General features: G+C 55.8%; 30 protein-coding genes. 17 read left to right on the top strand and 13 right to left on the bottom strand.

Annotation, left to right across the window (positions count from 1 at the left end):
* A partial coding sequence (locus tag QV747_RS15960) for an IS3 family transposase (RefSeq protein WP_288791559.1) occupies positions 1-834 on the top strand: 834 nt, incomplete at its 5' end.
* 29 nt (positions 835-863) lie between these two features.
* On the opposite strand, the gene QV747_RS15965 is transcribed toward QV747_RS15960, so the two are convergent.
* Both QV747_RS15965 and yjjJ read right to left on the bottom strand, forming a co-directional pair.
* Positions 864-6170, bottom strand: coding sequence for a MupA/Atu3671 family FMN-dependent luciferase-like monooxygenase (locus QV747_RS15965; protein ID WP_273432567.1), 5307 nt, complete (start codon positions 6168-6170; stop codon positions 864-866).
* A 338-nt stretch (positions 6171-6508) separates the two neighbouring features.
* Complete coding sequence (gene yjjJ / locus QV747_RS15970; protein ID WP_273432569.1) at positions 6509-7813, bottom strand: type II toxin-antitoxin system HipA family toxin YjjJ; 1305 nt, start codon at positions 7811-7813, stop codon at positions 6509-6511.
* A gap of 705 nt (positions 7814-8518) precedes the next feature.
* On the opposite strand from yjjJ, the gene QV747_RS15975 reads away from it, so the two are divergent.
* Together QV747_RS15975 and QV747_RS15980 are read left to right on the top strand one after the other, a co-directional pair.
* On the top strand, positions 8519-9196 hold the full coding sequence (locus QV747_RS15975; RefSeq protein ID WP_273432571.1) for a Sir2 family NAD-dependent protein deacetylase: 678 nt from the start codon (positions 8519-8521) through the stop codon (positions 9194-9196).
* Between the two features lie 280 nt (positions 9197-9476).
* Positions 9477-10130 (top strand): ABC transporter substrate-binding protein, encoded by a 654-nt coding sequence (locus QV747_RS15980; RefSeq protein ID WP_273432573.1) that lies wholly within the window; start codon positions 9477-9479, stop codon positions 10128-10130.
* A 46-nt stretch (positions 10131-10176) separates the two neighbouring features.
* Here the strand turns inward: QV747_RS15980 and QV747_RS15985 are convergent, their stop codons facing one another.
* On the bottom strand, positions 10177-10794 hold the full coding sequence (locus QV747_RS15985) for a TetR/AcrR family transcriptional regulator (RefSeq protein WP_273432575.1): 618 nt from the start codon (positions 10792-10794) through the stop codon (positions 10177-10179).
* Positions 10795-11003: 209 nt separating this feature from the next.
* Here QV747_RS15985 and QV747_RS15990 point away from each other — a divergent pair, with 209 nt between their 5' ends.
* The 5 genes from QV747_RS15990 to QV747_RS16010 all read left to right on the top strand — a co-directional run bounded on the left by QV747_RS15990 (position 11004) and on the right by QV747_RS16010 (position 15602).
* Positions 11004-13052: an alkyl/aryl-sulfatase gene (locus QV747_RS15990; protein ID WP_273432577.1), complete on the top strand. Its 2049-nt coding sequence runs from the start codon at positions 11004-11006 to the stop codon at positions 13050-13052.
* Positions 13053-13156: 104 nt separating this feature from the next.
* Positions 13157-14302 (top strand): OmpP1/FadL family transporter, encoded by a 1146-nt coding sequence (locus tag QV747_RS15995; protein WP_273432579.1) that lies wholly within the window; start codon positions 13157-13159, stop codon positions 14300-14302.
* Positions 14303-14335: 33 nt separating this feature from the next.
* The gene (locus QV747_RS16000; protein WP_273432581.1) at positions 14336-14608 is read left to right on the top strand and encodes a hypothetical protein; all 273 of its coding nucleotides are present in this window, start codon (positions 14336-14338) and stop codon (positions 14606-14608) included.
* A gap of 4 nt (positions 14609-14612) precedes the next feature.
* Complete coding sequence (locus QV747_RS16005; protein ID WP_273432583.1) at positions 14613-15260, top strand: DUF4434 domain-containing protein; 648 nt, start codon at positions 14613-14615, stop codon at positions 15258-15260.
* A 21-nt stretch (positions 15261-15281) separates the two neighbouring features.
* Positions 15282-15602, top strand: coding sequence for a hypothetical protein (locus QV747_RS16010; RefSeq protein WP_273432585.1), 321 nt, complete (start codon positions 15282-15284; stop codon positions 15600-15602).
* Between the two features lie 70 nt (positions 15603-15672).
* Here the strand turns inward: QV747_RS16010 and QV747_RS16015 are convergent, their stop codons facing one another.
* From QV747_RS16015 to QV747_RS16045, 7 genes are all read right to left on the bottom strand, one after another.
* Positions 15673-16920, bottom strand: a complete 1248-nt coding sequence (locus QV747_RS16015; RefSeq protein WP_273432587.1) for an ABC transporter substrate-binding protein — start codon at positions 16918-16920, stop codon at positions 15673-15675.
* Positions 16921-16977: 57 nt separating this feature from the next.
* Complete coding sequence (locus QV747_RS16020) at positions 16978-17925, bottom strand: carbohydrate kinase (protein WP_273432588.1); 948 nt, start codon at positions 17923-17925, stop codon at positions 16978-16980.
* A gap of 63 nt (positions 17926-17988) precedes the next feature.
* Entirely contained in the window at positions 17989-19176 is a 1188-nt protein-coding gene (locus QV747_RS16025) for an AGE family epimerase/isomerase (protein WP_273432589.1), read from the bottom strand.
* Between the two features lie 10 nt (positions 19177-19186).
* Positions 19187-20164: a LacI family DNA-binding transcriptional regulator gene (locus QV747_RS16030; RefSeq protein WP_273432590.1), complete on the bottom strand. Its 978-nt coding sequence runs from the start codon at positions 20162-20164 to the stop codon at positions 19187-19189.
* Positions 20161-21603 carry a glycoside hydrolase family 125 protein gene (locus tag QV747_RS16035; protein ID WP_273432591.1) on the bottom strand — a complete coding sequence of 481 codons (1443 nt, stop codon included), beginning with the start codon at positions 21601-21603 and terminating at the stop codon, positions 20161-20163. The genes QV747_RS16030 and QV747_RS16035 overlap by 4 nt, the downstream gene beginning before the upstream one ends.
* Positions 21603-24695 (bottom strand): hypothetical protein, encoded by a 3093-nt coding sequence (locus tag QV747_RS16040; RefSeq protein WP_273432592.1) that lies wholly within the window; start codon positions 24693-24695, stop codon positions 21603-21605. The genes QV747_RS16035 and QV747_RS16040 overlap by 1 nt, the downstream gene beginning before the upstream one ends.
* Before the next feature lie 387 nt (positions 24696-25082).
* Positions 25083-26387 carry a ferric reductase-like transmembrane domain-containing protein gene (locus QV747_RS16045; protein WP_273432593.1) on the bottom strand — a complete coding sequence of 435 codons (1305 nt, stop codon included), beginning with the start codon at positions 26385-26387 and terminating at the stop codon, positions 25083-25085.
* 215 nt (positions 26388-26602) lie between these two features.
* On the opposite strand from QV747_RS16045, the gene QV747_RS16050 reads away from it, so the two are divergent.
* Positions 26603-26995 (top strand): VOC family protein, encoded by a 393-nt coding sequence (locus tag QV747_RS16050; RefSeq protein ID WP_273432594.1) that lies wholly within the window; start codon positions 26603-26605, stop codon positions 26993-26995.
* 250 nt (positions 26996-27245) lie between these two features.
* On the opposite strand, the gene QV747_RS16055 is transcribed toward QV747_RS16050, so the two are convergent.
* Positions 27246-28487: an acyltransferase gene (locus QV747_RS16055; protein WP_273432595.1), complete on the bottom strand. Its 1242-nt coding sequence runs from the start codon at positions 28485-28487 to the stop codon at positions 27246-27248.
* 697 nt (positions 28488-29184) lie between these two features.
* On the opposite strand from QV747_RS16055, the gene QV747_RS16060 reads away from it, so the two are divergent.
* Complete coding sequence (locus QV747_RS16060) at positions 29185-30801, top strand: methyl-accepting chemotaxis protein (RefSeq protein ID WP_051258950.1); 1617 nt, start codon at positions 29185-29187, stop codon at positions 30799-30801.
* A 111-nt stretch (positions 30802-30912) separates the two neighbouring features.
* On the opposite strand, the gene QV747_RS16065 is transcribed toward QV747_RS16060, so the two are convergent.
* The gene (locus QV747_RS16065; RefSeq protein WP_288791561.1) at positions 30913-31869 is read right to left on the bottom strand and encodes a TIGR01212 family radical SAM protein; all 957 of its coding nucleotides are present in this window, start codon (positions 31867-31869) and stop codon (positions 30913-30915) included.
* A 188-nt stretch (positions 31870-32057) separates the two neighbouring features.
* Between QV747_RS16065 and QV747_RS16070 the strand changes: the two genes are divergently transcribed.
* The gene (locus tag QV747_RS16070; RefSeq protein ID WP_273432597.1) at positions 32058-33719 is read left to right on the top strand and encodes an NAD(P)-binding protein; all 1662 of its coding nucleotides are present in this window, start codon (positions 32058-32060) and stop codon (positions 33717-33719) included.
* A 19-nt stretch (positions 33720-33738) separates the two neighbouring features.
* Here QV747_RS16070 and QV747_RS16075 read toward each other — a convergent pair whose 3' ends face one another.
* A complete protein-coding gene (locus QV747_RS16075; protein WP_047391665.1) occupies positions 33739-36927 on the bottom strand; it encodes an AAA family ATPase in 3189 nt (1062 codons plus the stop codon).
* A 116-nt stretch (positions 36928-37043) separates the two neighbouring features.
* Here QV747_RS16075 and QV747_RS16080 point away from each other — a divergent pair, with 116 nt between their 5' ends.
* From QV747_RS16080 to QV747_RS16105, 6 genes are all read left to right on the top strand, one after another.
* Positions 37044-40709 (top strand): AAA family ATPase, encoded by a 3666-nt coding sequence (locus tag QV747_RS16080; RefSeq protein WP_273432598.1) that lies wholly within the window; start codon positions 37044-37046, stop codon positions 40707-40709.
* Positions 40710-40857: 148 nt separating this feature from the next.
* Positions 40858-41991, top strand: a complete 1134-nt coding sequence (locus QV747_RS16085; RefSeq protein ID WP_273432599.1) for an HBL/NHE enterotoxin family protein — start codon at positions 40858-40860, stop codon at positions 41989-41991.
* Positions 41992-42104: 113 nt separating this feature from the next.
* A complete protein-coding gene (locus QV747_RS16090) occupies positions 42105-42770 on the top strand; it encodes a HugZ family protein (protein WP_273432600.1) in 666 nt (221 codons plus the stop codon).
* Complete coding sequence (gene rstA, locus QV747_RS16095; protein ID WP_028450080.1) at positions 42767-43498, top strand: two-component system response regulator RstA; 732 nt, start codon at positions 42767-42769, stop codon at positions 43496-43498. Before QV747_RS16090 ends, rstA begins: the two co-directional genes overlap by 4 nt.
* Positions 43499-43589: 91 nt before the next feature.
* On the top strand, positions 43590-44885 hold the full coding sequence (locus tag QV747_RS16100) for an ATP-binding protein (RefSeq protein ID WP_273432601.1): 1296 nt from the start codon (positions 43590-43592) through the stop codon (positions 44883-44885).
* 190 nt (positions 44886-45075) lie between these two features.
* Positions 45076-45288: hypothetical protein (locus QV747_RS16105; RefSeq protein ID WP_273432602.1), on the top strand; the 213-nt coding region annotated here is incomplete at its 3' end.

Raw genomic sequence — 45288 nt, forward strand, 5'->3', positions numbered from 1 at the left:
AAGCCGGCTAGCAAACGCGAGCTGGCTAATTTCCTGATTGGCGCGTATCGCGTCAGTATCAGGCGTGCCACGGCCGTTATTCAGCTGCGGCAAGCGACGTACTTTTATCGTCCCCATCCTCGTGACGATCGTGCCGAGCGGCAGCGTATTCGGGAAATTGCTGCCACGCGCATTCGCTATGGGGCGCGCCGCATTCATGTTCTGCTGCGACGCGAAGGCTGGCGGATCAATCACAAGAAGACCTACCGGATTTATTGCGAGGAGGGGCTGAACCTGCGACGCAAGCGCCCAAGGCGGCGCGTGGCTGCGGCTCATCGGGTGGCACGGCCGACCGTTTCTAGTTTGAATGCGTGCTGGAGCATGGATTTCGTCGCCGATCAGCTGTTTAATGGCCAGCGGATCCGAGCCTTAACTGTAGTGGATAATTTTAGTCGGGAAAGCTTGGCGATCACGGTAGACTTCGCCCTAAAGGCCGAGGATGTCGTCACGACGATGCGGCATGTGCAAGCTTTACGCGGTACGCCCCAGCGGATTCAGGTGGACAACGGCAGTGAATTTATTTCTCTGGCGCTGGATCAATGGGCCTATGAACAAAGTGTGACGCTGGACTTCTCGCGACCAGGAAAACCCACGGATAATCCCTTTATCGAGTCGTTTAATGGCAGCTTGCGGGATGAGTGCCTGAACGTACATTGGTTTCTGTCATTGGATGATGCCCGTGACAAGATCGAACGTTGGCGACAGGATTACAATGAGTTTAGGCCACATAGCTCTCTGGGCGACCGGACTCCCAGCGAGTTCCGACTCGCCCACCTTGAAGCCCGGGATCTCTAAGTCAGACCGCTCGGTTTGTAGGGAGGAGGTCAATCCTTTGTGGTAGCACTACGTTGCCAAGCGTCTATCCAGATTGCAAGCTGGCTAGAGTCCGTCAACATGAAGTGATGCTTTGCATCCAAACTATTCGCGGATGCAGGCTTTTTCACTTCCTGCCATGCTAAGACCTGACTCGGCTCTAATAACTCATCTTTTTCACCGTAAACAAGATGCAGCGGTGCAACTAAATAAGGTTCTACTTGATACTTATACTCTTTCGCTTGAATTTCTAATTGGGCTAATGTTCTAACTCGCTGCATAGGGCTATTAACCCCAAGAGCTTGCCAGTCAGATTCTGAACTCGGAGTATTGTGCGGATAGCTTAATGTAGGACTATGCTGCGCAGCAACAGCAACCCAGCTGGGTAGATTCCCCGACAACTCCAGTTTCCTAGCTAATTCAAATGCCATTAAGCCACCAAAACTCTGTCCATAGATCGAAAATGGCCTATCAATTAGCGCCATAGCTTGGTTCTGCAATCCATTGAGCAGCGAATCTAGAGTGTCGTAGTCTTGATAGCTTAGAACCCACAACTCCCATTCTGTGGATAATGCTTGCGCTAAAGCAAAATAACAGTATGGCGATGCTCCAGCTGGCGTAAGGCAAAGCAACTTGTACTTCGCTTGGGGATTTGGAATTAAACACTTCACAGTATTCTCAAGCGGATTCACCTTAGAAGGCACGAGTTTACAAAGTGATTGAAGCCCCAATTTTATTTGTTGAGCTGACAATCCAAAGTCGACAAGACAAGCCACCTCATCCACTCCTAATTCATGCCAACGCTCCAGTTTTGCGTAACACTCTTCTGTGCTGCCTATCAATGCCTGACTTTTGCGGTAGCGCATCGCCGCGAACCTTATCAACTTCTCCCTTTCCTCTGCGCCTTGAGCATGCAATGCTTTGCTACCTTGCTGCCATAAATCTGCAGAACTATGGAGATATTCATGCAGCGCTGGTGTGACCCACTCGTTTAATTCATCAGGATTGTCGTGCACAAAACAATGAACCATCAGCGTTACTCTACCCTGCTGAGATGAGAATCCCGAATCGACCAACGATTGCCGATAGTATTTAATATTTTCGGCCAACTCGTCTTCCGTCTGGCTTAGCAAAGCCGTCAGTAGATTAACGCCTAAGCTCCCTGCCTCAATAAATCCTTCTTTCCGGCGATTGCAAGTTAGCCATAACGGCGCTAACGACTGGAAAGGTTTGGGATATGTAGTCAGCGAGATGGAGTCTCCAGATGGGTTGATTAAAGTTTCAGGCTCTTGTTGCCAGAATCGTCGGAGTTGCTGAATTTGTTTACCAAGAGATTCAAAACGATTGGTGTAGGCATCTGACGAACTCAATACAAAGTCATTCTGATTCCAGCCTGCCGTAATTGCTATTCCTGCGCGACCTTTAGACAGTTGGTCAACTAAAGACCACTGTTCTGCAATACGTGCAGGATGATGCAACGGAAGTACGACGCTACCCGCCCGCAATCGGAGATTCTTAGTTACTTGGCTGAGTGCACTAGCAAGAACTGCAGGGTCTGGGAATGCAGCTCCAAAGCGATGAAAGTGTCGCTCAGGTAGCCAAATTGCCTCAAACCCATGCACGTCAGCAAACTCGGCAGTTTCACGAATCAATTCGTATGGATTTTCATCACGAGTAGCTTCGCTTTGCCCAAAAAAGAATAGACTTAAGCCGAGCGAAGATTGAGAACTGGGCTCACTCAGTTCGACTGCTGAGCAGGCTTGCTCTGATACTGAATTGTTCACAGTTTCGACAGAGGAAGATTCTGGACTGTAGCTCTCGCACAGTAGTGCTGATATTTGATCAATACGTTCGACTTGCCAAAACCACTCGACTGGCAGCGATTTGTTCCAGTGTTCTTCGAAAGCCACGGAGCATTCGACTGCAATAATTGAATCTAATCCGAGGCTATTTATAGCAGTGGAACGCTCCACTTTAGTGGACGGCTTAACATTTTTCTGGAGCCAATTAATCAACCATTCTTCATAAGGTTGCTGAGCCGCATATGTGGCAATTGCAGGGCTTTCAATTTCTTCATCGAATGTATTCAAATTTCTTGTTAATTCAGCATTCGTTTGCCAGGATAGGCGAGCTTCAATGTCATTAGGCGGAGTAGCCTTTTGACTGCCGAGCGGACCAATTTGGCTGTCTAGCTGAACACTAAGCGCTAATAACTCAGTCTCCGGATAACGATCGATAGATAAGTTTGTTTTAGCAAAGGCTTGCTGCAAGCGGGATTGGATAAAAAGGATCTCGTCTTCGTGCTGGCAGAAACTTTCTATTAGACATAAACAAACCAACTCTCCGCTAACGTAATATGTCCAATCTTGGTGAAGTGATTTCAGAGCATGCTCTTCTTTCCAAGCCCGCAGTTTTTCAAATGGAGCAATTGCTTCGAATTTCGTGAATGCTTTTTCTAATTCTTGTTCTTGTTGCCACAATCTCTGGCCTAAGTGGCTTAACAGCGTTTCAGTTGGGCCCTCGAAAATTCTGAGAAGTCGAGCATCTCGCCAGAGCTGTGGCACCAAACTATCTTCGATGTAACCACGCCCTCCTAATCCTTGCTGGAGTTGATCGATCGTTTCTCCAAGCCACTCCGGTGCAAGGCATTTTCCAATTGCATAAATATCGCTAGAGACTTCAATTTCCATATCGCGTTTTAATGCAATCCGCTGGCTGAAACGCTCTATCAAGTCAGCCTTTTTGAGTCCCTCACGTAGCCACAGCTGGATTAAACTCTGATCAATTAAGCGTCCCGAAGCAATTTGCCTCTCTTGCGCATGTCTGAGAAGTTGTTGGCAACAACGCCGTAAAGCGCCAACACATATAGCCATAATGCCAAGTCGTCCCGTATGCATTGCAGTTTCTGCAATACGGAAACCGTGCCCAACCTGACCAAGTACTTGCTCATTCGTCAATGAAACTCTGTCGAACCAAAGCGAATTTTGCACCATAGCGCGCATGCCTGTTGTCATCGCTTCTGGGCCAATGTGTACTCCCTCTTGTTCTGTATTGACTAAGAAGGCGCTCAACCCAAGGGGCTGCTGAGTAGTGCTCTCACTTTTTGCAATAACAAGCAAGGTATCTGCCCATCCGGCATTGCCAATCCAGCACTTATTACCGGACAGCATCCAACCAGTTGAGCTTGCTTTGGCGAGGCTCTTTAGCGAACGAGGATTCGCACCAGCATTCGGCTCACTTATGGCAAAAGCAGCAAGAGATTGCCCACGGGCAAGAGAGGGCAAATGCATGACCTTCTGCTGATTCGAGCCGTGACGGACAATTGGCTCTACGGCCAGAGCCAGATGTACTCCAAGCATGGCTGCTATGCTGACATCCATCGCGCCCAACTGCTGCATAACCCGCAGGGTCTGCTGTTGCGAGAGGCCCTGTCCACCATATTGGGCAGGAATATTCAGGCCAAAAAAGCCGCGCTTACCCAGTTGCAACAACAAATGCGGATCGATACTCCGACGTTCATCCATTTGTTGCGATTGCAAACGACGAAGTTGATACTCTCGCAGCCACTCAATCAAGCTTGTACTCTTGTCCGTCTCTATAACGTCGTCGGTAGCTCTTTTATTCCCTGTAGTAAATATGCTTTGCCAATGATCATTTTCCCAATATTCGCGGCATGCCAAACGCCGACGTTTGCCACTTGACGTAATGGGCAACTGACCAGGTTTAAGAAGTGCCCCCGCAGTCAATTGGATCGATAATTCATCGGAGATAATTTTGACTATCGCCTGCCAAACATCGGCTGGGTTACATTTGCGTAACTGACTTCGTTCAAGCTCAGCGACAAGAGCCAAGGATTGACCCTGTGTCTCCTCGATAGCGAAGGCAACAATTCGCTGAGAATTTATTGCTGGATGAGCCTTGCTAACGAGGTTTTCAATATCCGATGGGTATAAATTTCTACCGCGAATGATAATCATTTCTTTCAGTCGTCCGGTTACATAAAGTTCCCCTTGAGATAGAAAGCCAAGATCACCTGTACGCAGCAAAGGCGCTGAGTCATCTAGATTCAAGAATAGCTCGTCGTCCAATTCTGGCTTTTTCCAATAGCCTCGAGCATTCGAAAAACTACGGACACATATTTCACCAATTTGATTTTCAGGTAAAAAAGCACGTGTGCGCGAATCAATTATAAAAATTTCGGTATTATTGCTTGGAGAGCCGCAGCTAACCAAACGATGTTCGCTATTAGGTAGGGTAACAACCACCCCGTGCTCTAGTGCAGACTTATCTACCTCTAATGTATTTGCAACAAGCCCTTTAGGCTTAAAGCCACTAACGATAAGCGTGGTCTCAGCCATGCCATAGCAAGGTAATAATGCATTCTGTCGGAAACCGACATGAGCAAATCGGGAATAGAAGTCTAGTAGTGTGTTTGCTTGAATAGGCTCTGCTCCGCAATAAGCTTGGGCCCATTGGCTTAAATCTACCCCTATCAAGTCATCATCATTTATGCGGTCTATGCAGTACTGGTATGCAAAGTTAGGGGCTCCGCTTGTCGTTACTTGGTAACGAGTTATAACTTCAAACCATAATTTTGGCTTGCGTAAGAAGTCTTGTGCGCCAAAGAAGTATTGCTGGCATCCGACATAAATAGGACAAAGCAAATGTCCTACCAATCCCATGTCATGATAAAGCGGTAGCCAATTTGCCCCAATTGTTTCTTTGGTTAAATGAAAGCATTGTCTGATTTGCTCAAGGTTTTCCAGTAACTCACGATGATAAATAGGTACACCCTTCGGAGTACCTGTTGAACCCGAACTGTACTGAATAAATGCCAGATCCTCTTCACACCATTCATTAATAAATGAGCAAGCATCCTCACTTTGCTGGGTTAATTGTAAATCGCTGAGAACACAGAGCTCCAACTGACTTTCAGAGGAGTCACCAAGCCATTTCAGGCATTTTTCTTTGAACGCGGCATTTGTGAGCGCCAGTTGAGCTTGCGAATCACCAATAATCGCAAGCAGTCTAGCGCTTTGCTGTGATTTTGTTGGAGGGAAAACTGGTAAAGGTACTACACGAGCATAAAGACAGCCCCAGAATGCAACGACAAAATCTATACCTTGAGGAAATAAAAGAAGGCACCGCTGACCAGGTGTCAATCTCTGGCGCAACGCATGCGCGATTGCACACGCTTGGTTATGTAGCTCCAGATATGAAAGTCGATACTGAACATCACCATCGCTATTGAGAAAGAAATAAACAGCATGATCAGATTGTTCGCGGCTCCGCTGCCACAGGTACGTCATTAAGGTCATTAAGGTGCTTCGTAAGGATGTTTTAACTGACAGAATAAATACATGTGTATTCCATCATCATATCAGATCGATATTTCTGATTGATTGTCGCGAGTCGCCAAAACTCTTTTTGCGGGTCAATCTCCATGGGGGAGTCGACGTCCACCCCATCTTGAGTAAGGCGTTACTTTAGATTCCAATCCACCATAGCAAGGAGTTGGACATAAAGAAACGATTCACCGAAGAACTAATCATCGGCTTCCTATGGCAGAAGCCGGCATGCCCTTAGCCGAGCTGTGTCGCAAGTACATCTTCTCGGATGCTAAGCGTTTCAAAGTATCGCTATTATTGAGCCCACCCTAAGCTAGTCGCTCTATTTGGATGGCTGCAGCATCAATATGTCGACGTATTGACGCAATGCACGGCAAAAACCGTGCAGAAAAGCCATCGTAATTTTGAATCGCCCTCAAAAATGCGTCTGCTAACTGCAAGGCTTCACGCCAGATTTCGTTTGGCACGGCTGTGCTTAATGTGGCTGGCGCTAAAGTATCAATGATCGAGCCACTGCTTCGCGGAGCAAAGGCCATCGGCAACATATCGTAGGCGGGTGCTAATTGGTACGTACCCCCTTCGCTGCCAATGAATGACAAGTTACCCGCATGCATGTCCGTGTTGCCGATCAAACAGCCGAAGGCCCATAGTCGAGCGGTTTCTGAAACTGCTGATGATTGGAGCAGCCCAACTGCCGCAAGCTTAGTGACTAATGTCGGCCATGGCGCTAGCGCATCGCCCACGAATTCCATATCTAGAGCACGTAGTGAACAGATACCGACTCGGCCCAGTTGGCCTGCTCGGTCAAAACGAGGCACTTCTAGAAATCGCTGCCCCCCGAAATCATAGACCTCTGTCTTGACCCCGAGTACTTCTAGCGCCAAGTGCTCAGCCAATAACAGGTCGCGCCATCGCTCACTTACTGGGTTATCGGTGGGGGCCGTGAATTTAACCAGCACGTGTCCCAGTACACTGTAAGCACAAAATTTCGGTTGTTCGCCTCCGGCGGATGAGCCTGGGGCTTCGCCTAATGCCGCTGCCTTGGCAAGTACTGGGTAATCTTCCGCTCGGTTCACCGGCACAGGCAGTGGCATGTTAAGGAATCGATCTCGGGCCTCTGAACCGATCAGCAGGTTGCCCATGTTGTCATGCCCATGTGTTAACAGTGCCTTCAGTACTTCAGCATCATTCCAGTGTTCTGGGTTAGGCGGCAAATGAAGACCCGCAGCGTAAACCGAAGCATAAGCTCGCCCAAGAAAGCCTTGTGGTCGCATATCTACTAACCACCAAGGTAGTCCTTCGCTGTATATCGTTTTTCCTGTGACGTACTGCATCACAAAACCTTGGGGGCGTACTGGAACAAGAGTGCCTAACTCTTCAATTTTCCCAGCAGAACTCACCCGGTAAATTGGCGTTGCAACAAGCCCTCGGAATTCATCTTTTATGGCGTATTGAATAGAAGGACCAGCGCCAATCCGAACAATTGATGCACCCAACTTAGATAGAGCACGTGACACGGTGGGCTGGCTTATTCCTGCCTTTTCAGCGAGTTGGCGTGCTGTACAAGGCCCTTGATCAAGTGCGTGCCTCAGAATTTCCGTATGAATGCGCATGGACTGAATAGATTAATGAATAGATAAATATGCTGATGATCAGTGTAGCTGCTTAGGGGGGAGTTGTCAGGTCTCCAAGTAATTCGATTCAACGCACAACCATATATCAATCGGCAGAGCCCCCCGTTGAGTTCTGTTTACCATTTTCCGTTTTAAGTGTGGGCATGAGCCTTTCCGCAAGAGGGCAGGTGCCAGCTTATTGTCAAAACAGGCTCAAAAGGGATGGACGGTTCAAGGGGCACTTGCCGGTTCATAGGTTTGAGGACAACTTATCTGGTGAACTCACCAACGGTCAAAACTGCGTTTCTATTTAACATCAAAATTACCGCTTTTTTGGTTTGACTGACGTATTCGTATGGAGCGCCAAGGGGCGGATAAATGGCGAGTTACGGTAGAAAAACTGTTGTAAAACATAGAATATTTGCCTAATATGTTGTTTGGAGAGTGTGTGTAGGATTGGCCTCATAACCCGAAGGTCACAGGTTCGAGTCCTGTTCCCGCAACCAAAATGAAAAACCTAGGTTTCAGGCCTAGGTTTTTTTTCGTCCAAAATTGGCCAGCGGCTGTTTTTGCGATGTAAGCCTACCCAATAAGCACTCCATTTCCATCGCTTCGACTTCAATGTGGATAGATCGTCATTCAGTTTAGAATGCTGTGATCAATCGATAGGGTGCGCGCATGATTTACTTCTTTACCGGAGCAGGTATGGCTGCTGATTCTGGCTTGCCAACATTTCGTGCGAGTGATGGCCTGTGGGAAAAGCATGATATCAATCTGGTCTGCAATTTCGATCGCTATCGCCTCGACGCGAGTGTCCGTCAGCTAACGCGTGAATTCTACAATGCGCGGAAACGGCAGTATGGCGATGCACAACCGCACGCTGGTTACGCGGCCATTGCACAGTTGCAGCAGAAAACACCCGTTACGGTGATCACCACCAATATTGATTTACTACATGAAAAAGCAGGAACTCAAGACGTCATCCACCTGCATGGGCGGGTGGATCAAATGTCCTGTGCCGCCTGTTTGCATTACTGGCACATTGGCGATCAGGCATTCCAGGCCGATGATTGCCCCGCCTGCGGTAGTGGCATCACTAAACCGGGCATTGTCTTTTTTGGTGAGCCAGCCCCTCAATACGAAACCCTCTATCAAATTGCTAGTGATTTAACCGAGGATGATATTTTTGTCGTCGTTGGCACTAGTCTGAACGTGGTCGACCCGATTCATCTAATCCGCTCGATGCAACGACTACCGCGCATCGTGATGATCGACCCCAATATTCCCGATTCTGCACGCCAATATGGCGCGGAGTGTATTCCTGCTCCAGCGCTACAGGGGGTTTGTGAATGGATAGCCTCTTTGGAGGCTAATAGAGATTGATAAAGCCTCACAGGCTAATATATTGACTGATCAAGGTGTGTGGGGGCTCTAAACCGCGTGCACCTGACACCAGAGGTTGCGTCGCAACAGTACCAAAGGCCATCGGGTCGCTCGGTTTTCTAGCACAAAGCCACATCACAGCGACTATAGTTCACGCAAAGTAATCGGCAGGCGAAACCCCTGACTAAACATGGCGATTTGGGCTCAGATATGGCGAGGTGGTGCGGTTCGGCGGGGGCTGAGGTTGGCCGCCTGCGTACTGCTGACGACGAGCCAGACGGTGTGGGCCGATAATTGGCCGGCGCTGACGATCTACACCGAAAATGATCCGCCCTACGTCACCCTCGATGAGCAAGGGCAGCTAGAGGGGCTCACCAAGCCGCGGCTCAAGCGCTTTTTGCAGGCGATTAATTATTCAAGCAAAGATATTAAAGTACAGCCGTGGGTGCGAGCTTACAAAGAGGCGCTGAGCCAGCCCAATGTACTGATTTTCCCAATCGCCAAAACCCCCGAGCGTGAGGCTAGCCTCACCTATTTATACCGGCTATTTAATGCAACGGTTTATTTCTATCGCCTGACCGAACGGAGCGATATTCGCATTAATAATTTGCAGGCAGCCAAGAAATATCGGGTTTGTGCCGTGCGCGGCGACTATCGAGCTGAATTTTTGCAGCAAAAGCAGTTTGCGCAAATTGATTTAGCGGCTGATTCATCACTGAATATCAAAAAGCTACTCGCTGGTCGCTGTGATCTGGCCATTCTCACCGAAATAGGGATGCGCAGCAAACTGGCGCAGCTGAATGAAAAATATGAGCGCGTGAGTATTGCCTTGCCTTTAGATGAACTCGATAGCAATTTGTATATTGCGATTAACAGCTCAACCCATCCTGATGTGATTAGGCAGCTGAAAAAACGCGCTGCAGCAATTGATTAATCATGCTTTATATTCAGGGTTGGTTGTTTTGTGTTGTTCAATTCGATTAAATCGATTGTCGAATTAAATTTTTAGCTGATTTTTGAATAAGCGCAATCAGTTGCGAATGTGAAACCCGATGTGAGTGCTGGTTACCATACAAAACGATGCATCCCTCGGTCGCGACCGCCAGTAGGGTCACTAGTTCATTGACAGCCGCAGGTGATGCCTTGGGGAAATTTTGCTGCAGTAACTGCGCTGTAAGGGCAATGCTTTGGGTGTAAAAAGTATCCATAGCGATAGCAATTTCCTCGTCATGCAGCGATAGTGACCAAAGCTCGCGAAATAGATGCACGGTTTTTTTGTCGATTGCATCCACCATTAGCCAATTAATTAGTTCATTCAGACTGTTCTGCACATTCTTTGAGGCCAGCATTTGCTCAAACCGCTGCTGGTACTGCGCCAATAGCTCGCCAATCATCGCTTGCACTAAGCGCTGTTTGCTGGGGAAGTGGTAAGTGAGATTGCCCAGCGAGATCCCCGCACGTTCAGCCACGCGACGTGTGGTGAAGGCTGCTTGCCCTACTTCAATTAATACCGCCATGGCGGCATACAGAATTTGGCTGCGAGTATTGCTTGTGTCGCCGCTTGAGTCTGGTGTGTCCATTGTGTTTGCCGTTGTCATGTTATCTCCTTGAGCCATGGTGATCGATTCGTTTGCTTTAGATCAATTGCGAGCAGCAGTTGATCGGCAGGTGCGAAATATTTACCAATACAGAATAGGTCAATTGTCCTAGACTTGGTTGCGTAGGTCAATTGTACTAATTGGCACAGGCTGTGTAGCCAGACTATAGGGCCTCAACTCGACCGGCCCTCATCTATTGGAGAATCGATATGAATTTCAAACCACGCACTTTACTGCTGACGATGGCATTGTTGGGAATGGTGCACAACGCTGCGTTTGCGGCAGGTGCGGGTGGCAGCGCGATGACTGATCCTGCTGCGATGCAAGGTAAGCACTTTGATCCACTGGGTAAGCCGCCTTCAGAATTTACAATTGCGAAGCAGCAGGCCGCTCGCAACAGTTTGCCATTTGATGATGAGCGCGATTTTGAAGAGTCGCGCAAAGGCTTTGTTGCTGCGCCCAGCTATCGCGAAATCATGGCTGATGCCGGGCATGTTGCCTGGAATATCGGCAGCTATGACTACCTGCTGCAAGGCAAAGACTTTGACAGTATTCATCCATCGTTGCAGCGTCAGGCCATTTTGAATATGGGCTACGGCCTATATGAAGTGGTACCCGGCAAGATTTATCAAGTTCGTGGTTTTGATCTGGCCAATATGACCATCATTAAAGGTGATACCGGCTGGATTTTATTTGATGTACTTACTGCCAAGGAAACTGCAAGGGCTGCGCTGGCCTTTGTCAATGAACAGCTGGGCGAGCGCCCGGTCGTGGCCGTCGTATATTCACACTCACATGGCGATCACTTTGGTGGCGTACATGGTGTCGTCAATGAAGATGACGTCAAAAACGGCAAGGTGAAAATAATTGCGCCAGAAGGGTTTATGGAGCACGCCGTTTCTGAAAATGTATACGCCGGTAATGCGATGGCTCGCCGGATGCTTCTGGCCTACGGGACCTTATTGCCCCGTAACCCACATGGGCACGTCGATCAGGCCATTGGTAAAAATGTCGCCGCTGGCGAGTTGGGGCTGATTCCACCGACTGAAATTATCAGCAAGCATATCCAAACCATGACTGTGGATGGCGTAGAAATGGTGTTCCAGAATACGCCTGGGACTGAAGCGCCTGCCGAGATGAATACCTACTTCCCTCAGTTTAATGCTTTCTGGGCGGCGGAAAATGTGACCGGAACTGTACACAATATTTATACCTTGCGTGGCGCACTGGTTCGTGATGCCTTGCTGTGGTCAAAAAATATTAATGAAACGCTCTATCTATTTGGCGATAAAACTGACGTGATGTTCTCGTCGCACAGCTGGCCGCGCTGGGGTAAAGAGCGAGTGCAGGAGGTGCTACGTACCCAGCGGGATATTTATGCCAATTTGAATAACGATGTGCTGCACCATGCCAATCAGGGGGTCACGATTAACGAGATCCACAATGTGTATAAGCCACCGGTATCGTTGCAGCAAAACTGGGCTGCTCATTCGTACCATGGGTCGGAGGAGCACAATAGCCGGGCGGTGCTAAATCGCTATTTAGGTTATTGGGATGCCAACCCGGCCACGCTAGTGCCCTTATCACCGCGCGATTCTGCGCCCCTGTACGTCGAGATGATGGGCGGGAGCAAGAAAATCATGGCTAAAGCCAAATCTTTGCACAAGGTTGGCAAATATCTTGAGGCGGTTGAACTGTTGAATAAGCTGACCTTGGCCGAGCCTGCTAACAAAGCAGCCAAGCTCCTATTGGCTGATGTGTATGAGCAATTGGGCTATCAGAAGGAAAGTGTGGCGTTGCGCAATAGCTTCTTGGCTGGTGCCTATGAGTTGCGCAATGGCGTTCCGCAAGGGGCATCGGCGAGCGGGACTGGCCCGAATATGTTGCGTGCGATGTCAACTGAGCTGATGCTGGATTATCTGGCAATTACGATGGACAGTAAAAAAGCGGCAGGGATGCGTTTTAAGATCAATCTGCTCACGCCAGATAATGGCGAGCAGTATGTACTGGAAATGAGCAACTCGACGTTAACCAACATTAAAGGTTTCCAGGCCAAAGATGCTGATCTGACGATTACCGCGCCGCGTAGTGCCTTGGAGGCGGTGTATGCCCGCCAAGCCTCTTTTGATGAGCTGGTTAAGCGTGGCCAGATCAAGTTGGAAGGTAAGGTGGATGTGCTGCAACAGCTGCAAAGTACGCAGGTGAAGTTCGATCCGCGTTTTGAGATCTTGCCGGGGACCAAGGCTGCTGCGCATTGAGTTCGGACTGCATTCATTCCGCCCCGCCTGCTTTAGGTGGGGCGTTTTTCTTCCAAACAGATCGCACTCTACGAATGAAGACATTGAATATATCCAGCATTTTGATGCTGACATTGCTGCTAGGCTTGCCAGCCTATAGTCGGGCCGGAGGGCTGTATTTGTACGAACTGGGCACCGAAGATGTGGGCTTGGCCGGAGCCGGTGCCGCGGCCAGAGCCCAAGACGCCTCTGTCATGGCCACCAATCCAGCTGGCCTGACCCTGCTGTCAGGTGAGGTGCTCACGCTGGGTGTACAGGGCTTATATGGCGATTCCCATTATCAGCTAAACCATGCGGGGCAGAATCCGGGCAATGTGATTGGATGGTTTCCTGGAGCGAGCGCTTTTTACAGCCATTCGGTGAATGAAGATCTCAAATTGGGGTTGGGCATTTATGGCAATTTTGGCCTCAAAATGGATTTCGGTGATTGGGCAGGGCAACGCGCATTACGACAAAGCACGCTGCTGGGCATGACGATTCAGCCTACCGTGGCGTATCAGTTGGATGAGCATTGGTCGCTTGGGGCTAGTGTGATGGCCAATTACGGTGTGTTTGGGCTCAGCCGGGCGAGTCTTCAGGGTGAGCGTCAGCTAGAGGACACCGACTGGAGTCACAGCATGAAGTTGGGAGTGCTCTATCAGTTCAAGCCGGATAGCCGGATTGGCCTAGGCTATACCAGTCGAACGCGTTACGAATTCGATGGTAATGCCCTAGCTTCGATTAACGGGGGCGTACCGCTACGCGGCCAAATCATTGCACCACAACAGTTAATGCTCAGTGCATATCATCAGCTTAACTCCCGCTGGGCTGTGCTGGGCAATCTGGGCTGGCAGGATTGGTCTGCCTATAACGATAACCAGTTGTTTCTCGGTCAGGCAGAAGCGCCACTCACCGGCAAAATGCAAGATACTTGGCATGCCGCGCTAGGTGTGCAGTATCAACTCTCTGAAAAATTAAGGCTCAACACCGGTCTGGCCTTTGATTCGAGCTTTTATCGTGATCAGAGTAATACCTCACTGACGATGCCGGGTGGGAAAACGATCCGTGTTGGGGTAGGCGCGCAATATGCACTCAACCCAAGTACTAGCTTTGGTGCTGCGTTTGAATATGCGCACATTGCTGACTCACAGGTGCCTGGTGCGATGTTGGGCGGTGCCTACCCATCATCGTCCTTGTACTTCTTTACTCTGAATATGAATAAGCGATTTTAAGTTTTCCCCGCTAAGAGCACAGGATTTGCAGCGATGTTAGACCCTCATGCAAAAAAATACACCGAGCCAAGACAATCCCATCCGTACGGCGCGGCTCGCAAGTTGAGCAAAGCGCTGCGCAGTGCAAATCGCTTCTCTTTTTTTGTGAGTTTTTTGGCGCTTTGTCTGTTATTACGGTGTTTCACGCTCAGAGAGAAGGCCGAATACTGGGAAGACCGTGCGAAAAAAACGGAAGCAGTGAACGCCGTCATTACCGAGCGCTTACCGCAGGCATCCGAAGATGCCACGGGCTTATTTGCGAGTTAATACGATGAATAAATGGTATTTGAGTATCTTGCTTTGGGTTCACCTCACTAGTCACGCCGCTGGGGCAGCGGCAGAAAAATTTATTTTTTATCAGCCGTGGTTATCACATCAGCAGGTGAGCGCCGCCACGTGGAATGAAATGGGGCAAGACCTGCGTGCGCAAGGCTATACCCATGTGATTTTCCAGTGGAGCCAATATGGTCAGAACCAATTCTGGGGCGCCGACAAGAGCAGTCTGCTCCAGCGGGTGGTACAAACACCTGGTCCCAAAGCCATTCAGTACATATTTGGGCTGTATCTCGGTGAGGACTATTACGCCAAGCTGGGCCAATCAGATCAGGCCTTGTCGCAGTATCTGGCGCAAAGTCGGCAATTCGCGCTTCAGAATGCGCGCAAAATCATGCAACAATCACCGCGTGCCGTGGCGGGATGGTATTTACCGGAAGAAATAGACGACCTCAATTGGCGTACTCCCGCGCGGCAAAAGCTGCTTCAAGCGCATTTTTTAGCGCTGAGCAAAGAGCTGAAAGCCATTGCGCCCAACACCCAAATTTATGCCTCGGCGTTTTTTGGTGGCCATACCCCACCGGCAGATTTTGCCAAGCAAATGAACACGCTGCTACGCACCACCGGCATGATCTTGCTGGTATAAGATGGGTTGGGAACCGGTCGGATGAATGCGCAACAAACCCAGCGTTATCTGCAGCGCTTTACTGCCCAGCTACCCAATCAGCAGTGGCATGGCATCCTGGAAACCTTTGATATTCATCGAGTCGGCAAAGAAGACTTCTTTTGCCTGACCCAAGCTAAGGATCTAGAGTTACGCAAAAAGGTTTGGATCGCCGCAACCCGAAGACCTCCTCAAGCGGTATTCTCGGCCAATCAATTAGCACCCAGCCAGCTTAATCAGCTGGCGTGTGCCAAGGCGAGAAACAGCGCGAATAGTCGTCAGCACCTCCCCATTTACAAGCAAATTATTCCGATTCAACCTTAGCTTGCAACCACATCTAGGTGGGCAATCAAAAGCGCGGTGCCAGACCGCGCTTTTGACTTACAGCTAGAGCTTATTGCTTGGCTAGGCGTTGATTCCATGCCGCGACGGCCTCATCCAGTGCTTTTTGCACTGGAATTCGACCCTGAATTGCCGCATCGATTTTATCGTTCATTAGCTTATGCATGAGTGCTTCATCAGGCACATCGCGAATCATGAAATGCCGCGATTTATCAATAGTTAGCGCCCCCATCCGGAATGCCACCTTACCCAGATCGGTGGCATTTTTCATCGCTGGATCATTGGCTAGGCGGGCATTGGCCTGTTTGGTTGAGGCATAGGTGTTCGAGGCTTTTGAAAATTCATATTGCACCTCATCACTGGTGATGTATTGGCCTGCTTTGACCACCGCTGCGAGGTTTTTCTGTCCTTTGGGCACAACATACATCGTACTCCAGCCTCCAAATGAAGCAGTCTTCGCGTCGTTGAGCGGGAAGCTAGTCACCCCTGCTGCTGCGTAGGCGCGTGGGTTGGCGTCTTTGATTTTAATGACCGCATGGCCACCTTCCGCAAACATCCCAATACTATTGTTGGCAAAGCCGGCAATTTGTTTATCGAAAGTCAGGCTGGTGTCTTTGACAATAATGCCGGCTTTATAGGCGTCGGCAAATTTCTGTACCAAGGCCGCGTGGGCCGGGCTATTAAAGACGGCTTTATTGTCTTTGACTAAAGGGAGATTCTGGAACATGAACCAAGTTTGAAAGCCATCCTGCAATTTGGGCGCCCAGCCCGGCTTACCCGTTTTGTCTTTGATTTTTTTGGCGGCAGCAAAGACATCATCCATGGTTTTGAATTCTGGTTTTACGCCAGCCTTAGCCAGCATGTCTTTGTTGTAAACCATGACGGCTGTAACTTGATAAGATGGAAAGCCATAAATCTCGCCATTTTTACTGGCATTTTCCAGTGCCGCATCGGTGTATTGTGCTTTAAAGGGCGCTATTTCTTTGGTGATGGGCGTTAACAGTTTTGGCGCCATTTCATTCATCCATTCGGCCGGCACCATCACGAGGCCCGGCGCCTTACCCTCGGCAATGGCGGCCACGACGGCTGGCTTCATGCCACCCCAGGATAAATCTTTATGTACTAATTTAATTTCTTTTTGTGAGGCATTAAATTTGTCGACGATATTTTTATGATACTGATCGTAAGTGCCACCCAGCGCGTGGGACCAGAATTCGACTTCCGTTGCGGCTTGCGCGTTCAAACTGAGCATGGCCATGCTGCTCAGGCACAGAACGAGGGTTGTTTTTGCGGTTTTCATAATCGACTCCAATTAAATTTAAAACGTTGCAGCGTTTAAATCATGATCTCCATGTTTTTATGATGTTGCGTTTAAATCATCAGGCGAGGCCTTTGCGCTAGCCATAATCTGCGCCGCCAGTTGCCGCAGATCTGCCAGCGACGGAGGGTGAGCCCCAGCCGCAGTGCAGGCCAAGCTCCCTGCGGCGACGGCGTACGCCAGATGCTGTTGCGGCGGGGCGTCGGCTTGCAGGTACATGCTCCAGATCAGCCCGCCCATGCTGGCATCACCCGCGCCCACGGTATCAATCACGGCCAGCTTGGGTGGTTTGAGGTGCCAAGCACCGCCGTCCAGCAACAGGCTGGCACCTGCGGCACCGCGGGTGTAGAGGATGAGCGCGCTGGGATTCAGTGCTCGCAGTTGTTGCAGGGCATCTGCCTCATCTGCCGTGCGAAACAGGCCGCGCAGGTCATCGTCCGAGACTTTGATCACATCGGCCAGCGTGCTCATTTCGCGTAACACCGGGTCGTAGTGCTGATCCATCAGCAGGCGAAAATTGGGGTCGTAACTGATGCGCGCACCCACGGCGCGCGCCTGGCGGGCCATGCTCAGTAACTTCTGCGCTAACTGCGGGCGCGCCAGACTAATGCCGCCGAAATGTAGCCAGCAGCTGGCGCTGAGCCAGCCTGCGGGGAGTGCTTCGGGGTTGAAGTGCAGATCGGCACTATTGTCGCCAATGAAGAAATACGCCGGTGGCTGGGTTTGGTGCACGATGGCCAACAGTGGCGAGTAGGGCAATTGCTGAATAAAGCGCAAATCCAGCCCCGCCTCTTGGCTGGCCTGCAGCAGCGCATCGCCAAAGCAATCTTGGCTTACCGCACCGGCAAAGGCACTGGGCACACCCAGCTTGGCCAGCACGCGGGCGACATTCCAAGTGGCGCCGCCGACCTTGCTTTCCCAGCTTTGCGCATCGCGCCGTAGCAGATCAGTGAGTGCCTCACCGGCGGCGATAAAGTGTGGAAACATAAATACCCCTAGTGGTATTGCTTCGTAAGCAACACAAATTAAGACCTTGGAGGCTATACCCACCTAAAGCACGTTGAGCACTTCATAGCAGGCGCCCATCGTGTGGTAATCCACTTTGCCGGCTGGGCTTTTTTCATCGCTGTATTTGCGATTGTCGGCGGTGAGAATGCGCCACCAGCCGCCGTGCTGATGGTCAACAAAATGCTGCCAGCTATACGTCCACAGCCGTTGATAATCAGCCCAATAAGCTGGCTGGCCGGTGCGTTGGGCGAGTAGGGCGGCGGCGGCGAGGCTTTCGGCTTGCACCCAGAAATATTTATCGCTATCGCAAATGCTAAAGTCGGGCGCAAAGCCGTAATACAGCCCGCCGTATTCGGCATCCCACGCGCGCTGCATCGCGGTGGTAAACAGTGTTTCAGCCCGCGGCAGCAGCCACGGCAGGGGGCGGTGGCGCTCCAAAATCAGCAGTAATTTGGCCCATTCGGTCAGATGGCCCGGCTGGAAACCCCATGGCCGGAAGATATTGGTTTTATCATCGCGGTTGTAATCCCAATCGACCGACCAATCGGCGTGGTAATGCTCCCAGATCAGGCCGTCGGCCAGGGCCGCTTGGCGATTGCAAATGTGCTCGGCCAGTAGCTCAGCGCGATCGAGGTATTTGATGTCGCCAGTGGCTTCAAATGCCGCCAGCATCGCTTCGCAGGCATGCATATTGGCGTTTTGCCCGCGATAGGGTTTTAGGCTCCAATCCGCGCTGGCCTCGTCGGCGTACAGGCCAAACTCGGGCTGCCAGAAACGCGTTTCCAGCACTTGCCAGGTTTCTTCCAGCCAGTCGCGCGCCTCGCTGACTCCGGCCATGAGGCCGTGCGCGTAGGCGAGTAAAACAAAAGCCAAGCCGTAGCAGTGATTGGTGGCGTCGTCGATCAGCGCTTGGCCGTTTTGCCATTGCAATTGCCACGCGTAGCCGCCGGTCTGTGGGTTGCGATGCGCCGCGCGCAAGAACGCTAAGCCGTGGCGCGTGGCGGCCAGATAATCCGCATCGCCAAATTGCCGATAGGCCATCGCATAGTTAAAAACAAAGCGGGTGCTGCTGACCAGATGGCGGGTGCTGGCGTCATATACCGTGCCGTCGTCGCGATAAAAATGATAAAAACCGCCGCTCGCATCGATGGCGCGCGGATGATAAAAAGCTAGTGTGTGGCGGATATGATTGATCAGCGTTGCCGGCTGTTTGAAATCAGGTAAATGCATAACAAGCTCCTTAGTGGGCGGTGCTGTGGCGCAAGATAAGTTCGACCGGGTGCAGCTCGTCCTGCACCGGGTGATGCTGGGTGTGTGCGAGCAATTGCTGAATGCCCGCCCGGCCCAGCAGGGCTTTGTTAACGCCGACGGTACTGAGTTGATGGCGCGCGGCGGCGGCGATGTTGTCAAAACCGGCGACAGCAATTTCGGTTGGGATCTCGATACCACGTGCGTGCAGTTGCGCCATGATCTCGAGAGCGCACACATCGTTGTAGGCCACAATCGCATCGGGCGGCTGCGGCAGCGCCAGGAGCTGCGTTAGCGCCCGCTGCACGCCTTGTGCCAAGCTCAGCCCTGCCGGAATTAACACTTCCAGCTGCGGGTCGGCCAAGCGTTGCGCATCAAACAGCGCCAAGCGGTAGCCACGCTCGCGCAGCCTAATCGAGTGATGCGCCAGCGAGCCGGACACAAAGGCAATACGTTGGCGGCCTGCCGCGATCAGTGCTTGCGTCATCGCATAAGCGCCCGCCTGATTGTCCGGGTTCACGCTGGGGAGATTGACGGCGGCGGTATCCACCATCGCCAGCGGTTTACCCAAGGCCTGCACCGCGCTGAGGGTGCTGGGCTCGATAAAGCCGGCGACCAGAATCGCATCGACTTCCTGCTGCTGGATTTGCCGCCGAACTGACAGCGCCGGATTCAGGCTAAATGGCTGCAGGGTGATCCCCGCGGGCTGACAGGCCGCCGCCGCCCCGGTTTGGACGTCTGCGTAAAATGCCGCGGCCGCCGCGGTGGCGTGCTCTGGGTGCATCAGAAATAACACCCGCTGTATGGGCTCAGTGTGTAAGCGGGTAATCTCGTAGCCCAGCTCAGCCGCCAAATGCAAAATTTGCTGCCGGGTCTGCTCCGAAACCCCGCCCTGATGTTTCAAGGCCCGCGAGGCGGTGCCGACCGAAACGCCAGCAGCCTGAGCGAGTTGCCGCAAACTAATGCTCATGCGGCCTCCTGCGCGGGCATGGCCAGTAGCGCGGGGTGCTGGTGCGCCAGCTGCAAAATCAGCTCGCCAAACAAGGTATTCGCCCACGCAAACCAGCCACGGGTAAAGTCGCTGGGCGCATCGGGGTGAAACGACTCATGCATCAGCGACGTACCACCATCGCTGGCGCACAGCATCGCCAGACAGCGACGAATTTCGGCCGCATCGGTGCTGGTCAGCGCTTGCATGATGATGCTCATCGGCCAGATGCGCGGCGCCAGCGTGTGCGGGCTGCCGACTCCGGCGAATCGTTGATCGGCGCTGTGGAAATACCATGGGTTGTCGCTGGATAAAATAAAGCGACGGGTATTGGCGTAGACCTCAGTATTGGCGAGGCTTTCATCGAGATACGGTAGCGAAAGCAGGCTGGGTACATTGGCGTCATCCATCATGATGGCATTGCCATAGCCATCCACCTCATAGGCCCAGATCGTGCCATATTTGGGGTGCTGTACTTGCGCGTATTGGCGCAAGGCCGTTTCCACTTCATCGGCTAGCGCGCGGCAGCGCTGCGCCAAGGTGATGTTATCTCCATCCTCACCCCCATCTTCCTCGGCTGGTGCCGCTGGGAAATGAATCTCGAGCAAGCTAGCCAGCTGGCGTAGGCTCACCACGGCAAACAGATTACTGGGCACCAGAAACGGCAAGATGCAGGCGTCGTCCGATGGACGGAACATCGACGCAATCAGCCCCACCGGCTTGAGCGGATTACCCATGCCATTGCAGGGCAAGGTATCGGATTGCCAGTGCGTGGTGCGGGTAAAGCGGTACGGCCCGGCATCGTGCTTGCGTTGCTGCGCCAGCATCGTACTCACCGCCAAGCGCATCGCCGTCAGCCAGTGGGCATCAAAGACGCTGGCGTCTTGCGTCGCCTGCCAATAGCCGTGCGACAAGCGGATCGGGTAACACAGCGAATCGAGCTCCCATTTGCGCTCGTGCACGCCCGGCAACATCGTGGTGTGGTCACCCAGCCATTCGCCACTTTGATCGGCTTGTGCACTGTCGATTTTGCTCACGGTACTGGGGCGCGGAAAATCAGCGGGCCAGCTAAAAGCATTGGCGTAGGGGTCGAGCAAAATACAGCGCACCTGCCGGCGAATCAGCCCGGCGATCAATTTGGCGAGCCCGGCATTTTGACTGGCAAACGGCAAGTACGGCCAAACTTGCGCGCTACTATCGCGTAGCCATAGCGCATTGATGTCGCCGGTAATCACCCATGTATCGGGCTGGCCTTGTTCGTCTTCACGGTAAAACACCGTGGTGTCGAGCGTATTGGGGTAGCAATTGAGCCATAGCTGGCGTAGCGCGGGATCGCTAATCTGCGCCGCAATCTGGCGCAGAGTGGCCTCGATGATGGGCGAGCTAAATTGCGCTTGGGCAGGGCGTTGATTCAGGCTCATCAGATGCACTCCACTGGGTGTTGCCACAGGCTCTGATTGACCGCACCGTGCGCGTCGGTCAGCCACAGGCGGGCGCGGCCGGCCGGGAGTTCGGTTTGGTAGCGCTGCTGCTTGCGAGTGTCTTGCCACGCGATGGTTTGGCTGAGCTGGCTTTCATTGACGGCAATCCACAGCGTGTGGGCGGCAAAACGCTGGGCTTGTAAAAACACCCCGATCGGGGCTGCGCCCAGCCATTGCCAATCGGGCGTCACTTGCGCCAGCTGCAGTGCATGCTGGTACAACGCCAGTAAGGGTTCGGGGCGCGCGTTATGCTCCAGCGGCAATGGGCACCAGATTATTTGCCCACGCCCGAGCGCAATGCGCTGCACGTGCACGCCTTCGGCCGCCGCACCGCAACCGGTATCGAGCCGGGCAATACATTCGCCGCCAAAGCTGGCGCGATAGCTTTGCCCAGCGATGTCGATGTGCTCTTCGCGGCTGAGATTGCGAGTGTGTGCTTCAGTGAACTCTGGTCGTGCGCAGGCGCGGAAATATTGATCGAGCGTGGCCGGGCCCGTGAGCAAGACGGTGACCGGCTGCTCGGCCAGTAACTCGCTCAGCGCTTGCCAGCTCTCCGGGGCGATATTTTGCGGCGCAGGCCAGATGATCAGCTTGGGGGGCGCTGCATGCAGGGGGCTGAAATCCTGATCGCTGACCGCGCGCAGATTGTGGCCCAGCTCAAAGCCAAATTGGCGCACCAGATTTTGCGTGGCCTCCAGCGTGCTGCGGCGATTGCTGTAATCGTTATTAAAAGGGTATATGACTGCGATGTCTGCTAGCTCTCGCTCTTGCAGATATACCCCTGTCTTGGCAAAGAAATCACCAAAGGCGGCGGTGATGGCGGCTTCCGGTTTTTGCGAGCCATCGGCGCGGCAGGCGCCAATATGCGACTCGTTCAGATTATCCATGTGATAGTTGCAATTCCAGATCCAGTGCACCGCACCGGCATTGCCATAGCTGTAGGCGTAGGCGTATTTGCGCTCGAGCAATTGCATCAGCTCGGCCTCGCTGCGGCGCGAGCGGCCATCGGCGCGCTCGACGTGCATGATGCCGGTTTCTTGGGCTAGATTCGGTCGCAGTGGCGTTTTGCTAAACAGGCTATCCCACGCCAGCGCGTCGTTCAGCCACCAGCTATGCACGCTGGTATAATCCACCACATCGGCATAGAAAAACGGGTGCGGGCGTTGCTGGCCCAGCGCTTCATCCTGCCCGACGCACACCATCGCTTGCGGCGTGATTTGCCGGATGCTGCTGGCCAGATCGGCCGCCCATGCGCGATGCGCGGCTTGGGTAAATAGGGCGTAGTCGAGCCAGATGCCATGTTGTTTGGGGCGGATTTCGGTGGTATTCATGCCAATGTCGTCGGGCTGCGGCGAGCGTACGGCCGACCAGTCGGGCAGCTGGCTTGGGCTTAAATCCCACGCTGTTTGCCAATGGCGAATATCGGCGTTAATGCCTTGCAGATAGGCGACAAAAGCGCGCGTCTCATCCGCATCGCCCAAGCTGCGCGGGCCAACAAAAATCCGTGCCGGATCGAACAGCGAAGGCTCGTTGATCAAATCCCAGTGCACGCGTTTGGTGTCGATATGGCGCGCAACAATGCTGCGAATAAAGCGCTTTTGCGCGGCGCGGCTGCGCGGGTCGAGATAGGGGTTTGCGCCTTCCCAGGCCTCGGGCGTAAAGGCAAAAAAGGTAAAGCAGCACTCCAGATCAAGGCTGGCGGCGGTATGGATAAATGCATCAATCGCGCGCAGCAAGGCTTCTTGCGCATGGCCATCGACAAACATCAATTGCCGCCAAGCGCTCCAGATGCCGGTGCGGATGTAGTTCACGCCCATCGCATTGAGCATGGCCATATCTTGCTGCCACAGCGCCACATTCGGTAGCTGCAAAAATTTGCGATGCACATCGCTGGCCATATACGTCATGCCAACAATCGGCATGATCTCGCCATCGCGTTCAAAATAATCGCGCCCGGCGCGCAGCTGGCTGCCGCGCGCGAGCAACGCTTGATCACGCCCCCAAAAGCCTTGCTGCAAAGTTTGGCTGTCGCCCAAGGCATTGCTCAGCTCGACCGTGATGCTGTAGCGGCCAGCTTGAATCGGCGTGGGCAGGGTAAAGCGTAACGATTGAATACCACCATTATGGGTATCAAGCTGAACGCTATTCTGATAGATCTCTTTGGCTATATACCCCTGTTGAGTATGGTGAAAGATGCTGATCTTGGCTTGCCAGACAGCGGCTTGCGCCGCGCCTAGTGCTTCGGCTTGCAAAGTCAGCGTCGCCATTTCGCCCGGCTCGTAGCAGGCAAAATCGGGCTTGAGCCACCATTCGGTCACGCCACACAGCGCATGGCGGGCCAGTTGCAACAGCATTGCCATCCCACCGTGCTGCCAGAACGCAGCGTTGGGCGTCAGATTGACAAAAATCTGCCGCGATCCGGCCATCTCACCGCGCAAACGCTCGATCATCACCACTGGGCTCGCGCTGTGTTGCGCCGCTAAATCAAGCTGTGGATGCGCTTGCTGGCACTGCAGCAGGCTATAAATGCGCGCATCCATCGGCCCGGCCGAGCCGGAGTCTTGCGGCTGGTCTTTGTGTTTGGTTGGCATCAGCACAAAGCTATCGGTTTGCCGGATGTTGGCGGCGGTAAAGCACGCCAGATGCTCGCTCAGCCAGCTAAATTGGCTGCCCGCGGTCAGCTGATAGTCCGCACCAAGCGCTACGGTTTGGATTTCCTGAATATCAAGCTGGCGAAACAGGGCCGCACGTGGCTGGCTGTGGCCGTCTTCATCCACCGGCGCGCTAAAGGCCTGCTCACCCAAGCTGACTAAATGCCCGCCGCGCGCCAGAAAGCGCTGCAAGGCAGGCCACGCCGCACGGGGAAAATACGGGCCATGCAAATGCAGCAACACGCAGGGCATCGTGGCCGCATCCAGCCCCGCGCTTAATGCCTGCCCCGCCACCACTTGCGCGCCCACTGGCATGGTCAAGTCTGGCGGCTGCTCGCCGAGCTGTGGGTAAGAGTCATCATGGAAAATCAATACCGACATGGCTATGCCCCTGTGTGATTGTTTAGCAAAACAAGCATATTGCTAAACGTAATGGACGTAGTCTGCGCCCACTCACTACATCGAGGCAAGCGCACCGCGATGATTGGTGGGGGTAAATATTCACAATCAGAGCCGAGACGGAAGTTGGGATTGGTGCTAAGCTGCTGGTTTAAAAGGATTTTTGGGTTGGTGTGGAGGCGAAGTCTTGGCGTGGGTACTGCAAATTGCGTGCAGCTACAGACTAAATGACAGTCAAGCGGGCCGTGTACCCAAGCCCGTCAAGCCAGCCGCTCTTGTATTGCTGTACGGCTAAAGGCTGGCTCGCCCAGCGCTTTGAGCTGGGCTGGTGAAGGTGGTAGGACAGAGGCGCGCGCTGATGCGACGCACTTAGCGCATCTGAAATGCCTCTTGGTGGAAGTGCTGTGCTGGCATGCCTTGCTGGTTGAGCTCATAGCGTAGCTGCTTGGCGAGGCCATCGGGGCCGCAGAACCAGATGCTGGGCCATTGGCCATTTTGTGGTGCTATGCCGAGCTTGGCCAGCGTGGGGCGGCCGGCTTGGGCGCTGTAATGCACCTTGAGTGTGATCGAGGGCAACTGGCCGCACAGCGCCTGCAGGCGAGGCGCGTAAATGGCATCTTGTGCATCGCGTACGCAATAGTGCAGCGTGGCCGTGGGGGCATCGGCGCCTTGGGTGGCCAGCGCTTCTAGCCACGCTAAAAAGGGCGTAATGCCAATACCGCCGGCAATCCAGACTTGGGGTGTTTCCTGGCTTGCCGCACCAATAAAGCAGCCATATGGCCCCTCAATGCTAACCACGTCACCCACTTGCACTTTGTGCGGCAGCTGGCGGGTAAAGTCGCCCAGCGCTTTGATCGAAAAGCGCAGTGTCTGCGCTGCATTGGGGGCGCTGGCAATCGTGAACGGGTGCGCGCCTTCCCAGCCTGCCAAGCGTAAAAAGGCAAATTGCCCTGGCTGATGCTGCCAAGCCCCGCTAACAGTGCATTCTAGCTCCAGAGTATTGGCGCTGATGGGGGTGACGGCGCTAACGGTAGCGCGGTGCGTGCGCTTGCGGCCAATCTGGCCGCTGAGCGACATCACGGCGCAGGCGGTACCCATCATGGCGGTGACGGCCAGCAGCCAACCCACGGGTTGTAGCCAGTAGCTGTGCGGCATCAAGACTAGGCTGTGCAGCGCCAGCACAATAAAGACCACGGCCAGAATTTTGTGTACCACGCGCCAGATCACATACGGAAAACGCTGCCACAGGGTGATGATCAGCATAATTCCCAGCAGCCAAACCGCCCATTCGCCGAGGTCTTTGGCGGGGTGGCGCAAAGCATCCAGCCAGAATTCCGGCCGTGGGCCGCGCGGTGGGCGGGTAAAAAACTGGTGCAATAGCCCGCCGGATAATTTCAGCAGGTAATGCAGCAAGCCCAGACTAATGGCCAAAATACCGGCCCATTTGTGCAGGCGATACATTTGATCGAGCCCGCCCAGCGGCTTTTCCAGCCAGACCGGGCGCACCGCCAGCAACATAATCAGGCCCATCAGCTCAAATGACAGGATGCCGGTGAGATTCATGCCTTCGCTGCGTAGCCACCACACATCGATTTGCGGTGGTGGATTAAGCCAAATGCTGCCCAGCCAGCTGACAATACTCAGCGCCAATAGCGCAAACAGTGGTTTTTTCATGGCGGGCTCCCACAACACAAACTCGATGTTTTTATCCTACGCCCGCTCATTGCGCTGAATAAATACCCTATTACAACTTCATAAATGGTAATAATCCCCTTGGCGGGGTAAATGAGAATTATCCTTTTTATTCAACTGGGTAAATGTATTTTGCTGCGGGGATTTAGCGGCTAGGTGTATGCTGGGCGGGCGAATAAATTGCGCTGAGGCAAAACATGAAACTGGGCTATACGATCATTTATGTGGCCGATGTACCGGCCGCGCTAGATTTTTACAGCCGCGCCTTTGGTTTGGCCACGCGGTTTGTGCATGAGAGTGAAACTTACGGTGAATTAGCGACCGGCGAGACCACGCTAGCCTTTGCAGCGCATACCTTGGCGGAGCTTAATTTTACCGGCGGGCATGTGGCGGCCGATCAGTCGGCGCAACCCTTGGGGTTTGAAATTGCATTTGTCACAGCCGACGTAGCGGCGGCCTATGCGCAGGCGCTGGCCGCAGGGGCCAGCGAGCTTGCCGCGCCCGTTAGCAAGCCATGGGGACAAACGGTGGCCTATGTGCGTTGCCCATTCGGCGTGGTTGTGGAGCTATGTACGCCGATGGCGGGCTAGGGCAGGGCTGTGGCGCAAGGCTTTGTGGCGCGAAGTCGCCTGATGTGCCAGTTGGTTAAGCGCCGTAATAGTGCCCACTAGCGCTTAGGTTCGACTGGCATCCAGCGCGGCCCGAGCGATGCCATTGCGATACACCACAATGGCTTCCTCATCGCGCTGCGCGTGGCCAACTCAGCGAATGGCTTCAAGGTTATACCTGTGTGGGTATCGCCTTGAAGGTTATTCTCAATAAGCTCCTCAGCGATATACCTTAAGTATTCTTGCCTTCGATCGCTGGCATGGTCAGCGAGTTGGCCGCAAGGGAAGTATGCCGTGTCGGGCGCAAAGCTAGCCGCTGACGCAGATAGCGTTGCATTGGCCGCTCAAAGCCGTGGTAGCTCAGCGTCGCCACCGCGCAGGTCAAGAAGGTAAAGAGCATAATCCCCAGCAACAGCAGGCCGGCACTGGTTTGGCTATACCAGCTGGCCAAGAATGCCGGCGCTAGCCAGTGCAGCACTTCCACCCCCACCAGCAATAGCACGGTATGCCACAGATACACCGCAAACGAGATGTCACCCAGCCAGCGCCCCAGCCGACCATCTAGCAAAGTCTGCAAACCATTGCGGCGCGATTGAATCGCCGCGGTGTAAACCAGCCCGGCAAAGCTCACGATCAGCGCCAAGCTCATGCCGAGGCTAGTTGGTAATTGCAGCAGTACCAGCGGCAGTGCCAGCGCAACCCCCAGTGCCGGATCATTATTCAGCCAATGCTGCGCCACCCGCGAACGCACGGCAGGCAGCAGACATAGGCCCAGTGTGAAACTCGCTAGGCCGCGCGCCACTGCGGGCCAGCCGGTGGTGGCATCCAGCGAGCCCAGTTGGCGGTGCACCATCCCCAGCGCGAGCAAAGCCAGTGCCGCAGCCAGCCAGCGCCAGCCAGCCCGCTGCCGCGTAAGGGGCAACAGGAGCGGAAACAGCAAATAGCACAGCCATTCAATACTGAGCGACCACGACGAGACATTCCAAGACAGACTGTCATTGAACACGCTTTGCAGCAGGAAAAACTGCGAGCCCAGCGCATCCAGCCGGTTAAACGGGCCGGCAAAGGCCGGAATATCGATCATGCCCCAGCTAGCAAATAGCGGCCCGCCGTAATATCCGCGCCCGGCTAAAGCCTTGATACTTTCCCAGCCCAGCAAAATCAGCAGTGTCAGTAAAAACAGCGGGTAAATCCGGCTCAGGCGTAAACCTAAAAACTGCCAGTAGCTCACGCTTTTGCGCGGGCCTTGCAAGCTGTGGGCGTACACATGCGCCAGTACCAGGCCACTGAGAATAAAAAATAAATCGACAAACAGATACGCGTTTTCCAGCAACAAGCTATGGCTGGCGATCAGCTCTTTGGCCTGGGGAAACAGAATCAGTCGGGCATGAAAGAGCATCACCATAATGGCCGCAAGGCCGCGTAGTGAGCTTAATAGGGGTAATTCTTCGCTGTTGGCGAGTTTGGCCTGCATAGTGTGCACTCCTCTCGATCGGAAAAAAGACACGCCCCGCACGGCCAGTGCGCAGGGCCTGCCGGAAAGAGGACTGTATGCTTAATCCTTACGAAAGGAAAATGCCGATATTGGCCGGGTTGGATGGCTCAATAAGGTGCGAATAGCAATGAAAAGGGCTGAAATACGACTGAAATGTAGTGATTGGTAATTAGCTACACTGTGTTGAATTGGTTATTGCTGAGGATTTGTTAGCAAATTGAGATGCTTTGCTAGATTTGTTTACAATAAATTACCGTCGATAATTAATTGCTTGAATTCATGGGTAAAATGCGGCTTCTTTACCAAGCCGCGGCGTGCTGGCTTTTGAATATAGCACGAGAATGAATGTGATTCCGTTCTCGTGTTCTGAATTTGGCGCGATGGCGGCTCAGACTGTCGCACGACAGCTGCACTGAATTCGGGCGAGATTGCACATCGTGTTAGAATTTAATGAAATAGTAATTTAGTTGTGCTGGCTTAAAGCGCGCTGAACAAGACCACAGCGGGTAGCTAGTGTTTCGTGGAGAGAAAGCCTGCGAAGGGTCTGGCTTCAGCTTTGGGTGCTCGCGCACGGCTGTGGCGCAGATGGCTAAGTAAAAACTATTTTCTGACTGGAATAAGCCGCAGTTGCGACCTATTCTGAAAAACGATTTGTTCTGCTCGCTAGGGTGCCGTAATGACGATTAAAGCAAAAGCATGGCTCTTATCCATCGTGGTGATGGTGGCGCTGATAGGGGTCATGGTGGTCGGCCTGTCGACCATGAAAACTGCCGCCAATGAAGACAATAAAGCGCGGATTCAGCAATTGCTGCGCAGTACCTACCTGACGATTGTTGAGCTGGAAAACATGGCTGCTTCGGGCAAGATGAGCGAAGAGCAGGCCAAGGCGATTGCCACCCAGCTGCTGCGGCAAAACAAGTATCACAAGTCTGAATATGTTTATGTTGTGGATGAGAAGCTCAACTTCGTTTCCACCCCGCTCGATCCGCAATTGCACGGCACCAGTTTTAATGAATTTAAAGACGCTCAAGGCAAGAGCGTGGGTGCGCTAGCGGTCGAGGCGCTGCAAAAATCGGGTGGGGCGCTGACCGAATACTGGTGGACTAGCGAGCGCGAAGGCAAGGTGGTCGATCTATTGTCGGTGGCGATTCAAACTCCGCGCTGGCACTGGATTGTGGGTAATGGCGTGAGCTTTGCTGAGGCCGATCAACGCTTCTGGAGCAATGCCCGCTGGCAGGTGGTGATCTGTCTGATCATCTCGGCGGTGGTGGCGATGATCTTGCTGGCCAGTGTGCGCAAGCTACTGGTGCAGTTGGGTGGCGAGCCGGATTATGCAGCCGAAGTCGCGGCAGCGATTTCGCAAGGGGATCTGGGGCGCAAAGTCACGGGCAATTTCCGCCCGGATAGTCTGCTGGGCGCGGTTTCCAGCATGCAAACCAGTTTGCGCGAGATGATTCAGGGTATTCAGCGTGGTGCGGAAGAACTCAAGCACGCGGCCAGCGGCCTGACCCAGCAAATGGAATCCATCAACCAAGCTTCACGCCAATCTTCGGATGCTACGCAATCGAGCGCGGCGGCGATTGAGGAAATGTCGGTCAGCATTGATCATATTTCGCAAAGCGCGCGTGAAACCGAAGCCAATTCTTCCCGCTCGGCGCAGCTGGCCAACGAAGGGGAGGGGCTGGTATCGCAAGCCGCCGGTGAAATTCAGCGTGTAGCAACACAAATCGCCACCGCCTCTGATTTGATTGGCGGGCTGGTTGAACGCTCGCGCGAAATCGACAGTATCGCCAGCGTGATTAAAGAAATTGCCGATCAGACCAATTTGCTGGCACTGAATGCGGCGATTGAAGCGGCCCGTGCCGGCGAGCAAGGCCGCGGGTTTGCGGTGGTGGCCGATGAGGTGCGTAAACTGGCCGAGCGCACGACGCAAGCCACCGGCCAAATTACCCACATGGTGCATGCGGTGCAGTCAGATACCTTGTCGGTCGTGGCGAGCATGGATGAAGCCAAGCCGCAGGTGGAGCGCAGTGTGGAAATGGCCGATCGTGGCGCCGAAACCCTACGCGAAATTAGCAATGGCGCTTCCGAAACGCTGGCGAAAATCCGCGATGTGGCCAATGCCACTTCCGAGCAAAGCATGGCCAGTAGCAGCTTGGCGGTTAATGTGGAGCGCATTACGCATATGGTGGAAGAATCGGCCGAATCTGTCCGCGCGGCCAATGAGAATGTGCGCCGGCTGGAGCAATTGGCCAGCGAGCTGCGCTCGGCGGTGACCCGCTTCCGGCTGTAAGGTGGTTCCGAGCGACAAGATTGGGTCGCAAAAAAAGAGCACCTGCGGGTGCTCTTTTTTATGCTGAATTGCCCGCTTGCTGGGCCGTACTAATTTAGGCCCGTATGCCCTTTAGCCCATCCACAAGCGCCCTTGCCAGGTGTTTTGCCGCACGAGCTCCGCACTGAGTAGCCGCCCTAGCTCTTCTTGCCGGACTGACCAATTGGGCGCGAGGCGCAAACGGGGCGGTACTTCGCTGCCCAAGCGCTGTAGCGCCAGATCAGGGCGCATCCGCTCCAGAAATTCCACCAGTAATTGCAAATATTCGTCCTGCTCCAATAGTGGCACGCTGAGCGGATTGCGGCGCCATTGGTTGGCCAGCTGCGTGCCTTTCACCACCTGCAGCTGGTGCAGTTTCAGCGCAGCAAGGGGGAGGCGCGATAAACGTGTAGCGCCGGCCAGCATGCTGGCGCGGCTTTCGCCAGGTAGCCCCAGCATCAGATGGGCGCTGACGGTGAGGCCGCGTGCGGCGGCGCGCTCAATGGCATCTACGCTGCAGGCATAATCATGCCCGCGCTTAACGCGGTGCAGTGCTGCATCCGAAGTGGATTCCACGCCGATTTCCAGCTCGATGGTCACGCTATGTGCCAGCTCGGCCAGCAAATCTAGGGTGGCATCGGGTAGGCAATCGGGGCGGGTGCCGATCACCAGTCCGCTGATGCGCGGGTGAGCCAGCGCATGTTGATAAGCCGCCCGCAAGGCGGCTTGTGGTGCGTAGGTGTTGCTATACGCCTGAAAATACGCCAGCCACTGCCGAGTGCGCGGATAGCGTCTCTGCAGAAACTCCAGCCCGGTATCGATCTGAGCGTAAAGATTATCAAGGTGTTCAGTCACATACCCTGGGGTAAACCCACGGTTATTACAGAATGTGCAGCCCCCAACCCCGAGCCGGCCATCCCGATTGGGGCAGCTAAAGCCGGCCGCGACCGAGATCTTTTGCACCCGTCCGCCCGCTTTGGCGCGCACTAGATCATGCCAGGCCAGATAGCGGCGCTCGTGCAGCAAGGGGGGAATTAAATCGTGCATCATGGATCGCCCAAAACAATGCTGCTTTATACCCGCGCCAGTGGGCGGCCATCTTGATCTGCGGCAGCTGCGCAGCCCGGCTGCGACAATCAGTATCAGTTCAGTATCAGGCTGGCGCGATCACTTGCTGCGCGTGCGCGGATCACGGAAGGTCACGACTAAACCTAGACCAACAGCACAGGGAGCGTGGCATGCACAGCACATCAGTAGCAATCATCGGGGGCGGGGTATCGGGGCTGGGCGCCGCCTACTATCTGTGTCAAACCGTGCAGCGCAATGGCCGGCCATTGCACATTCGCCTCTTCGAACAAAAAAACCAGCTGGGCGGCAATGCCGATACCGTGGTGGTGCAGCTGGGCGCATTGCAAACGGGGGCGGGTCAGGCGGTGCCGTATTTTCGCTGGGCCGATCTGGGGGTGAATGATGTCAACCTCACGGCCTATCAACGGCTGAAGGCTGTAATGGAGCAGATCGGTTTTCTGGATAATATGAAGCCGCTGCAAGACACCGAAAGCTATGCCAGTAGCGATTTGCGCGTGGCGCTCACCGACGATAAATACCTGTGCGATGGCGTGAGCGACCCCGCTTTTAACCTTGCCGCGGCCGATCAGGGCCGCTTGGCGCTGCTGATTCAGGTGGTGCATCGCACGGCGCTCAATACGCTGTCGGAATTCGAGCAGCAGGCGCAAGATCGGCTGGATTACACCGTCGGGCGCTTTTTTCAGGATTGCCTCGATGACCCGCAGGCGCTGCTGAGTAAAGCCGCGCAAGAGCTAAAAATCAAGCTCGATTGGGCCGACCCGACCCTGCCAGCACGGCTGCAGCGCGTGCGCGATGAAATCTACTATCCGCGTATTTCGGCGATGTATTTCACCGACGATCAGGGCCCGGCCGGCATGCCGCTGCAAGCGCCGTTTGAATACTACCGCGTGCAGGAAGGCGGTAATGAGGCTCCGGATCGGCGCTATTTTGATCATGGCTCGCAAACCTGGCTGGAGGCGCTGGCGGCATTTTTGCTGGCGCAAAATGGCCCGCACTTTCGCTTTGAGCTAGTGACGGGGGCGGCGGCTACGGTGCGGGTGGCGCAGCCCGGGCAGGCGATGGTGCACGTAGGCGAAAAGGCGATACCCGCCGATTGGGTGGTAATGGCCACGCATGCCGATGATGCCTTAAAAGGCCTGAGTTTTGGCGATACCCTGCATCAGTATGGCCGGCAAATCAAATTAATACTTGGCTCAGTGCGCTATACCCGTAGCTATGCAGTAGCGCATACCCACGCGGCGCGCTTGCCGGCCAATCGCGCGCTGTGGCGTACTTACAATATTCATGTGCGTGATGCCGGCGATTCGCTGTTTCCGTACCGGATTGATTACGTGGCCAACTTGCACCAGAACGACCCGCTCAACCCCCGCTATGATCGGGCGGGCCTGCCGCAATTTTTTGTCTCGCTGGTCGACGATCTGAATCTGATTCCGCGCCAGCATATGCTCGATCGGGTGCTCGATTCGGCGTCGATTCCGGCCGAAATGCTGGCCGCCTTGCCGCAAGCCACTCGCCGCCAGCTGGAAGGGATTCTGGAGCCGAGCGCCTACCGGGTTAGCGATCCGGCCAATGATTTGCAGCAAAAAGCCTGGACCACCTTTAAGCACAATGTGCTCGATGCTCAGTGCATCCGCGCGCAGCGGGCAATGCTGGCCCACAATCAGCGCGTGGCGGCACAGCTAGAGCATGGCCAGCGCCCCGCCGTGCCGGTGCTTTTTAGCGGCGGCTGGACGCACGGGGCGGGTTTGCAGGAGCAATGCTTGGCGCAGGCCGAATTAATTGCGCAGTGGCTCAGCCCGCTGCTGCGCTAAAGGCGGCTGCGGCGCCCGCCTAAACGGCGCTGAGCTCGGTATGCAGGCGGGGTAGCACCCCTGCCAGCCCCAGCTGCGCGCCGCGTTGCTGCAGGCTGGCCAGCTGTGGGCTATGGCCTTGTTCGCCGTGCTGCACATAGGCCTCGAGCAGCGCAACATGGTGATCGACCCACGGGCAAGGGTCGCGGCTAGACAGCATGGCCAGTGCGCGGATATGCGTCTGTGCCGCTGCCCATTCCCCGGCCAAAATGCAGCTTTCGGCCGCGGCTACGCGGAAACGGTAAGCATTGTGGCCGACACAACCGGCAGCCAGCAGCGCTTCGCCCTGTGCTAGCGCGTCTTCGCGCACCAGCGCACGTTCATCCAGCAGGGCCAGGGTGCCCAAGACCCAAGGGCCAATAAACTGTTGCAGCCGAAAGCGCTCGACCTGCTGCCAGGCTTGCTGGATCAAATGCCGGGCCTGATCGGTTTGCCCTTGCAGATAGCGAATACGGGCCAGGCTTTCCAGTAAAAACGGCTCAAACCGGCCGGCTCCAATCTGCCGCGCCACGGCGAGGCCTTGTTCGATCTGCTGCTCGGCTTCGCTCAGCCGCAGCAAAGACAGCAGCGCCCAGCCCGCCGTGAGCCGCGAAACGACTTCGGCGCGGCGATTGCCCACCGAGCGACCCAGCTCGGCGGCGGCCAGCGCGTCATCCAGCGCGGGTACGGTTTCATTGGCATACAGGCGTACCGTACCGAGCATAAAACGATTGGCGGCTTCGGTATCGGCAAAGCCATATTGCTCGCACAGCGCCAAGCAGGCGCGGATTGCCTCGGCGGCTTTGCTCATCCAGCCTTCGACATAATACGAGTCGCCAATGCCGCCCAGCGCCTTGGCTTCAATCGCCAGCGCGCCGGCTTGGCGGGCGAAATCCAGCGCCGCCTGATGCTGGGCGCGGCAGCGGGCGAAATCGCCACGAGGGAAGTACAGATTGCCTTTCAGATAGCTCAGCTCTGCGGCGCGGCGATAGTCCTGCGCGGTGAGCGCGGCGGGCAGGTATTCATCCAGCAGCTGCTCTTCGGCGGCAAGCTCATCCAGTAGATTGAGCGTTTGCGCGAGCCCCACCACGGCTTCGAGCACTTGGCTGATCTGCTGGGCATGCTGCTTGGCCGCTTGAAAACAGATGCGCGCTTCCTGCGTGAGGCCCAGCTTGCTGGCGGCCTGGGCGCGCAGCAGATTGAGTGTGCACAGATCGGGGCTGACATAATCGATGGCCAAGGCCCGCTGGGTGAGCTCGAAGGCTTGTTCATACAGTTGGCGCTGCAGTTTGTCTTCAATGGCCCGCACAAAGGCTTGCGGCGCCTGTGGATGGCGGGCTTTGAGCAAGTGCTGGGCTTGCAGCGCCAGATCGCGCGGGGCGTAGTAATCGGCGATGCGGGCATGAATATGCTCGCGCTGTGCGCTGATCATCGATTCGTAAATGCCGCGCAAAATCAGATCATGAATAAACACCAAATACCCTGGGGAGGTAGTGCGCATCAGATAATGCCGGATCGGCATTTCTGGCGTATACCCCTCGTCATTGAGTAGCTCGCGCAGCATGCTTAATTCAATTTGCGCGCCAGCTGCGGCAGCTACCCGCAGGGCCTGCCGATCGGTGGGGGTGAATTGATCCATCTTGGTTTGGATCAGGTGTTTCACGCTATCGGGTAGCACCCGGCTGCGGCCGCTGCGCAGCAGCAGGCTAAGAAACAGTGGATGCCCCTGCGCCTGGCTAATACATTGCTGGCGATAGGTGGCATCTACCTGACTGAATTGCTGCGCCATGGTGGCGGCTTCGGCGGGCCGCAGCGGGGCTAAATCCAGCTGGGTGAGCGGCAGGCCCAGTAGCTGCGGGCGCAGGTAATGTTCGAGCGGGTCTTGCTCGAAGCGCGACGTGAGTAGCCAGATAATCGGCGCTTCATCAACCAGATTCAGCAGCGGCAGCAAAAGCTCGAATAGCGCGGGCGTGGCCCAGTGCAGATCTTCAAGCGTGAGTAAGAGCGGGCGCAAAATGGCCTGCCGCAGCAAGAGCTCGCGCAAACCGGCCACCTGATGCTGCAAACGGCTGGCTTGGGTCATGGCGCTGTACAGCGTGGCCTGTTCGGCGCTGAGCGTTTCGCCCAGCAGCATGCGCAAGCACAGCGCGGCCTCGGGCGCGAGGATTTGCAGCGGCAAAGGCGTGGTTTTGCTGGCCTGCGCAAGCAAGCTGCACAGCAGTTCGCGCAGTGCATTCAGGCCACTATCATCACCAAAATCGAGCACCGCGCCTTGCCAGCTATGCAGGCCTTGGCTGGCTGCCAGCTCCTGACATTCGGCCACCAGCCGGCTTTTGCCGATGCCGGCCACGCCGCGCACATACAAGATATGCCCAATCTGATCCTGACGGGTGTAATCCAGAATCGACTTCACCTGCTGCATTTCCAGATAGCGGCCACACAGCGGCAGCAAGGCCTCATGGGCCGAATCGACGTAGCCGTTGAGCCATTCCCAGCCGGGCTCGGCGGCGCTTAAGGTGTAATCCTGACTCAAAAGGGCGCTTAGGCCTGTTTTCAGGCGGATGCCACTGGCGGTGGTGGCTGGCTGTGGCCACCAGTGCGAGCCATCGGCGGGCAGCGGCCAGGCCGTGAGCCCCAACTGCAGGCTGACTTGGGCGCCCAGTTGCTGCTGGATCAATTCGGCGCAGCGCACCGCGCGCTGGGCATCGCTGCGATAAGCGCAGGGCAGGCCAAATACCGCCCGCCAGGCGTTGGCGGTTTGCGCGGCGGCGGTGCCGCCAAATTGCTGCACTAGCTCGGTTAATTGTTGCTGCTCGGCCGTGCTGAGCGGGCCATTCAGTTGCAGGCAGACCACATCGCGCTGCTCATGAAACGCGATTTCGGGGGCGCTGCGGGTTGTGGGGCTGTGCGAGCTGGGTGCGTTGGCGGGGGCAAGTGGGCTGGCTAGTAGTTCTTCCAGCGTCACACTGTAAAAGCTCGCCAAATGCCGGGCGGTGCGGTAGAGCACGGGTTTGAGCGTTTCTGCCCGCTTGATCGAGGCAATCGATACACACAGCCGTTGCTCGAAGCAGCGCTGGGCCAAGGCTTCTTGGCTGAGGCCGCTTTGCCGGCGCAGCTGTTTCAGGCGCTCTGAGTCGAGCACGACACGACCGTCGGAGAGAGGGCTGGATTCTTGCACTGGCTGCGACATGCAATTCTCGATTCAGTAAGGCGGAGCAATCAGGTAGGGCTGGCGTTGGCGCCATGCAAGCCAGATAATAACGCGCATTCGTTCGCCAATCGTTCGCTAGGATCTCTGGAGCCCCGATGTCGCTTGTTCATGCTGCGCCTGTTCAGCTGTCTTTATTAGGTCGTTGCCGGCTGGCAGCGCCGGGGCAGCCGGCGCAAGACCCGTTTCCGTATGACAAGGTGCGTGCTTTGCTGGCGTATCTGCTGTTGGAGCGTGAGCGTAGCCATCCCCGCGAGGCCTTGGCCGAGCTTTTGTGGCCACAGGTCAGTGCCGAAACTGCGCGCAATAATCTGCGCCGCACCTTGCATGATTTGCGCCGGGTGCTGGCGCCGTGGCCAGCGTTAAGCGATGGCTTGCAGATTAACCGCCGGGAGCTGGCTTGGGCGAGCAACGCGGCGGTGGAGTGCGATGTCTGGCGCTTAATGCAACCGGTGTTGCCGGCGGACTTACCGGCGGCGGCCACCGCGCGCCTGGCCGCACCAGTGGCGCCACTGTTGGCGGGGCTGGTGCTGAGCGACGCGCCCGAGTTCGAGCGCTGGTTGCAAATCTGGCGCCAGCGTTGCTGGCGGCAACGCCAGCAAGTGCAGCAGCAGCTCAGTGATTATTACTTGGCCGCCGGCGAGCAAAGCGCGGCGATTGAGAGCCTTTTGGCTGAGGTGGCGCTAGAGCCACTGCATGAGCGGCCCTATCCGGCCTTGTTCACCGCCTTGCTGGCCGAGGGGCGTCGCGCCGAAGCGGCGACGCTGTACGAGCAGCTATGCCTGCGCCTGCAGCAGGAATGCGGGCAAAGCCCAAGTGCAGAATTAGCCGCGCTGTATGCTCGCTTGAGTGCCGCCCCGCAGCTAGCGCCGGCGCTCGCTTTACCCAGCGCGGCCACCGGTCCGGCCGAGCGGCGCGCGGTGTATGTGCTGGCCGTACAGATCGAGCTGCGCCCCGGCATGGCCGCCACAGAGCGGCTGGATGTGCTGGGGATGCTGCATGAAAACCTACTCGAAAGGCTGCAGCAGCAAGGCGCATATTGCTGGCCACGCGCTTTGGGGCAGGTACTGGCCTACTGGGGGTATCCGTTGGCGAGCGAGAAAATGCATGATCTAGCGCTCGATACCGCCTTGGGTATTCGTAGCTGGCTGGCGCAACAGCCGGCCTGGGCCTTGCGCCAGGCCATTCATCAGGGCTGGATGCTGTCGGATCCGCGCTATCCGTGGCCCGATGCCAGCGGGCAGATCAGCCGCGAAGCCGAAGCCGGCGTGGTGCTGGCCGAGCCGGGCGAGATTTTGCTTACGCCGCAAGTCTTGGCGCAGGGGGAAGGGGCGTATTTATATAGCGCGCGCCTCAGCCGCGGCGGGCGGGATTTTTATTCGCTCAGTGCGGCGCTACTGGGCTTGCAGCGGCAGGAAGGGCCGCTGATCGGGCGGGACATTGAGCTCGCGACACTGCGGCGGCATTGGCAATCGGCCAGCGCGGGCCGGGTGAATGCCGTGCTGGTGCAGGGTGAGGCGGGCATTGGTAAATCGCGTTTACTCCGGGCGCTAATGGCCGAGGTGGCGCAGGGCGGCGGGCAGGTGCGGATATTGCGCTGTAGCCAGGAGCTCGTGCATGCGCCTTACCATCCGGTGATTCAGCTGTTGCAGCAGCAATTGGCGGCGCTGGGGCCGGCCAGTGATTCGGCGGAAGTGCAATATGCGCGGCTAAGCCAATGGCTGGCACCACCGGGCAGCCAGCTGCAGCTGCATTTACCGGCACTGGGCGATTTACTCGGGCTGTTACCGGCGCCGGCGGTACCCCGCCCAGCCTTGCAGGCGCGCCGTGAAATCGAAGCCGCCTTGCTGGCCTTGGCACAAATGCTGGCTCAGCGCGGGCCTTTGTTGCTGGTGGTGGAAGATGTGCACTGGCTAGATCCATCCACCGCTGAGGTGCTGCAAAAACTCCTCATGCTGCGCAAAACGCCCATTTTGCTGGTGCTGAGTGCCCGCCCGCCGGTGACGTTGCCGTTTACTTTGCCGAGCTTGACGCTCGCGCCGCTCACGGCTGAGGAAGCGCTAGCGCTGGCCCGGCAATGGAGCCCCGCCGAGCTGAGCGCCACTGAGCTCACTGCTGTGCTCGCGCAGGCCGAGGGCGTGCCGCTGTTTGTGGAAGAAATGAGTAAAGCCCTGGCGCAAGGCCCGCGTGCCGGCTTGCCTGTCTCGTTGTGGGGGCTGCTGGCGAGCCGGCTAGAGCCCTTTGCCGAGGCGCGCCAAGTGCTGCAGGCCGGTGCGGTGCTGGGGCGGCAATTTAGCCATGCGCAATTACAGGCGGTCTGGCGCGGGGAAGCCACTGTGTTGGCCACCGCCTGCCAGACCTTGGTGCAGGCGGGGATTTGGTTGGCTGCCGATGGGCAATATCGCTTTCATCATGCCTTGCTGCGCGATGCTGCCTACCAGATGCTGCCACCCTTGGAGGCGCAGCATTGGCATTTGCGGGTGGCGCAAGCGCTGGCCGCGCAGCCCTTGCGGCGCGTGGCGCAATGGGAACAGCTGGCCCAGCATCAGCTGGCGGCGGGACAAAAGCTAGCTGCCGCCGAGGGGTTTTTGCGCGCCGGGCGGCTGGCGGCCGAGCAGTCGGCCAATCAGGAGGCGGTGGCCTTATTGCGCGCCGGGCTCGCCGCGGTGGCCGATTGGGCGGCACCGAGCGCGCAGCTGGTGCAGATTAATCTAATCGCTGCACTGGCGTCGATTTTGCAAACCCTGCAGGGGTATGGCTCGGAAGAGGCTAAATCTTATTACGCTCAGGCCTATACCCTTATTAATCAGCTGGATGCACAAGAGGCCTTGTTCCCGGTGGTGTGGGGCTTATGGTTGGGCGGGCGCGCCAGTGCGCCGGGAGCCGCGCCGCTGGAATTGGCCCACAAGCTGGCCGAAATTGCGGCGCTGAGCGACGATCCGGCGCAAACCATGCAGGTGCACTATGCCTATGGCAATAATTATTTCTGGCTGGGGCGCTATGCCGAAGCGGCCGAACACCTGCAGGCCGCGCTGGCGATTGGCGAAGATCTGTCGCCGTTTGCGCTGATTAACCGCTTTGGCGAAGACACCAATATTTCGGCGCGGGCCTTTCTGGCCTGGGTGTACTGGTTTCAGGGTGATGCATCTGCGGCGGAGGGCTGCATGCAGCAAGCGCTGCGCGAAGCGGCGGAGTTGCAACACGCGCATACCCAGTGTTTTGCGCTGACCTTTGCCGCCATGCTGCAGCGCTTTGCGCAGGCGCCGGCGGCGACGGAGGCGCTGTGTGCCGAGCTGATGGCGCTAGCGCAACCACAGGGTTTGTCATTGTGGCTGGCGGCGGGCTTTGCGCTGCAGGGCTGGGCGCGGGCAATGCAGGGGGATGCCGCCGCGCTGGAACAGGTGGCCTTGAGCCTCGCCGAAGCGCGTAAGGCCATGTCGGGTATCGAGCCGACATTTGCCGGCTTTTTGATCGAGGCGCTGTTGCACGCCGGGGCGGAGCGCGCAGCCGAGCTTGAGCTACAGCGCTGGATGGCGCTCGCCGGTCAGTTGCAAGATGTGTATTACCTGCCAGAGGCGTGGCGCTGGCAAGCGCAGCTGCACCAGCGGCGCGGCGATACGGTCGCCGCAAAAGCTGCAATGCGGCAAGCGCTGGCTGTGGCGGCAGGGCAGGGCAGCGTGGCCTTGTTGCAGCGCGCGCAGCAGCAGGCACAAGAGTGGGGCTGGGCCGAGCTGGTGGCTGAAAGTCGCACGCCGGCCGGCTAGTTGCCCAGCGGCCATTGGGTGGCAGAACTACGGCGCCGAGCTTAGCCTGCGCATCTGATACCAAACTCAGCCAGCGCCCTCATGCCAGCTTGCGTACGCTGCACTACCACTTGCCTAGCCGGGCAAGGGTGTTTGCCGGAGGTGCTGCATGTCGGAAGTGTATTATCTGTATTACCTGTCCACCGAACAGAGCTTGGGTGAAACCCTGAGCCCGGATGCTTTTCGCCAGCCCTTGGCCGAGGTGCTCGCCGCTTTGGTGCAGTTACAGCTATACAGTACCCAGCTACAGGCACAGCCCAGCCTCTGGAGCGAGTGCCGCGATGCGGTGCTGGGCCGGCAGTTGTATCACCAGCAAAACGCCATGCAGCGCAATGCCGATATTTATCTGCAGGTCTTGCAGCCCAAATTACAGCGCCTGCTGCAGCGGGTGGGGCTGTTTGCCCAACAATTTCAGGCCCAGCAGCACACGCTGGCCGATTGCTCGGCCACGCTACTGAGCCAGCCTAAAAATCGCAGCCGTTTTTTAAGCTGCCTGTATGAGCTGGAGCAAGTGGCGCAGGCCAATCATGCCGAGGTGCAGACCTTTACCCAATATCTGGCCGGCTATGTGTATGCGGTGAATGATCAGCAAGCCGGCTTGGCACAATTTGCGGCGCAATATCGGCGCCAGTGGCCGGTGAGCTTGCCGCTGGCGACTCAGACCGTGGCGCAGCTAACGTTGCGCCAGCAAGCCATCCGGCAAGATCTAGCCGCGATGGCGCGCTCGTCGCTGACGGTGGGCGGCGCGGTGATTGCACTGGTAATCAATCAGCTGGTGAGCTTGCCGGGTGAGCAAGGGCCGGTGCAGCTCTTGGGCGCAGCTGCGACAGTGGGCTTGGGCAGCATGGGGGAATTAAATGCCAGCGCGATGCAGCTGGCGGCCAATAGCAGTCAGCTGGCGCAACACTATCAAACCCTGTGGCCACTGCACCCCGATCAGGTCTTGCTGCATGCGCTGGAAAACCAGCTGCATAATCTGCAGCATGCGGTAACCCAGCTGCATGAACACGCCCGCCAGCTGGATCAGGCGTGGCTGGCCTTACGGCAGTGCTTCCGCGATTTTCGTGGGCAAGCCGAAGGGCTCAACAGCATTTACGATGTACTGAAAGTTGATAGCTCGCTGCGTGCGGCCACTCAAGATTGGCTGCATCTGGATCACACCTTGCAGGCCATGCAGCAGCAGGCCCAAAGCCTGAAACCTGTCTTGCCCGCGCGCCAACGGCCCGCCGCGCTGGTGGCGTAATCGACCGCAGCCAAGTGTGGCGCAGCCTCGGCCACGCTATGGTAAATCCACCACTGACGCGGCCCTTGGCTCAGGTTACAATCGGCTGATTGTGTTGTGAAGCCGAGAGTTGCGTGTCTGAGTCTGCGCCTGATTTATTGCCCGATTTGTTGCAGCTATTGCGCCAGAGTCGTCATGGCTCGTTGGGCACGCATTCGCATGCCATGCCCGGCTATCCACATGTGTCGTGGCTACCACTGGTGCCCGCGCCCAATGGGATGCCGATTGTGGTGATAAGCGAGCTGGCCGAGCACACCCAGAATGTCCGCCATCATCCAGCCGTGAGTTTCCTGTTGCACGAAGGCGAGATGGCCTTGAGCAAAGCGCGCGCCACCGTACTGGGGCAGTTGCGCCCGCTGGCGGCCGAGCCCTTGGTGCTGGCGCGGCTGAAGCGCTATGCGCCGGGGCTGGTGAAATATCTGGCACTGGGGGATTTTGCGCTGTGGCAGCTTGAGTTCGTGCGGGCACGCTATATCGCCGGCTTTGGTAAAATGGGCTGGGTAGAAGCAGCCGATTGGGCGCGCCACTATGTGCTGCCGCTCGAAGCCGAGGCCACCCTGCTGCAGGATTTTGCCGCGCATTGCCCTGCCGAGACGGAGCTGGTTGGGATCGATGCGCAGGGCCTTGATCTACGCCGGGGCGACACCCTGATGCGTTACCCTTTTGCGCAGGCTGGCCAAGATCTGGCCGCCGTGACGCAGCAATTACAGTTTTTACTGCAAGGATTAGCCAAGCAATGAATACCACGCGGGTTTTGTTTGTTGAAGACGATGCCGATCTGGCCGAGCTGATTGGCGGCTTTTTGCGCTCGTTTGAATTCACGGTAGATGTCCTGGCCGATGGGCTGGGCGTGATCGACAGTGTGAAAAGCAATCCGCCCGAGCTGATCTTGCTCGACATTATGTTGCCCGGCAAAGATGGCCTCACGCTGTGCCGCGAACTGCGCGAGTTTTACGCCGGCCCGATTATTTTGCTGACCTCGCTCAATAGCGATATGAATCAGATTCTGGGCTTTGAAATCGGCGCGACCGATTACGTGGTGAAAACCACGCCGCCGTCGGTGTTGCTGGCGCGCATTCGCGCCCATCTGCGCACGGCGGGGCAAAAGGGGGCGGATCTCTTGGCCAATGCGCCGGCCAAAGAGCAATCGGTGCTCAATTTTGGCAAGCTGCAGATCGATTTGCGCAATCGCAGCGCCAAATACCGCAATGCGCCGATGGGGCTCTCTACGTCGGATTTTGATTTGCTGTGGGAGCTGGCGAGCCACGCGGGCGAGATCCTCACCCGTGATCATTTGCTGAAGAAATTGCGCGGCATTGAATACGATGGGCTTGATCGCAGTATGGATGTGGCGATTTCCCGTCTGCGTAAAAAACTGGATGATGATCCGCTGGATCCGCAAAAAATCAAAACCATCCGCAACAAGGGGTATCTCTTCGCAGCCGATATTTGGTGGCAGGAAGACTGATATACCCGGGGATGTATCTATAAATGGCCCACTGTTGTTGCAGCTGGGCCTTTTTCTCGCCCGGCTTGGGTGATGTTTGGGAAGCTTGCTGATGCGCCAAGTGTTTATTCGCTTCTACCTGACGGTGGTGTTGTGTTTTCTGCTCTCCTCGCTGCTGATTGGCGGGTTTTACAAGCAGATGATCGAGCGCACCAACCAGCGCTATTTGAGCGATATGTTCCTCTCGACCGTATCGCTGATCGAAAAAGAGCTGGGCGATCTGCCGCCGTCCATGTGGCATGACGAAGCCTCGCGCCTGCGCGGCAAGCTGCCGGTGCCGGTGGATATCGAAGCACTGAATGCGTATTCGCTCTCGGAAGAAAACCAAACCGCGCTACAGCGCGGCGATATTATTTTGCTGAAAGACCGCGGCCTGTATCTGCACCGCATTCACCAGACCCAACAAATGGTGGTGCTGGGGCCGATTTCATTTCTGGAATCGCTGGAAGGTATTTCATGGATGGATATCGTGGCGCTGGTGCTGATGTGTCTGGCGCTGGGGATTCCGACTTGGCTGTGGCTGCGGCCTTTCTGGCGTGACCTGATTCAGGTGATTCGTCAGAGCCGGCGGCTGGGGGCGGGCGATTTTACCGTGCGGGTGAGCCTTGAAGACAGCTCGCCGCTGGCGGCGCTGGGCTCCAATTTCAACCGCATGGCGCACGATATTGAAGAGCTCACCGCTTCGCGCCGCGCGATGATCGATGCGGTCTCGCATGATTTGCGCACGCCATTGGCGCGCTTGCGTTACCGTTTAGAGGCGATCAAAGCCGGCGCCAATAGCGCCTCGCAGGTGGAAGCCATCGAGCGTGATCTGGGGCAGATTGATCAGCTGATTGATGAATGGCTGACAATGTCGAGCCTAGATAGCCCGCAATTACGGATGGAAGCCCAGCCACTGGAAGTCATGCCGTGGCTGCAGCGCTTGCTGGCTGAATACGCCTTGGATGGCACGATGCCTAAATTGCACAACCTCACCGGCACCCCCAGTCCGCTGCTCGACGTTGATAGTTATTACTTCGGCCGCGCGGTAGGCAATGTGCTCTCGAATGCCCGCCGCTATGGCGGCAAGGAAATCGAGCTGACGTTGCTGTGGCAGGACGGCACCGCGGTGCTGCACATCGATGACAATGGCGAAGGTATTCCGCAAGAAGATCGCGCGCGCCTACTGCAGCCGTTTACCCGGCTGGAAGGCAGTCGCAACATAGCCACCGGTGGCTTTGGCTTGGGGCTGGCGATTGTGGCGATGATTATGCGCGGGCATGGTGGCGCGGTGAGTATTCTGGATGCGCCCAGTGGTGGTGCGCGCCTGAGTTTAAGCTGGCCTACGCCGCTGCGCGTGGCCGAGTAAAGGGGCGGTTTTCAGTCGAGCGGGACTGTATTGCTGCCTTTCGTAGCGCACTGTAGCTTTACTACGTACTTTCGGTTACACAATCACACCAAGCCTGCATCGCCAGCCGCGATGGCGAGTCGCATAATCCGCGTCGTTAAAGGTATTCAATGCCGAATACCGCGAAAAGAATTTTTGTGGAGTTTTGAAGATGAACAAGATCGCTGCTGGCGTTATCGCTACCGTATTTGCTGCTGCTTCAGTTTTCGCAGTAGCTGCTCCTGCTAAGAAAGCCTCTGCGGCTTCTGTAGCTTCTGCTGCTCAAAAAGCTCAAGCTAAAAAAGCTTCAGCTGCTTCTGTAGCGTCTAAAGCTTCTGCTGCTCAAAAAGCTCAAGCTAAAAAAGCTTCAGCTGCTTCTGTAGCG

Source organism: uncultured Chitinibacter sp., from assembly GCF_945957625.1.
In the GTDB taxonomy this organism is placed as follows: Bacteria; Pseudomonadota; Gammaproteobacteria; order Burkholderiales; family Chitinibacteraceae; genus Chitinibacter; species Chitinibacter tainanensis.

Coding starts and splice junctions, on each gene's coding strand:
- QV747_RS15965 (WP_273432567.1), bottom strand. CDS start 6,170: ATGACCTTAATGACGTACCTGTGGCAGCGGAGCCGCGAACAATCTGAT.
- yjjJ (WP_273432569.1), bottom strand. CDS start 7,813: ATGCGCATTCATACGGAAATTCTGAGGCACGCACTTGATCAAGGGCCT.
- QV747_RS15975 (WP_273432571.1), top strand. CDS start 8,519: ATGGCTGCTGATTCTGGCTTGCCAACATTTCGTGCGAGTGATGGCCTG.
- QV747_RS15985 (WP_273432575.1), bottom strand. CDS start 10,794: ATGACAACGGCAAACACAATGGACACACCAGACTCAAGCGGCGACACA.
- QV747_RS15990 (WP_273432577.1), top strand. CDS start 11,004: ATGAATTTCAAACCACGCACTTTACTGCTGACGATGGCATTGTTGGGA.
- QV747_RS15995 (WP_273432579.1), top strand. CDS start 13,157: ATGCTGACATTGCTGCTAGGCTTGCCAGCCTATAGTCGGGCCGGAGGG.
- QV747_RS16000 (WP_273432581.1), top strand. CDS start 14,336: ATGTTAGACCCTCATGCAAAAAAATACACCGAGCCAAGACAATCCCAT.
- QV747_RS16005 (WP_273432583.1), top strand. CDS start 14,613: ATGAATAAATGGTATTTGAGTATCTTGCTTTGGGTTCACCTCACTAGT.
- QV747_RS16010 (WP_273432585.1), top strand. CDS start 15,282: ATGAATGCGCAACAAACCCAGCGTTATCTGCAGCGCTTTACTGCCCAG.
- QV747_RS16015 (WP_273432587.1), bottom strand. CDS start 16,920: ATGAAAACCGCAAAAACAACCCTCGTTCTGTGCCTGAGCAGCATGGCC.
- QV747_RS16020 (WP_273432588.1), bottom strand. CDS start 17,925: ATGTTTCCACACTTTATCGCCGCCGGTGAGGCACTCACTGATCTGCTA.
- QV747_RS16025 (WP_273432589.1), bottom strand. CDS start 19,176: ATGCATTTACCTGATTTCAAACAGCCGGCAACGCTGATCAATCATATC.
- QV747_RS16030 (WP_273432590.1), bottom strand. CDS start 20,164: ATGAGCATTAGTTTGCGGCAACTCGCTCAGGCTGCTGGCGTTTCGGTC.
- QV747_RS16035 (WP_273432591.1), bottom strand. CDS start 21,603: ATGAGCCTGAATCAACGCCCTGCCCAAGCGCAATTTAGCTCGCCCATC.
- QV747_RS16040 (WP_273432592.1), bottom strand. CDS start 24,695: ATGTCGGTATTGATTTTCCATGATGACTCTTACCCACAGCTCGGCGAG.
- QV747_RS16045 (WP_273432593.1), bottom strand. CDS start 26,387: ATGAAAAAACCACTGTTTGCGCTATTGGCGCTGAGTATTGTCAGCTGG.
- QV747_RS16050 (WP_273432594.1), top strand. CDS start 26,603: ATGAAACTGGGCTATACGATCATTTATGTGGCCGATGTACCGGCCGCG.
- QV747_RS16055 (WP_273432595.1), bottom strand. CDS start 28,487: ATGCAGGCCAAACTCGCCAACAGCGAAGAATTACCCCTATTAAGCTCA.
- QV747_RS16060 (WP_051258950.1), top strand. CDS start 29,185: ATGACGATTAAAGCAAAAGCATGGCTCTTATCCATCGTGGTGATGGTG.
- QV747_RS16065 (WP_288791561.1), bottom strand. CDS start 31,869: ATGATGCACGATTTAATTCCCCCCTTGCTGCACGAGCGCCGCTATCTG.
- QV747_RS16070 (WP_273432597.1), top strand. CDS start 32,058: ATGCACAGCACATCAGTAGCAATCATCGGGGGCGGGGTATCGGGGCTG.
- QV747_RS16075 (WP_047391665.1), bottom strand. CDS start 36,927: ATGTCGCAGCCAGTGCAAGAATCCAGCCCTCTCTCCGACGGTCGTGTC.
- QV747_RS16080 (WP_273432598.1), top strand. CDS start 37,044: ATGTCGCTTGTTCATGCTGCGCCTGTTCAGCTGTCTTTATTAGGTCGT.
- QV747_RS16085 (WP_273432599.1), top strand. CDS start 40,858: ATGTCGGAAGTGTATTATCTGTATTACCTGTCCACCGAACAGAGCTTG.
- rstA (WP_028450080.1), top strand. CDS start 42,767: ATGAATACCACGCGGGTTTTGTTTGTTGAAGACGATGCCGATCTGGCC.
- QV747_RS16100 (WP_273432601.1), top strand. CDS start 43,590: ATGCGCCAAGTGTTTATTCGCTTCTACCTGACGGTGGTGTTGTGTTTT.